The organism is Bacillus cereus (genome assembly GCF_002577405.1).
Classification (GTDB): domain Bacteria; phylum Bacillota; class Bacilli; order Bacillales; family Bacillaceae_G; genus Bacillus_A; species Bacillus_A cereus_AU.
This window is the reverse complement of record NZ_NULR01000020.1, coordinates 1-57,671: the sequence shown is the minus strand read 5'-3', so window position 1 is coordinate 57,671 and position 57,671 is coordinate 1. Positions and strand designations below refer to the sequence as shown.

The following is a 57,671-nucleotide window of genomic DNA, read 5'->3' as shown; positions in this document are numbered from 1 at the left end:
TATCAATTTTATATCGGAGGTACAATTGGATCTGGAAAACAGTGGTTGTCATGGGTTCATATAGAAGATGTCGTTCGTATGATTGATTTCATCATACACAAAGAGGAAATTGACGGGCCTCTTAATATTACAGCCCCAACACCTATAAGAATGAAGGAGTTTGGAGAAAACATTGCCAATGTCACAGGAAAACCTCATTGGCTACCTGTCCCTTCATTTATGCTTCAAGCTTTATTTGGTGAAATGAGTATACTTGTACTAGAAGGGCAACACGCATTACCTAGTAAAGCGATTGAACACGGGTATCAATACACATTTCCAACAGTAAACCATGCATTACAAAATATACTTTCGCATACAATGTAGTACTTCCAAAATACAAATTTATAGGATCCGGAGCATCGCTATACGAATAACCTTTCAGTTGCTTTGTCTTAAATTCCATTAGTATTTCAAAGTAACAGAAACGAGGTACCTATGAAAATATTGCTCAAACAGGCCATTGTATACCCCATTACATCCCAAAAATTTCAAGGGGATGTACTCGTTACAGGAGAACGAATTACCGAGGTAAAACCTTTTATTCAGCCTACTCAAGATATGACCATTATAGATGCGCGAGCTCTTCATCTCTTACCTGGATTTATTGATGTCCACACTCACCTTGGTCTCTATGATGAAGGCACTGGTTGGGCTGGAAATGATGCAAATGAAACATCTGAAGTTTCAACACCACATATCCGTTCTTTAGACGGAATCCACCCTTTTGATATTGCCTTTCAAGACGCTGTACGAAATGGAGTTACAACTGTTCACGTTATGCCGGGAAGTCAAAATATTATCGGGGGCACTACTTGTGTAATAAAAACAGCTGGAACTTGTATTGATCATATGATTATTCAAGAACCTGCTGGTTTAAAGATTGCCTTTGGAGAAAACCCTAAAAAGGTCCATAGTAATGGTACAAAAGAATCCATAACACGCATGGGGATTATGGGGCTACTTCGGGAATCATTTTATGAAGCACAACACTACGGGCATGAAGCTGATTTTCGGATGCTCCCTATTTTAAAAGCATTACGCCGCGAAATACCCGTACGTATCCACGCTCACCGGGCAGATGATATTAGTTCTGCTCTACGCTTTGCAACAGAATTCAATCTTGATTTACGTCTTGAACATTGTACAGAAGGACACTTTATTGTTGAAGAGCTTTCGAAACACAACTTGAAAGTTTCGGTTGGCCCCACTCTTACACGCCGTTCTAAAATCGAATTAAAAAACAAAACATGGGATACTTACCACATATTATCAAAAAATGGAGTGGAAGTTTCTATAACAACAGATCACCCTTATACACCCATTCAATACTTAAATGTTTGTGCCGCTGTCGCAGTAAGGGAAGGGTTAGACGAAAAAACTGCATTGGAGGGCATCACTATATTCCCAGCGCGAAATTTGCGTTTAGAGGATAGAATTGGAAGTATTGAGGTTGGGAAAGACGCTGATCTCGTGTTATGGACTCATCATCCTTTCCATTATTTAGCCAAGCCTGTACTAACTATGATTGATGGAAAAATAATTTACAAAAAAAATAAAAAAAACTAGTTTATTTTTTTGACTAGATAAAGTATTATACGATTATAAACTGAATGAAACCATAATCAATTTGTGTCGTGATTATCATTTTCAAATTGATGAATGGGGAAGGCAAATGGTGCGCCACCAGCGTTATAAACTGGTTCTAGTGGGTTCGATTCCCACCCCGAAATTTTTTAAAGATTTATATAAAAATTTCGAGGGTGGGGTGTTTTTTCGTCATGCTACCCTCGTGTGAGGAGGAGTTAGAATGTTGAAAAAACGCGACTTACACGACAGCCACGTTCTATACGAATTAATGGTGGATCCAGCTGTCTTCCCTTTTGTGCGTCAAAAGGCTTATTCTTATGAAGAATATTTATTTTTAACAAAACAAACAATTGAAGCTGAAGAGCGTGGAGAATTAATTTCACGCACAATTTTAGATGAATGGGGTAACCCTATCGGAACAATTACTTTATTTGATGTGCAAGAAAAAGCCGGATTCCTCGGAACATGGCTTGGTAAACCTTATCATGGAAAAGGTTATAATAAATTAGCAAAAGATTCATTCTTTAGCGAACTTTTCTACGAATTAGATATTGAAACAATTTTTATGCGTATTCGTAAAATAAATATTCGTTCTATTAAGGCTGCAGAAAAACTACAATATGTAAATCTAGCAAACGAAACAAGAAAAGCCGTTTATGATGAAATTAATGCGAATGAAGAAGTATATAACTTATACGAAATTCCAAAAGATCAATATACACTTGCTACAATGCGAGATACAACATTCCAAGATGCACATCAATTAAAAGAGGCATAATCTAAAATTTTAGAAATAATAATTAATCATTAACATTTTAACATACATGTATATCACCCTATGTCTTTGGAAACGATAGATAATGACTTTAAGACACGAGGTGATTTGTAATGGATAAAAAGAAACGTGATAAAGCAAGAAACACATTATCTAGTACACAAGAGGTTCTCTACCAACGAGAGTTTCGAAAAGCAGATCGTGCAGCGGGTTATCGCTCGAAAAGTATTTAAAGTGAGAATGAAGAATTAGAAGTTTTCCCCCCTAATTCTTCATTCTCATTACATATTTTGTCTAATTGATAGGATAGACAAAAAGGTTCCTTATTTATAAGGAACCTTTTTATGTGGATAAAGTTATCCACATACTTTGTAGAATTGTTAATAAATTCTGTAAATCCTTCACAAGTTCATGTATTGTAATGGATATCAAATGTTATAATTGTGGATATTTTTCTGAAAACTGTGGACAATGTGGATATAGTTGTTAATATTCCGACTTTACTGTTTAACGAAAGCGTAATCTCTTTTGTGGATAAGTTACTATTGTATCTAAAAAACCCTCTTTAAACATATAAAAGAGGGTTTCATATTAAGTAAACGACTCTGCAAGAGCAGGTGATTTAATAGGTATATGATTCGGTTCTGCATGGTTTTCTGCCAAAATTGCATCTACAATATGACCGGCTGGCTCCGGACGATAAATACTTTTCATTGCTTCTTTCATTTTGAGAAGCTTCATATCGTCTTGTATTAAAGCCTCTGTTTTTTCAAAAACTTCGCTATCATCACGAATGACAACGGCAGCTCCTTTTCTTTCAAAGTACATTGCATTTTCATTTTCTTGTCCTGGAACAGGCTTAAATAAAATGACAGGTACTTGCAACGCTGCTGCTTCGCTTAACGTAATACCGCCTGGCTTCGTAATCATACAAGAAGTAACACGGAATAATTCATCAATGTTTTCAACATAACCAAATACTTTTAATGCATCAGAATTTTTTGCCTGTAGCTCTAATAAATCTTGTTTTAAGGCTTCATTTTTCCCACAAACGACAACTACTTGTAAATTAGGTACTGACATAAATGACTGGCATAGTTCTTTAACACTCCCTAATACCCCATGAGCACCTGCTACAATTAGTAAAATCTTTTTATTTTTACATAACTGATATTTATTATATATAATGTCTGGATTTATCTTTAACTCAAAACTACTACGGATCGGAATACCAGTCTCAACAATTTGCTCTGCAGGCACACCAATATCAACCATAACTTTTTTCACATGATCAGTTGCTACAAAATAACGATCTACTTCCCGGTGAATCCATATTTTGTGCACACAAAAATCCGTTAATACGTTATAGACAGGAATTGAAATACCTGTTTGCTTTTTCAACTCTGGTACAGCTATGATTGGAAAGGTATTAATCACAATATCCGGTTTCTCTGCTTGTAAAAGTAATTTCAAACGTTTTCTTCCAAAATTCGCATACCAAGATGCTATTTTCTTATCATAAATTTTTTCTACACCGTAATAAAACAAGCGATATAATTCTTTTCCTATTGTATAACTTTTTAAATATAAGTATTTTGTAATATCGGTTATAACTGGATGTGATTCTCCAAACAAATCGCATACAATTACATCTTCGATTCCTTTTTGGCGAAATGTTTGTTCTAATGTTTTCGCTACTTGCACATGACCGTTACCGTAATGTGCAGTTAATATTAAAACCTTGGGGTTTTTTATCAAACAAATCCACTCCTAGCTTATTGTTTCTCCATATTGCATATACGACAATAGGAAAAACATTTTCCTTAAAAACTACATAAACAGATTCTAATATTTCACTTTCAGCTATGTACCTGTCGTGGATATGCAAAGCATATAAGATTGACCCCTTAATCCTATCTGTGCTCATATCTTTACATTATACTTTCCTATAAGAGCTTTCGCAATAACTTACAAGTGTTCTCTATTCCATGATACTCACTCTTTTACTTCTTAATTCTTTTTACTATTTTGATTTCCCTTTACAATTATGTAAATTTCTCCACTTATTCCTTACAAAAATATGGATATTCTATTTTCAGTATACTCTTTTCAATATATATACTCTAGGTTTTATTGTAAAGAAAGCAAAAAGTCTAATCCAATATTTGGATTAGACTGCTTGTAAAATACGTTTCGCTTGTTCTACATTTTTTTCAGTAGGTGGTTCTACATTTGCAAGTGGATATTTATGTCCAAGTGCCTCCCATTTATATACACCAAGCTTATGATATGGTAGCACTTCAACTTTCTGAACATTAGACAGACTTTGAATAAAGTTAGATAATTTTTGTAAATCCTCTTCATTATCAGTAATACCAGGAACTAATACGTGTCGTACCCAAATCGGTTTATTTTTATCCGATAAATAACGAGCAAATTGTAAAATATGTTCATTTGGTTTTCCTGTTAATTTACGATGCTTTTTGGAATCGATATGTTTCAAATCCAATAAAACTAAATCTGTATAATCCATTAAAATATCTAGCTTATTTTGGAATTCTGGTTCCTCAGAATAACAACCACCAGAAGAATCGATTGTTGTATGGATACCAGCTTCTTTGCACTTTTTAAACAACTCAATTAAGAAATCTAGCTGTAATAGTGGCTCTCCACCGCTAACTGTTATACCGCCTCCAGAAGCTTCAATAAATGGAAGGTAACATGTCACATCCTGCATCACTTCTTCAACTGTTATTTCTTTACCTTTACCGATTTCCCATGTATCAGCATTATGACAATATTGACAACGTAATAAACACCCTTGTGTAAATATGACATAACGAATCCCTGGGCCATCAACAGTACCACAAGACTCTACAGAATGTATTCTTCCTTTTACCATGTTACTTCCTCCTTTATTGAAACAGCCTCCCTCCGCTATATATTAAAAGCGGAGGAACACTTTTTTCACTTACATGCTTTCATGCATTGTACGGTTAATTACATCAATTTGTTGTTCACGAGTTAATTTAATAAAGTTAACAGCGTAACCAGATACACGAATTGTTAATTGTGGATATTTTTCAGGGTGCTCCATTGCATCCATTAATGTTTCACGATTAAATACGTTAATATTTAAGTGATGTCCTTCTTTTATTGCATAACCATCAAGCATAGATACTAAGTTGCGTACTTGTACATCATCTTCTTTACCAAGTGCTTTTGGAATAATAGAGAATGTATTAGAAATACCATCTTGTGCATCTTTGTATGGTAATTTAGCTACAGATAATAATGATGCTAATGCACCTTTCGTATCGCGGCCATGCATTGGGTTTGCACCTGGTGCAAATGGTTCTCCAGTACGGCGACCATCTGGAGTGTTACCAGTTTTCTTACCGTATACAACGTTAGAAGTGATTGTTAAGATTGACATTGTATGAACAGAATTACGGTATGTTTTATGTTTACGAATCTTGTTCATAAATGTTTTCACAAGATTTACTGCGATTTCATCTACACGATCATCATTGTTACCGTATTTAGGGAAATCTCCCTCAATTTCGAAATCAACTGCAATACCATTTTCATCACGAATTGGTTTTACTTTTGCGTATTTAATTGCACTTAAAGAGTCTGCTACTACAGATAGACCCGCGATACCTGTTGCCATTGTACGAAGAACATTTGTATCATGAAGCGCCATTTCAATACGCTCGTAGCTATATTTATCATGCATGTAATGGATAACGTTTAATGTGTTTAAATATAGACCCGCTAACCATTCCATTGTCATATCAAATTTATGCATAACTTCTTCATAATCTAATACTTCAGAAGTAATCGGTGCGTATTCAGGACCAACTTGTGCTTTAGATTTTTCATCTTTACCACCGTTAACCGCATATAGTAATGCTTTCGCTAAGTTTGCACGTGCTCCGAAGAACTGCATTTGTTTACCAATTCTCATTGCAGATACACAACATGCAATACCGTAGTCATCGCCGTAGTCAGGACGCATAATGTCATCATTTTCGTATTGAATTGCTGATGTTTTAATAGACATTTTCGCACAGTAGTTTTTAAAGTTCTGTGGTAATTGTTTAGACCAAAGAACTGTTAAGTTTGGTTCTGGTGCTGGTCCTAAATTATCTAATGTATGCAAGAAACGGAATGAGTTCTTTGTTACTAACGGACGACCGTCTAAAGCCATACCACCGATAGATTCAGTTACCCAAGTTGGGTCACCAGAGAATAATTCATTATAATCAGGTGTTCTTGCGAATTTCACAAGACGTAGTTTCATAATAAAGTGATCCACAATTTCTTGTACTTCTTCTTCTGTTAAAGTACCATTTGCTAAATCTCTTTCAATATAAACATCTAAGAATGTAGAAGTACGCCCAAGACTCATTGCAGCTCCGTTTTGCTCTTTAATCGCTGCAAGGTATGCGAAGTATAACCATTGGAATGCTTCTTGTGCATTTGTTGCTGGCTTAGAAATATCGAAGCCATGAGAAGCAGCCATTTGTTTTAATTCTTGAAGTGCACGCATTTGCTCAGATAACTCTTCACGTAAACGCATTGTATCTTCGCTCATTACACCGCCTGTTAAATTATAATCAGCTTTTTTCGCTTCAATTAAATGATCTATACCATATAACGCTACGCGGCGATAGTCACCGATAATACGTCCACGTCCATATGCATCTGGAAGGCCAGTAATAACACCTGATTTACGAGCCGCTTTCATTTCTGGTGTGTATGCATCGAATACACCTTGATTATGAGTTTTGCGCCAGTCTCTGAAAATACTGCTAAGTTCTTTATCCATTTCATATCCATACGCTTCACAAGCTTGCTCCGCCATACGAATACCACCATATGGTTGTAAAGAACGTTTAAATGGTTTATCAGTTTGGAAACCGACTACTTTTTCAATATCTTTATTTAAATATCCTGGATCGTGTGATGTAATAGAAGAAACAATTTTTGTATCCATATCCAGAACGCCACCGTTTTCACGTTCTTTTGTTGTTAAATCCATTACTTGATCCCAAAGTTGTTTCGTTGCTTCAGTTGCTCCCGCTAAGAAAGATTCGTCTCCTTCAAAAACGTTTACATTATTTAAAATGAAATCGCGAACATCAATCTCTGCTTTCCATTTTTCACCTTTAAAGTTTTCCCATGCGTTTTTAACATTTTCTAATACTTGAGTCATCCTAATCTCCTCCATTTTTGATTAGTACAGGACTAAGATTTTTTATATAACAGCTTACACACTTAGAATACTACTTTTTTGCGAAAGTGAACGAAATAGTTGTGACATGTTTGTGAAACATTGAGCAAACTACTATATACATAGTGTTATCTTCATTTAAAAGCCTTGAAAATTAACCCTTTTCTTAATTGTATTTTTTGGGTACCCTTATATACTAGTCCTATTTTGTAATATAAGAATGATACCCATTGTAGAGCTGTAATACTTTTATCTCCTAATCTGTTATACTTTTTATAACAGAACAAAAAAGTGTACATATGTTGTACACTTTTTTTGTTACCTATAAAACATCCCTTTTTCTATTTCCATCATGGAATCCACCACGACTACCTGTTAATGCAATTAATTGCTCTAATCCTTCTATATGATCACCAATAATTCGCAGTACAGCCGGCGGATGACCTATTTTCGCAAAATGTTCACTGGGGCGAATGCGGTTCATCTTATCGACCTCAACACGACTTACACATGCAATTTCAAACCCTAAAAAAACAGCTTTCACTTGCGCTACACAAGGTGACAATAAAGATTTATACCCAATCGCTTTCAAACACTTTTGACTAAATGCATGAGGTACAGCAATAAGAGAACCTACTCCTAAATCCTTTCTGTCACAAGCTAAATTTAATGCATACTTAAATGCAGTTACAAGATGAAGTGGTATTCTTAAATCTAAATAATGATTTAAATCATTTAATGCGACATCCGTTCCATCTGCAATAGCTTTTGCAAAAGGATATAGCTCACTAGCTGGAATAAGAAAATCACCGTCTATAAATAACACAATTTCTCCTTTTGCAAAATAAGTTCCGATTGAACGCCCCACATCGTTTCCAAGTGCTCCTTTATATACAATTGTTGTTGCTCCCTTGTCTTTTGCAATTGTTGCCGTTTTATCTGACGAACCATTCACAACAACAACGATTTCAAAAGGTTCAATTTTGCGAAGCTCTTCTATAACATTTCCAATTGTTTTCTCTTCATTTTGCACAGGAATAACAACCGACAGTTGCTTTCCTTTATACAAGTTGGATGTAACACCCCAGCCTTGATAAAACTCTTCAAAACTTAAAGTATGATAGACGCTATCCCTTTCCCGATTTCCATCATAATATCCTCCTCGATCATCACTGCCTACTAGCCTTTCCGCTACAGCTTCTATATGATCACCTATCATGCGTTTTTCAGATTGAGAAAGATCCGTGCCATATGCAGCATGCTCGAATGGCCGAAATTTATTCGGCGTAATAACGTCAATTGCACAATGACGACTAATTTTCCATTTACCTTGTGCTAAGCGTAAATGAGCCACAATAGGATTAACAAAACATTCATATCCAATACTTTGAACGACTTCTTTCGTCAACGCATGAGGTACAGATAATAAAGAATCAATTTTTAATTCTTCGCGCTCTAACATTGCATTTAATATTTGGCGCCATACTGTAATGGAATGTGGTTTTTGTTTCTTTAAAAACAATGCGTCCAAATTATTTAAAACGATGTCAGCTTGATCATATAGAATCGGATTAAGAAATAATTGCAATTTTGAAGTTTGAATAGCAAAATCTCCATCTATAAATAGTAATACATCACCTATCGCATGTTTTGCGCCGACTGCACGTCCAACATCATTTCCAAGTGACTCTGTATGCTGAATTACTTTACATCCTAAACTCTCAGCAACCGCGTCTGTACCATCATCACAGCCATTTGCTACTACAATAATCTCTACTGGATTTAATGGTTGTACCGATTGAATCACGTCTGTAATCGTATTGACTTCATTACATACAGGAATAATAACTGATAATGACTTAGCCATTGTCTTCTTCACGAAACCATTTAATAGTTTCTTTCAATCCTTGTTCCCACGTTACCGTCGCTTGAAATTGAACAAGTTCTCTTAATTTTGTTACGTCTGGTCTTCTATTTGGAATTTCCTCAAAACCATGTGGGTATACTTCTTCAAAAGGAACTTGTACAATTTTCGAAGAAGATTTCGTTAGTTTTTTTATTACTTCTGCTACTTCTTTTATATTTTTTTCATTCTCAGAACCTATATTAATAATCTCACCATTTACCTTCTCGTCCATTGCCCGAATCGTTGCCTCTACCGCATCACTTACATACGTAAAGCAACGTGTCTGTTTTCCGTCTCCATATACGAGAATATCTTTCCCTTGCAAAGCCGCGCGGATAAATCGTGGGATTACCCCTGCATATGGACCATCCTTCGCTCTTGGACCATAAATATTAAAATAACGAACAATCGTTACAGGTAAACCTTCTAATGCGTATCCTAAACATAATGTTTCTTCTAACGTTTTACAAACTGCATAACTCCAACGTATTTTAGAAGTTGCCCCATATAATCGATCCCCTTCTTCCAAGAAAGGCGGCTTCCCCTTACCATATACTTCTGAAGTAGAAGCAAAGACCACTTTCTTCTTGCCTTTTAATGCTGCTTGTAAAATGTTTCTCGTTCCATCAAAATTCGTTTCAATGAGCTCTATGCTTTTTTCCATTGTCGTTTTAACACCTAAAATTGCCGCCAAATGGAATACTACGTCATGTTGATTTACTAATTCATCGATTGCCTTTTTATTTAAAACACTGATTGGAATAACTGGAATCCCTTGCATTAATTCAGTATGATACTTATTTTCCCCTTTATAGAAGTTATCCACAATTGTGACTTCATAACCTCTTTCCACCAATTCTTCAGCTAAATGTGATCCAATAAATCCTGCTCCACCTGTAATTAAACATTTCTTACTCATACACCCACCTTCTTTACAATTCCACGTGTATCTATTACTCGTTTCATTCCTTTAAATAGCTTCCAATCGATAGTAGAGTGATCAGTTAATATTAAAATACAATCCGCTTGTTTAACTTTTTGTTCATCCAAAAAAACAGATTGGTACACCTTATCTCCAATTTCCGCAGAAGATATATATGGATCATAGTATTCTATCTCGTATCCTTCTTTTATTAGTAATTGAATAATTGGCAACGCTGGTGATTCTCTCAAATCATTTACATCTTTCTTATACGCAATCCCTACAATCAAAACTGTTGCGGGTGATTGCACCGTGCCTTTTACTTTCCGGACTATTTTCTCTGGCATTTCTTCATTAATTACATGTGCAGCTTCAATTAATTGACTAATTGCTCCATTCTTTTTTATTCTCCATTGAAAATATAAAGGGTCTACTGGAATACAATGTCCTCCTATCCCTGGGCCTGGCCAATATGGGGTAAACCCAAACGGTTTTGTAGATGCGGCTTCAAGTGCCTCATAAAAATCAATTCCTAAACTTTCACATAATGTGTTTAACTCATTTACTAATGAAATATTGACTAAGCGCTGAATATTTTCAAATAACTTACACATCTCCGCTACTTTCGGAGAGCTGACTGGAACAACTACATCAAATATAGCACTATACAAATTCTGTACTTTTTGTTTACACTGTTCTGTTTGTCCACTAATAACCTTTGGAATCGCTTGAACTGAATATTGACTATTTGCTGGATCAATTCGCTCTGGAGAATATCCGATATAGAAATCTTCTCCTACCTTTTGACCTGCTTGAGAAATAATAGGAATGATAACTTCCTCAAGCGTACCTGGATAAGTGGAGCTTTCAAAAATGAAGGTTTGTCCTTTTTGAAGGTTTTGTTGTATATAATGCGAGGCTGAAATGAGGGCACTTAAATCTGGTTCTCTTTGTTCATTAATTGGAGTTGGGACAGTGACAATAACATAATCACTATTTTGAAACTCAGCAACCCCTTTATCTGGTGTATTTACTAGTAAGCTTCTTTTAGTTAATACACTTTGTAACTCTTTTGAAGAAACATCCGGAATATAACTTTCTCCTTTTATAATCGATTCTATTTTTCTAGTATCTTTATCTAGTCCAAGTACTGTATGTCCTCTTTCTGCAAAATGGACCGCTAAAGGAAGACCAACATATCCTAATCCAATAATAGCTACTTTACTACTAGCATCCATCTGTATTCTTTTCATCCTTTCTCAATTGTTGAATAATATCTCTATCCCGCTCTCCATCTGTAAAACTCCCACGTTCGTCTGTATATTGTAATAGATAATCAATCGCCTCAAGTTGATCACCGAAAATCCGGTCAAATGCTGGAATACGTCCATTTACAAATCCATGTTGCTCTGGACGTACTCGATTTGTTTTTATAACATCTACAAATTCTACTGCTGTAATAGAAAATTCTTCTAAAATAATTTTCATTTGAGCTAATGGCGGAATAACGAGAGAATCATATCCTATTTTCTCTATTACCTTCTTATTCATAGCGTGCGGCACTGCCGTTAATGAGTTGTTCCATAAATCTGGTCGTTTCGCTACCAAATTCACAAAGTATTTTCCCATGCTAATCGGATCTGCCGGATAAAACATATCCAATAAACATTGCAAATCATTTAACGCCACATCACTTCCATCTTCAATAGCACGTAAAAATGGAATTAGTTTTTTTGCCGGAATAGCAAAATCACCATCAACGAATAAACAAATATCTGCTGTAGCATGCATGGCACCTATCGCTCGTGCTACATTATGTCCGAGCGCTTTCTCAATTTCAACAACAATAACATTCTCTAGCTTTGCTTGTTTTATGGTTTCAACATCCGCTCCATTCGCAACAACTATAATTTCATCTACTCCTGCTTTTTTCACTTCTTGTATAACAGATCTTATAGTCATTTTTTCTTCTGATGCCGGTATAATCGCACTATATTTCGCTTTTTTCCTTTGTAATCGAACTGGTTTATACTTCCCTATAAACTCTCTATCTCTGTTTCCCTCCGAAAAACCACCGCGTTTACCATATGTTTCGATTACGTATTGCAAAGCACGTAAATGGTCTCCCATAATACGACTAGTCGCTTTCGGATAAGGAGAACCAGGTGATGTACCAGTATGAACAGGCCGAACTTTATTTGTGTGAATTACATCGACCGAAGCCATATCGACAATATCTACTCCTCTAGACATCGCCATTGCTTGAAATAGTGCTGGATCTGCTAAGTTCCACCACCCGAGTTTCTGAATCACTTCCCTACTCATCGCATGTGGAATTGCGATTAAAGATCCAACAACAAGCTCCTTTTTATTCAAATAACGATTTAACATGAATTTTCCAACTGTCGTATAATGTGGTCTCATCTTTAAATAAACAGACCATGTTAAATTATTCACAACAATTTGATGGCCTTGCTGAATTCCTTTTACGAAACGTTGTAGCTCTTTCCTATCAATAACGATATCACCATCTAAAAATAAGACAATTTCACCTTTTGCTTCTCTAGCTCCAATTGCCCGGCCGACATCATTACCAAGAGAATGTTTGTAATGAATCACATGGCAAGGATATTGTAATGCTATTTCTTTTGTCCCATCTGTCGATCCATTATCGACTACAATAATTTCATAAGGCTGGAGCTTCTCCACTTCTACTAAAACTTGTGATAAAGTACTTGCTTCATTATGCGCTGGAATAACAACTGATACTCTCATACTTGTATCACGCTTATCCTTCCAAGCGAACATATGAAATAATAGGAGTACGCACAACTACATCTTCCGGTGGTCCATAAGAAGGAGAAGTACGAACACTTACCGCTCCATCCGTCACAGATAAAAGAATGCCTGCAACAATTTCAACAGCGGTTACAACTTGCACTAGCTCACCAACATGGTTACGCAATTCTTCAGTAAATAACATATATGGATCTCCTTTCTTACACTTCTTTAATTGATATAATACTCGTAAATGGTAATAAAACTTCAGTTCCTATTCCCTCTTGCAGTGTTAAGAAATCATCACCAACTGCTACAATCACACCAGTTAACTGGCCAACTGTCACAGTAATTTCCACGTTTTTACCTAAATACTGCTTTGCAATTTCTTTAAACGGTGATGTATTACATTCTTTTAAAATGTTGCAAATAATAGCTTGAAATTGACTTGATTCTATAAATTCTTCTGTAGCTTGCTTAGAATTTCTTTGAATAAATCTTGCGAAGTTTTGCGAAAATAAAAGTCGTTCCACGGCAGGCAGTAACTTGTCATCTAAAAAATAGCCTAATTGTCTATTAAACAGTCGGGATAATCTATGCCAATATTTTTTGAACAGACACATACGCTTCTCCTCCTATTATTTTTAAAGTATAAGGATTTACATCCATACATCTTAATTTATACAAAGCTGACTTTTTTTGTGATAGGTAAGGCATACATTTTCTAGAACATATTCATTATTTTTGTATTACATTAATTAATAATCTTGGGTGTATTTCCTGAGCACGAAAAAAAGGCTATCCAAAAGGACAGCCTTCTACACTTCTATATTTCGCAACATCGTATAAATGTCGTTATTCACTTTACCAAATGATTTAATGTTGTTTTGAATATTAGATAATAAAACAACATATACACTTCCATTTTTACTAAATCCATTTAAACAATTCCAACCTGGCATTACACCGTGATTCGAATAGCTTCCCGGATCGACATACCATCCGAACCCGTAATCTTTTTTCACAGCTGTAAACATTTGATCGTAACTCTCTTTAGAAATTAGCTTTCCAGAGTACAACGCTTCATCAAATAAATATAAATCATGTGCACTCGTATATATATCACCACAACCATATAGTTGTGACATACTTGGAATATTAGGTGTTGTCATATTGTTATTTACGATTTTATAACCCGTTGATGGGAACCTTGTTTGTTCTAACGCTTTGCCGAAACCAGAATGTTTCATACCAGCAGTAGCAAAAATATGCTGTTTAATATATTCTTCTAACGGTTGTCCACTTACTTTCTCAGCGATATAGGCAAGTATCGAATAGTTCGAATCGGAATACTTCCATTTCTCTCCTGGACTCCCAATACGCTTTTGGTTTCCTATCCGCTTTATCAATTCTTCATGAGAAATATCCTCTGTTCCTTGCTCATATTCAGGAATTCCTGATGTATGTGTTAGTAAATGTTTTAACTGGATACTACTACCTTGAGGGAAATCTGGAATATACTTCGCAATCGTATCTTCTACTTGTAATTTATTTTGATCTTTCAATTGCATAATAGCAGTCGCTACAAATGCCTTCGAAATAGAACCAATATAGAAAGTTGTTTCCGAATTATTCGGTACTTGCTTCTCTTTATTCGCCATGCCATACCCTTTATTCAAAAGAACTTTCCCGTTCTTCACAATAACAGCTGTCCCGCTAAATCCTGCATTTTGTAAATATTGATCCAATTGAGCATTTTCATTAATTTCTTGAGGTGGTCCCTCAGCAGGCTTTTCCAAAGCTTGCACTTGCTTCACCTGTTCTTCCTGCTCTTTTTGTTTTTGTGCTTCTTGCTTCTTTTTTTCTTCTTCTTTCTTTTTTAGTTCTTCTTGTTTTTTCATTTTTGCTGCAACTTTTAAAGCTTCTTCTTTCTTATTATGCGCAACAATTTTTGTATACATGACATATACAAGTGAAAATAGTAAGACGAGAATGATTGTTCTTTTTATGTATACAATCGGCCGACGTGCTTTCCCATTCGTATTATTTTTTTCCTGATCCATAATTGCTTTTTTCCCCTTATTTACCGATAATTTAATTCCATTACACAAGATTCATTCCGGATCTTTTTCATAGATTTTTGACATTCCATTCTATATCATCCCTACTTTATCACGCACTGCACAGATTACCAACCTATATGTACAAAAAAGAAAAAGAAAATTTACAAAAGTAAGATTCCCGTTAAATTTTTGATAAAAAAAAGAGGATACCCTCTAAAAAACTGATGTTATCAATCTTTCGGGATATCCTCTTATCTCACTATTTATACGTGTTTTTTCATATCATCGGCAACAGATTCAACATTTGTACCTACGATAACTTGTACACTTGTATTACTTAATTTCATAACACCTTTTGCACCCGCACGTTTTAATGCTGCTTCATTTACTTGACCAGCATCTTTTACTTGTAAGCGTAGACGTGTTGCACAGTTATCAATAACTGTTAAGTTTTCTTTTCCACCTAAAGCTAATACGTAAGTTTCACCAATTGAACCTGCAACTGGTGCATCGCCTTCTTCAGCTAACTCATCGTCATCTTCACGACCAGGAGTTTTTAGATCAAACTTCTTAATTAAGAAGTAGAATACTACAAAGTAAATTGCTGCGTATATGAAACCGATTCCTGCTAGTAACAATGGTTTTGTTGCAATACCGAAGTTTAAGAAGTAATCGATTGCCCCAGCACTAAATGAGAAACCATCGTGAATGCCAAGTGTTGTTGTAATGAATAGAGACAGACCTGTTAATACAGCATGAATACCATATAATACTGGTGATAAGAACATGAATGAGAATTCAATTGGTTCTGTAATACCAGTTAAGAATGAAGTTAATGCTAGACCACCTAACATACCTGTAACCATTTTACGTTTTTCTGGTTTAGCAGCCGCAATCATTGCGAAACACGCTGCCGGTAAACCGAACATCATGATTGGGAAGAAACCAGTCATAAACATACCCGCTGATGGATCTTTTGCAAAGAAGCGTGCAATATCACCATGAACGATATCGCCAGCTGCGTTTGTAAAGTCACCAAGTACGAACCAGAAGTATGTGTTCATTACGTGGTGTAAACCGATTGGAATTAATAAACGGTTTAATAATCCGAATAACCCCGCACCAACTGAACCTAAGTTCACGATACCGTGTGCTACTGCATCAATACCACTTTGAATTGTTGGCCAAATTTGACCGAATACTAATCCTAAAAGAAGCATTACAATTGAAGTAATGATTGGTACGAAACGTTTTCCTGCAAAGAATCCTAACCATTCTGGTAATTTAATCTTATGGAATTTGTTGTATAGTAATCCAGCAACAACCCCAGCGATAATCCCACCGAGTATGGCCATATTAATCTTCGGCGTTAACGCCGCTGCTTTTGAAACCTTTGTCATTGTATCTGCTAATTTAGTTGGATCTACTGAACCAACTAAATCTTGAACACTTTTTAATTTATCATTTAGCTCTGCTGCTGAATATGTCTTACTTAGAGCATTCGTTGTATTTTGTAAAACAAGATATCCGATTGCCCCAGCAAGTCCAGCTGCTCCACTACCATCGACAGACAAACCGATTGCAACACCAATTGCAAAAATAAGTGCTAAATTATCAAAAATTGCTGCACCGGCCTGTGCCATAACAGGAATGTTAAATACATCATCTTGCCCTAAACGAAGCAATAATCCTGCTGCTGGTAGTACGGCGATTGGAAGCATTAATGCTTTACCAATACGTTGTAAAAACTGCAACATTTTAGTTCCCCCTATCAAATTTATGAAATCGTTATCATTATAAGTACGCTTTAGAAAACGCTTTCTAATACATAACCATAATAACATATAGTTGTATAGATGTGTAGTTTTTATTTTTGGATTTTTTATGGATAAGTTTTCTATTTCTAGACTGTTATATAAAAGGAAAATTCTCCTTTTCCAATACAAAATAATCGAAACTAAATGTCCACTATAAAGCTTGTAACTTTCGTTTTATCATTCCACTTTTTCATGTTATTATTTATTTCCGAGCATATCGGGAAAAGTAAACTTAGTTAATTCGAAATAGGAGCGTTGGTACTATGCAGTGCATTGAAACAAACAACTTACAACAGTTGTTAGAACAAGTAAAACCATATACGAAAAAAGGAAAGCTTGCTACTTATATCCCCGAACTAGGAAATGCAAATCCAGATGATTTAGGGATTGCCATTTTCCATAAAGAAACAGAATATATCCATGCTGGCAACTCACAAACACTATTTACTCTTCAAAGTATTTCCAAAGTAATTACACTGGCACTTGCTCTTTTAGATCGTGGTGAAGAATATGTATTTTCTAAAGTTGGAATGGAACCAACTGGTGATCCATTTAATTCTATTATTAAGTTAGAAACGACAAGTCCTTCCAAACCACTTAATCCCATGATAAATGCAGGAGCATTAGCTATTACAAGCATGTTATCAGGAAAAGATAACGAAGAAAAAATGGGGCGTATTCTTCATTTTGTACGTGAAATAACGGATAATCCTACTATTAATTATTCTTCTAAAGTTGCCAATTCAGAATTAGAGACTGCTTACTTAAACCGTTCTCTTTGTTATTATATGAAACAAAATGGCATTATCGATTGTGATATTGAGGAACTTATGGATTTATATACTCGTCAATGTGCAGTTGAAGTAAACTGCATCGATTTAGCACGTATTGGCTTAATTTTTGCAATGGATGGATATGATCCATATAAGAAAAAACAAATTATCCCTAAGCATATTACAAAAATCTGTAAAACATTTATGGTTACATGCGGTATGTATAACGAATCTGGTGAATTTGCAATTCGTGTTGGTATCCCTGCAAAAAGCGGTGTAGCTGGTGGTATTTTTGGCTGCGTAAAAGGCGAGATGGGGATTGGCATTTTCGGCCCGGCTTTAGACGCAAACGGAAATAGTATCGCTGGTTTTAAAATTCTTGAACTTCTTTCTGCTCAAGAAGGTTGGAGTATTTTTTAATCCGACGTTATCCTGCTCATATAGCAGGATTTTTTTTACGAAAAATTCATTGTTACTGCTCATCAATAACCTTATAAAAACAGTACTAAAAGTTTCTCTATATCATGCATATTTGCTCCCCCCTCCTGAATAATATAGTACAACCTAGCGCTATATGTGGAGGTGTGAAAGATGAAACTGATATTTCAAATGGAGAAACAACCTGTTCTTGAAAAAACAATTCTTCTTTTTATATTGAGTATTGTAGAAAGCTTGAAGCTAAAAGTTGTTTCACTCGACGAAGCTCACCGATACATATTCAATTTAGAAGTACTTGAATTATTAATGGATCGAAACATCGATGATCAAGTGCTTGAACTTATTCATTTCGGAATGGGACTTGAAGACATTCATCATGTACTTCCTGAAGAACTTGAGCATACTATCGAAGAATTAAAATGGCTTTGCATCCAAGTGTTAAGTGAATACAGTATGCATGAAGAATCAGAACAATTAATTGAAGATATACGCTAAAAAGCACCTATATAGGTGCTTTTAATGTTTTTTTAAACTATTTTTATACGCCTCAATATTTACTGGTAACTCTTCCTCTTCTAAAGTATGTTCATTTACATCTTTATGAATGAACGCACCTTTAGGTGGTTGATGATCATGCCCTTTTTTCTTATGATCAAATGCTTTCCCGCGTCCCATATGGCTCCCCCTTTCTTTAAAAGAAATCCGTATTAGTATGGAGAAAAGTACGTCGATATATGCAACCCCTTGCTGTATTTCCAAGGAAATACTCGAATCGTGTTTTCTATTCTCCTTACAACAACTGATCGATCCCAATAAGAATTAATAACACTCCTGCAATTATCGTCGCCCATTTCCCTAAGTATTCAGCTAAAAATCGTTTTCCCACATAGGCAAAACCACTAATACAAATGAAACTAAACGCCCCAGAAATACATGCTGTAAGCCAAAGGTTTAAATTTGTTACTCCAGCATCAAACCCACCTGCAATATTATTAATAGATAATGCCACTCCTAAAACAATAGCTTCTGAAAATGTTGAGCAACTGTGCCTGTCTGTTTCATATACTTGTAATAAATGCTCAACATTTTTTCAACAATATAAAGGAGTGTCAACACTATGCCTAAAGAAAATCCAAACGAGCGACTTGGTAAATTAATAAAAAAAATTTTAAAAGAACGTGCCTTATCCATGCGCCAACTAGGAATACTTACAAATATTGACCCTGCAACAATCTCAAGAATTATGAATGGCAAACAACAACCAAAACAAAAACATCTACAAAAATTTGCAGAATGTCTGCAAGTTTCGCCCCAATTGTTATTTGATGAGATGTATCCTGATTCTCCTCATATAAATAAAGAGAAGACGGATATGTACACATCTCTTGATACAATTCAGCAAACCCTGCAATCCTCTAACTTATTCGATTTCAATTACACAACAACTCGCGTAAAAAAAGAACTTGAAAATTACGAACGCTATGCGCAAACAACAGAAGGTGAAAAACGTATTCATGAAAGTTTCGCAAGCAAATTAGAACAGATTGATAGTGCAGGCCCTTTCATTGAACAATTAACAGATATGTATCAACAATTTTGCAGTGAAACCATTTCAAAAGAAGAACGTGCAGTCCTTGGAGGCGCATTACTTTATTTCATTTTATCAACAGATATTATCCCTGATTATCTCTTTCCAATTGGCTATTTAGATGATGCGATTGCCGTTGAATTAGCGAAAGAAAAGTTAATCGAACTAAAACGAAAGACATAAAAAATAAAGAACTATTTCAGTTGTTATTTCTGTTCAACTCTGAAATAGTTCCATAAAAAAACGTACTAGCCTATTTTTTTGTATGACACCATTCATATATGAATGCTGTTATCACTTTTGTAAATTCAATTAACTGTTCCACTTCAACTTTTTCATTTACAGAATGAGCCTCTTCTAATGTACCTGGTCCGTAAATAACCGCTGGAATATGAAATTCACTAAACCAACCACCATCCGTTACCGTTGCAGACATATCTAAAATTGCATTTTTACATAAAATAGATTCGTGTACTGAACTAAGAGTTTTCACAGCTACATGTTCACTATCTACTTCTAAAGAAGGGAAAATTTCACCACGATCCACAATCATCGATTCTCCGCCCCACTTAAATTGTGGTGGATTTTCACTTAACCATAGATCAGCAGCTGCCACTTTCCCAATATACTCTTCAATTTCCTTTATTATTTGTTCATGCGTTTCATTTGGATAGAAGTGTACTGTTATCCATAACCTGCACTCATCCGCAATAAACGCTGCATGACGCCCACCTTCAATAACAGCCGGATTAATTGTTGTTGTTCCAGATGGATAGCCTTCATATGTTTTCATGACTGCCCAATGACGCTCTAATTCTTGTAAGCTCTGCACAATTTTCATCATTTTTTCAATCGCACTCGCACCAAATAAACGTCCGCCCGCATGAATCATTTGTCTACGTGTTGCATCATGAAATGTTTGCGGGCTTTTCACAGTAATCCATCCAGTGATTACGCCCCCCTGTCCTTGCATATGTAAATCACTTGTATCCACTACTACTGCAAAGTCAGCATCGTAACCTCTTTTACAGCATTGAAGCGTACCTGCTTCTCCAACTTCTTCCCCAATTACTGATTGAAAGATTAAATCTCCAGGCAGTTCAATACCAGCTTCTTGTAAAAGCTGAATAGCAAATAGCGCTCCAGCTAACCCACCTTTCATATCAGCTGCACCGCGGCCAACTAACCAGCCATCTTTTGTAAATGGATCAAATGGATTTGTTTCCCACGCCTCATCTGCTGACACTTCAGCTACATCCATATGCCCATTAATAATAAGACTTTTATGTGTGTCACTTTCTATTCCTTTTTTTAGCCCAACAACGTTCGGGTCATTAGGATATACATCCCATTTATCAATACTGAAATTTCGTTTTCTTAGAAACTCCGCAACAAATTCTTGCGCCTCATTTGTATTTCTCGCCGGTGGTGCAGGTGTTTCAAAACGAATTAATGTTTTTGTAAGTTCTAGCAATTCCTCTTTCCTTGCATCTATTTGTTTTAACAACTGCGAAACTTCTGGATTCATCACCAATTCCCCTTTGCGTACGTAATATGTTTCCAGCTTTATTTTCACAAAAAAAGAGACTGTTTACAATTTTACAGTCTCTAAATTACTTACAAGTTTCTAATATGTTTATAAACTCTCTACTTCAGTTGTATTTACTTTTTCAATTTGTTCTATTTTTCTATTCTTATTTTTTGTCGCGCGATAAAACAGTAAACAAACAATCATAAATGGGATACCACAATACAATGCCATTCTTTGTTCTGGAATAAAGGCCATACCAACGATTACCGTTAAATTTAATACTAGTGCAAGAAGCGGTACAAATGGATACAATGGTGTTTTAAATTTCAAGTCCTTAACATCCCCACCCTGCTTTACATATGTTCTTCGAGCCAATAAGTTAGATAAAGCGATAGACGCCCATACTAATATTGCGCCAAATCCAGCAATAGACAAGAGCCATAAATAAACTGTGTCTTCCGCGTAAATACCTGATAGTAATGAGAGACATCCTACAAACGTACTTACAATCAAAGCATAGATAGGAACGCCGTTTTTAGATAACTTACCAAAAATCGGGCTGATCATCCCTTGATTAGACATAGACCATAGCATACGGGAAGTTGCATATAATCCTGAATTCGCAACTGATAGAACTGCTGTAATAATAACAAAATTTATAATATCAGCCGCATAAGGAATACCAATCTTATCAAATACAACTACGAATGGACTTTCTATCACGCCAGCTTGCTGCCAAGGAAATAGTCCCGCAAGAATAAAAATAGATAGTACAAAGAAAACAAGTATACGCCAAACTGTATTATTAATTGCCTTCGGGATCGTTTTCTCTGGATTTTCACTCTCTCCTGCTGCAATACCAACTAGTTCCGTTCCTTGAAAGGAGAAATTGACTGCAATCATCGTAACTAAAATGGCTGATAATCCATTTGGGAACAATCCACCGTAATCAGTAAAGCTAGAGAACATCGGTGCCGGTTCATTTCCTTTCATATCTAGAAAACCAAACATTGCTGCCCCGCCCAAAATAATAAATGCAATGATTGTAATTACTTTAATACTTGCAAACCAGAATTCAACTTCCGCAAAACTTCTTGAAGATAACGCATTAATAGCAAAGAGCAGTACTGCGAACACTACACACCAAATCCATGACGGTACATCAGGAAACCAGCGTTTCATCAAAATACTAACTGCAATTAATTCAATACCTATCGTAGCAGACCAGTTTAGCCACGACATCCATCCGACTACATAACCCGCTGCAGGGGAAATGTGCTTTGTAGCATACGTTTGATAAGATCCTGCGTCAGGCATCGCAACCGCTAATTCTCCTAGACAGAGCATCGTTAAATACATAACAAATCCTCCGACAAGATATGCTACAATCGCTCCTCCAGGCCCAGCTTCATGAATTGTATAACCAGATCCTAAAAATAGACCTGTACCAATAACTCCTCCAAGTGCAATCATAAAGATGTGCCTGCTTTTCAATTCCCTTTTCAATCCTTGGTTTTGATCCATCATATAAATCCCCCCCTTTTCAATTTACAAACCTATTCAATGTAAGCGTTTTTAAAATTATTTATAGTAAAAATAATGATTTAAAAGAGCAAAACTACATATCATTTACATTAATCACTGCCTGTTATTAAAAGGTCATCCCTCACTGTTATTAATAATTTTTGATCAGCGATAGCTTGTCCCTCTACTACTTCTAATGATTCGATATAACCACTGATTCCTATCTTAATTTCTACTTTCTGTTTATCTATTGTTTCAATTAACGCTAATTTCTCCCACTCGTATACGTAAGAACTTTCCATAACGAATAACTTCTCTACTTTCCCGTAACAAGGACTATACACGCCTTCTATAACTGTCTTCACTTTATAAACTCCTCCTTCTTATTAATTGACACTGGAACGTTGCATATCCTGTAAAGATTCATATTCTCCCCTCTAGAGATTTTGAATATTATTTATGCAAAATACGTACCAACCTCTAATTCGTATATAAAATAAGAGTTTTGTATAAAAAAATCTGCCTAACTGCAAAATTTTTCTATCATTTGAAAAGTTTTAAAAGAAAAATAGCAAAAAAATTTTGCGATTTTATAAGAATTTTATTAAAATTATAAAAAGTCAGTCTTCATAGGGTAAAACGAGGGGAAGATACTACATGCATACAGAAGAAATCAATTTCAAAAAAATTCTTGAAATGAATATGCTATATGAAACTTTACTCAATGAACTCGATATCGGGATTCATATTATTAATGAGGAAAGTAAAACGATTATCTATAACCGCAAAATGATGGAAATTGAATCAATGGATCGTTCGGATGTGCTATATAAAAATCCTTTAGAAGTATTTGCATTTGAAGAAAATAAAAATAGTACTCTTATAGAGGCATTAAAACTTGGAAAAACAAACAAAAATATAAAACAAACGTATTTTAACAATAAAGGGCAAGAAATTACGACAATCAACAATACTTTCCCCATAATAGAAAACGGAAAAATTAAAGGCGCTATTGAAATTTCAAAAGAGATTAGTCATTTAAAACAAACAATGAAAACGAACCTTTCTCGAAAACAAAATACTAAGTTTACCTTTGATCACATAATTGGTGATTCTAGAGCTATTCAATCGGTCATTACAGAAGCAAAGAGGGTAATTCGTACATCCTCATCCATACTTCTCGTAGGAGAAACAGGGACTGGTAAAGAACTATTTGCACAAAGCATCCATAATGAAAGTCAACGTTCAACAAAACCATTTATTTCACAAAACTGTGCAGCTATACCTGATACCCTAATGGAAAGCTTATTATTTGGTACGAACCGAGGTGCATTTACAGGAGCTATAGATAAAGCAGGTCTATTTGAAGAAGCAAATGGAGGAACTTTGTTATTAGATGAAATCAACTCATTAAGTCCAACACTTCAAGCTAAGTTACTGCGAGCTATACAAGAAAAAACAATACGAAGAATCGGAGGCACACAAGAAAAAGAAATTGATGTTCGTATTATAGCAACTATCAATGAAGATCCCTTCGAAGCCATTACACATGATCGATTAAGAGAAGACTTATATTACCGATTAAGCGTCGTTACTTTATGTCTTCCACCTTTACGGGAACGAAAAAAAGATATTCCAGCTCTTGTTCAACACTTTATCGAGAAGTATAACATTCAATTTGGGCTCGGCGTAACGGATGTAGATGTAAATGTAAGAGAATTCTTTTATGCATACGATTGGCCTGGAAACGTACGAGAATTGGAACATATCATTGAAGGTTCAATGAACTTAATAGAAGATGAGAATATCATTACAGCTTTTCATATACCAACTCGCTTTCGCGAACTAATAAAAAAAGAATTCAATATGCATCCTTCCCTAACTAATTACAATACTGATACACCTAAAACTTTAAAGCACACAATAGAGGAAATGGAAAAGAAATACATCAATCAAATTCTTAAAGAAAATAAAGGAAATATCTCACAAGCCGCAAAATTTTTAGGATTGAGTAGACAAAACTTACAATATCGAATTAAAAAATTGCATTTACACATATGAAATGAACCTTTCTCTAAGTGTAAAAAAATGGAAAAAAATATTATAATAAATACATACCATGCTAGAAAGGGGCTCTATATATGAGTAATGATAAAAAATTAAAGTTATTACACTACTTATACCTTCTCCCTGCCGTTCTATGTATGATGTTATTCCTTAATGGTGATATGAGTAGCTTCCCTTATGCAAAGCTATTAGGAACAATTAGCGGCTCCTTTGCAGCTATTATGCTTGCTGCTTTTTGGAATTTGAAGTTGCGTATGAAGAAAGAGAAATCTTCTTAACGCCAAACCATAAAAAAATCGAGCCTACACAGCTCGATTTTTTTACTAATTATTAAAACTCAACACTCTCCAAATACAATCCACTCGCCTCAGCAAGACAATTAATTTGATTGCGCTGTTTTCCCTCTAAAATGTGTGGAATTGTTTCAGCATCTAATTGTCCTAATCCAACCTCAATTAATGCCCCAACAATTTTTCTCACCATATTATGAAGGAAGCCGTTACCACTTACTCTAATTAGTACAAATCCTGCCTCTTCCATTACATCCAGTGTATACACTTCACGAACCATAGACTTCTTCTTTGATTTCGCATTTGAAAAAGCAGTAAAATCATGTGAACCAATTAAATGTTTCGCAGCTTGTTTCATGTTTTCTACATTTAATTTCTTATTCACATGCATGCTGTATTTACGCATAAATGGATTTGTATGCTCTTTATTCCAAATTTTATAAAGATAGGTTTTTGCTTTAGAATTGTAACGAGCATGGAAGCGATCTTGTACTTCTTCTACACTCGTAATGCTAATATCGTTGGGTAAATATTGATTTAAATACTTTTTCACCTTATGTTCTACTAACTTCTCATCACTTTGAAAGTTAGCAACTTGATTCAAAGCATGTACACCAGCATCTGTTCTACTACAACCGATAATTTCAGTTTCTTTCCCGACCATTTCAGATATTACACTTTCGATTTTCCCCTGAATCGTATTATCGTTATTACCAAGACGTTGCCATCCTTTAAAACGTGCACCGTCATACTGAATCGTTAATTTATAATTGTTCATCGTATTCTCCTTCATAGAAAATATTCCCTCATATCATGAGGGAATATAAATAAACTTTACTTTTTAACAAGTCTCACTACATTTTCTACATGAGCTGTATGCGGGAACATATCAACAGGTTGTACATATTCCACTTCATAACTCTTCATTAATGCCTTCACATCACGTGCTAACGATGAAGGATTACACGATACGTATACAACTCGCTTCGGCTGTACCTTTAAAATTGTTTCCAATAATTTATCGTCGCAACCTGTACGTGGTGGATCGACAACAATTACATCTGGACGCCATCCTTCTTTTACCCACTTTGGTAACCATTGTTCCGCTTTACCAGCTTCATATTTCGTATTAGTAAATCCGTGGCGTTTTGCATTTTTCTTTGCATCTTCAATCGCTTCTGGAATTACATCCATACCGCGTACTTCCGCTGCATCATTCGCAAGCCAAAGACCAATTGTACCGACACCACAATACGCATCTACAATTTTCTCATTACCTGTTAAAGCCGCTGCTTTTTTCGCTTCATCATATAACACAACTGTTTGTTCTGGATTCAACTGGAAGAATGCACGTGCTGATAATTCAAATGATAAATCACCAAGTGTTTCTTGAATTACTTCTTTTCCAGCTAATTTAAATGTTTTATCACCAAAAATAACAGATGTTTTACGCCAGTTTACGTTTTGCATAATTGATTTAACAGCTGGCATCTGTTTTTGTACTTCTGCAATAAATTGTTCTTTATTTGGCAACTCTTCTTTTGTTGTAATAAGTGTGACTTGTACTTCCCCTGTTTGCACTGCAGTACGTGTTACAATTGTGCGTACTAAACCTTTTTGTTTTTTCTCATTGTAAATAGAAACATTTAATTTTTCTAATATACGTCTCACAACTTTTGTCGCTTCATTCGTTGCTTTATGTTGAATCATACAATGGGCGATATCAATTAACTGATGTGAGTTTTGTTTATATAGCCCTGTAATAACCTTCTCGTCTTTACGCCCCACTTGTAATTGACTCTTATTACGATAATGCCATGGATTTTCCATGCCAAGTGTCGGACGAATTTTCTCTTCCAAAGTGTTATTCATGTACTTCTCAAATGCTTGTACAACGATATCACGTTTTTGATTTAATTGTTCTTTATAATCTAAATGTTGCAGCTGACAGCCACCACACTCCTCATATACTGGACACGGTGCTTTCACACGATGTGGTGACGATTTACGAATTTTTTTCACTTTCGCTTCAGCGAAGCCACGCTGAATTTTCGTTGTTTCAGCAACAACTTCTTCTCCTGGTAATGCCCCTGGAATGAAAACAACCTGTCTCTTAAAATAACCAACGCCTTCTCCGTTAATCCCAAGACGTTTAATTGTCACTGGGAACGTTTGACCAACTTCCAACTTACTCTCATGTTGCTTTTGTATCATTATTACACCTCTACTCTATACTTTTCCATAAATATAACGCTGCATAACTGCAGTATGGTTCACACTCTTGTTTCACGTTTTCTAAAAATGCATCATCCGGTTTATCATCTAATTGAAATATACCTTGCACTGCGCGCTGAATTCCGATGTCTGCTTTTGGAAACATATTTTTCCGTCCAAGCCCAAACATTAAAAAGTTTTGTACTGTCCATGCACCAATCCCCCTAATTGGTAACAATTGTGCCGAAACCTCTTCTTCCGCCCTGGTTTCTATACTCGCTAAATCTAATTTACCGTCTACAATATGTTTTGCTAATCCTACTATATATTCAGCCTTCCGCTGACTAAACTTCTGCTCTCTCAATTCTTCTATTGAAATATTTGCTACTATTTCCGGAGTGGGGAAAAAGAATACACCGTTCTTCTCTATTCCATATCGTTTTACAAATTGTTCTGTTAACACAGTAGCAAATTTCAAATTTATTTGTTGATGAATGATACAGCGAAGTAAACACGCAAAATAATCGAATTCTAAAATAATTGGAGTATAGGCATACATTTCAAATAGTGGACGTAATGATGTGTTTAAAAAATGATTTTGTATATCTTGAAACGAATCATTCCAATGAAAAATGGACCTCATTCGTTTCATTACTTTCTCTGGATCTCCTGTCTGACTAGAAATCCAAAACTGTGGATTTTGAACGGTACCAATCCCTTGCAAACGAACAACAATCTGTTCTTCGTCTATACAAAGCGGAATATACATGACTTTCTCATCTAATTGAATAACGTTTAATGGGTCAAAAGATAAACGCTTTAGCACTTCTTCAAAGTGGTACGGATACTCTAACGTAACATGTTCGCTCCACATACGTTTCCCCATCCTTTTTACACATCATTATAGCATGAGAAAACCGCAAGCATACATGCTTACGGTTGATTGCTTTTTACTAAGTCATCTAGACTTTTAAAATGATACCCTTTCTCGCGCAAATCATCAATGATTTTCGCAAGCGCTTCTGCATTATCTTTTGAAATCGCATGAAGTAATAAAACAGATCCTGGATGAATCATCGTCATTACATTATTATGCGCATATTGCCATCCTCTTTGCTGATCTACTTTCCAATCCAGAAATGCGAGTGACCAAAATACATTATAATAGCCCATTTCTTTCGTAAGAGCTAATGTTCTTTCACTAAATACGCCGCGCGGAGGACGTACATATTTCACTTCTTTTTGACCCGTTACTTTTTTAATTTCTTCCGTTACACTTGTTAATTCTTCACGAAGTTTTGCATCATTTACCGCTGTAAAATCAGGATGACTCCAAGAATGATTTCCAATAATATGTCCTTCATCTTTCATTCGTAATAATAAATCTTTTTGCGTTTTAATATAATGCCCTGTTACAAAGAAAGTAGCTGGCACTTTCTTCTCTTTTAATACATCTAAAATCTGTTCTGTGTAGCCATTTTCATATCCATTATCAAATGTTAAATAAATGTCTTTCTTCTTCGTATCTCCTAAGTAAAAACCACCATTTTTTTGTAGTAATTCTGTATATAACTTCCCTGCATCTGGTACTGTTTCATTTTTAGGACGCGGGATTCCCCAGTTATGTGGGGTATTCGTATAAGCAAATGTTGAAACTGGAACAAGTGCCATCATAATTGAAAAAATGAGACCTATATATAACCATTTATATTTCATAAATAGTCTCCTTTCCATATATAATCGTACCTGTAGTTTCTGTTTCCTTACTTTTTTTCATGCTGAACATGTTTTTCTATATATGCCAAAAAATGCACCTCGAATCATTCGAGATGCATTTTTATTTACTTAAATACTGGCTCTTTAAAGCTCGCTAATTTTTCAAGTGATGTTTTATCAACATCTGCATGCAAACTATTCCCGTGAGAGTCCATCGTTACAACTGCTTTAAAGCCTTCAATACGTAAATGCCACATTGCTTCTGGAATACCGAATTGTAAGAAGTCAACATTTTTCACTTCTTTAATACATTCCGCATAATACTGCGCTGCGCCACCAATGGCATTTAAGTAAACACCACCGTGTTCTTCTAAAGCAGCTAATGTTTTTGCACCCATACCGCCTTTACCAATTACAGCACGAATGCCGAACTTCTTCATAATATCACCTTGGTATGGCTCTTCACGAATACTTGTCGTTGGGCCTGCTGCTTTAATTTGCCAATTGTCATTCTCGTCTTTCACTACAACTGGACCACAGTGATAAATAACTTGTCCATTTAAGTCTACTGGACAATCGTTATCCATTAAGTGCTTATGGATTGCATCACGCCCTGTATACATCATGCCATTAATTGTTACAACATCACCAACGCGAAGTTCACGAATTTGCTCTTCTGTAATTGGTGCTTGCAGTACAATCTCACGTTGCTCTGTTTTTTCTTGTGCTTCGTGCTGAAGTGTATCGTCACCTTCTTGATATAACCAATCCATAATTTCTCCTGTTTCAGGATGGATCGTTACGCCAAGACGTCGGTATGCCCAACAATTATACGCAACAGATACATAGAAGCTAGCTGGCAGGCGATTATATACGCCAATTTTACAACCAAGTAAAGTTGTTTCTCCGCCGAATCCCATCGTACCAATGCCAAGCTTATTTGCATTCTCTAATACGTACTCTTCAAGTTTTTGTAACTCTGGTACTGGATTGACATCATCTAATGTACGGAATAATTGATTTTTTGCTAATTCGTAACCTGATGTGCGGTCTCCCCCGATACCGACGCCGATTACCCCCGCGCTACAGCCTTGACCTTGCGCTTGATATACTGCATGAAGAAGGCATTTACGAATTCCTTCTAAATCACGACCTGCGCGTCCAAGTCCTTCTAATTCACACGGTAAGCTATATTGAATATTTTTATTCTCACAACCGCCGCCCTTTAAAATTAAACGTGCATCAATATAATCTTTTTCCCATTGCTCAAACTTAATAACTGGTGTACCTGGTCCTAAATTGTTTCCACTATTGTCTCCAAAAAGAGAATCAACAGAGTTGGGACGAAGTTTACCATCTTTTGTCGCCCGCTCAAGCGCACTATAGATAGCTTCCTTCAGTTTTAATTGATTCACACCAACTGGTGTATAAATTTTAAACGTTGGCATCCCTGTATCTTGGCAAATCGGCGAGATATTATCATCTGCCATTTTAATATTATTTGTAATTGTGCCAAGTGCCATCGCAGAACGAGTCCCTGCATTCTCTCGTTCCTTTGCTTGTTGAATTGCACGACGAACATCTTTCGGTAAGTTCGTTGACGTTTCAACAATTAGTTGATACATGCTTTCTTGAAGCTTTTCCATTGTTACTTCCCCCTCAATTGTGAACGCTACCAAAACGTTATGAGATAAAAATTCCATTATTACACTCTTCAGCTTTTTTATTTATTTCACGCCATTAAAGGTTAAATGAAATTTTTCACAACTTGATTATACCTCTTTTTCTACCGTCCTTCTATTATCCGTACAGAAAAAGGCTACCAATTTTGTATTGGCAGCCTTTTTAATATATTATTCGTCTTTTTTAAATTGCTCACATTTTAATTCTAATTCATCTAACATCGCAAGAAGACGATCTACATCTTCTAACTCTACTTCTTCAGGTTCAATTGTATCAATTACTTCAATGAACATATTTAGACGTTCTTTTAAATATACTAATTGTGTATCTTTATCTTGAATTGCTTTTCCCATGAAGGCACTCTCCTTTTAATTCGAGTTGCTTTTATTATACCGCAAAAATGATTGCTATGGGCATGAAATTTCATCAATTTTGTCACGGTCATCCGCTATAATGTAAGCCCTCTCTCTTTTTCCGCTAAAAAGTTTCACTTTATAAAAAGTACATATTCTTCTATTATAGAGAATGGACAAATTGTTATTTCAATAGTCAAAGGAGTATTTCATATGACGATATCACAAAAAATGAAGCCGATTACTCCTTCTTACGATCCATGGGAAGCGTATATGGACCTTGAAGAGTACGGCAAACTACTATTAACAAATGTTGAGTTTACAACGACAACGTTATGCAATATGCGCTGTGAGCATTGCGCTGTTGGTTACACGTTACAGCCGAAAGACCCAAATCCGCTTCCGATGGATCTTTTATTAAAACGATTAGATGAGATTCCTCATTTACGTTCTTTAAGTATTACTGGCGGAGAACCTATGCTTTCAAAAAAATCCGTCGACAACTATGTAACACCACTCTTAAAATACGCTCATGACCGAGGCGTTCGCACTCAAATCAACTCAAACTTAACTATAGATTTAGCACGTTACGAACAAATTATTCCTTATTTAGATGTACTGCATATTTCTCATAACTGGGGAACAATTGATGACTTCGTTGAAGGCGGATTTGCAATGATGGAGCGTAAACCTACGTATGAACAACGTGCAAAATTATTTGAAAGAATGATTACAAATAGTAAAGCATTATCAGATGCAGGTGTACTCGTATCAGCCGAAACGATGTTAAACAAAAGAACTCTACCACATATTGAACATATTCATCGTCAAATTGTTGAAGAGATGGGCTGTAAACGTCACGAAGTACATCCAATGTATCCAAGTGACTTCGCGAGCAATTTAGAAATTTTAACAAAAGCTGAAATTCGTGATGCAATTGAGCATTTGCTAGAAATTCGCGATGAAAATGTATGGATGTTATTCGGGACATTACCTTTTTACGCTTGCAGCGATGACGAGCGAGACGTAGCTACATTTAAAAAATTACAAGAAAGCAAAAATGTAACTGTCCGTAATGATCCAGACGGTCGTTCTCGTTTAAACGTCAATATTTTTGATGGAAACATTATCGTGACCGATTTCGGTGACGTTCCGCTTCTAGGTAACATACAAACAAACACACTACAAGAAGCTTATGACAAATGGAGTGCTTCAAAAACAGCAAAATCATTAAGCTGTCACTGTCCTGCAGTAAAATGCCTTGGACCAAATGTTCTTGTAAAAAACAGCTACTATCCAACAGAAGATTTCTTATCAAAAAAATCACACATTACATTATAAATAACAAACGTCAGCTTATAAGCTGACGTTTTTCATGTTATTGCGAGTGAGAAGAAGAAATGAATTTAAAATATAAATGATCATGAATTGGAATTGCTGCTCCAATTCCTTGAGAAGTAATATTTTTTACAACAAGCCTTTTTTGATTTCCCTTTAACACAAGGTACACTTCTCCAAATGTTACTTTTCCTTTTTCATTTACCGCTGGTGTATAAGCGTATAAATATCCGAGTTGACTCGGACTAATATTGTACACACGCTCATGTCCCGTTCCATAACCAATAGTCGTTTTAAACGAAAGGGGCAATTGTACCTTTTCAAGTGCTTTTAGGAGCATCATTTTTTTCACATCTGTGGCATCTTTCATGTCTGCTGTTAAATCACCCTCAACTGTCCTTTGCGTTTCTTGCTTATAACGAAGTGGATATAATCGATCTCCTCCGCGATTATCATACACATTGCGATTCACTTGCTTATATTCCCAATTAATTGATGTATCTATCGATTCATAATTTAAAGCCCATTGGCCTAAATAAATTTTCGCACGGTACCCTACCGCAAGTGGCGCATTTGAAATGGTTGTTTCATTAAACATTCGAATTAAATCAGGGTTTTCAATTTTAATATTGGCTGTTTTCAATAGTTCTTGAGCAAACTTACTTGGCTGCAAACGCGGCATATCTTGCGCATCGTTTGGAAACGTATTGTCTTTTGAAATATTTAAAACAGATGAAGGCATTTTTGTTTCTACCGTTGTCTTTGCAAAACTACTGTTAGGAAATAATAAAATAAACGAGACCATGGCTGAAAGACATATGCTGTATACTCGTTTCACCTGTCTGGCTCCTTCCTACGTAAAGGTATATATACTACTTTGTTTATTGTTTTCTCTGGGCACAATTGTTATGCCTATTTTTCATAATAAATAAAAACCAATTCCCATAATGATATACGCCGCTAAAAGCATTCCTCCTTCAAACCAGTTTGTATCTCCATCATTTGAAATCGCAATCGTTAAGAAAACGGCTGTAATCATGGAAACAAGTTCTGGTACTGTAAATACTAAAGGCATCTTTTGTGCAAAGAACATGGAAAGTAGTACCAATACCGGAGCAACAAACATAGCGATTTGTAATGTAGAACCTACTGCAATTTCAACTGCAATATTTACTTTATTTTTATAAGCCATAATAATTGCAGATGCATGTTCTGCTGCGTTCCCAACAATTGCCACGATAATAACCCCTATAAATAACTCTGACCAGCCAAACGACTTTGCAACTGTCTCAAATGTATGCACAAGTGCCTCTGACACATAAGCTACTGCAATTGTTGCTATTGCTAAAACAAGTAAAGCTTTACCTTTCGACCACTCTGGTTCTTCCTCATGTGCTACTTCATCACTCTTATGTTGATATACACCGCGGTGCGTAACTAACTTAAACAGTAACGCCGCAAGGTACATAATAATCATAATAATAGAAACACCGATACTTAATTGATATGTCTTTCCAGCATCCATCTTCATCGAAAAAATCTCCGGAATAACAAAAGCTACGACAACAGCAAATATTAATAAAGCTGAATTATGCCTTGCATCATACACATTAAAACTTTGTCTTTTGTATTTAAGCCCTCCTACAAAGAAAGATAACCCTCCTACTAGTAATAAATTCCCAAGTACAGAACCTGTTAAAGAAGCTAACACCACTTCAACTAATCCTGCCTGAAGTGCAAAAATTGAAATGATCAGTTCAACGGCATTACCGAAAGTAGCATTTAATAATCCCCCTATTCTAGGGCCAGAAACAATTGCCAAACTTTCTGTTGCTCTCCCCATAAAGCCCGCTAATGCGATAATAGTAATACAATATACAGCAAACATAATTGTTTGGGGCCAATGCATTGTTTTTCCGAGTACAGAAAGTGGGACGCCTATAAGTGCTACTATAAGAAATATTTTATTAAACATGCTTTTCATCCTTTCATCGTATGTATTTCTTCTCACTATTATTATTATTCTTCTCCTAACTTGTCCCATTTCATCACAATTACGTTTAAAAAATCAGATTGAAGAAAACAGTATGAAAGATATTTAAATTATCTTGTTTAAACGAAGAAAATTATAAATTATGAAAAGAGGTTAAAAGTATGCACTTAAAAGAAAAAATCGCGACGATTATTCACGGACAAAGAACTGGTGTGTTATCAACTGTACGTAACGATAAACCACATAGCGCCTTTATGATGTTTTTCCACGAAGATTTTGTGTTATATGTTGCAACAGATCGAAAATCAAAAAAGATAACAGATATTGAAAACAATCCAAATGTACATGTACTACTCGGACGAGAAGGAAAAAAATTAGATGAAGACTATATTGAAGTTGAAGGCTTAGCTTCAATCGAAGAAGACTCAACATTAAAAAATAAGTTTTGGAATAATAGCTTAAAACGATGGTTACTTGGTGCTGAAGACCCTAATTACGTACTAATAAAAATCAATCCCGACACAATTTATTACATCGATGGTGCTGGTACGACTGAGCCCGAGTTTTTACGACTATAAAGTGAAAACAAGCCCCCTTAGGTGGGCTTGTTTTGTCGAAAAGTTCCACTAAAAAAACAATAAAATAGGTGGAACTTTCTAAAGATTCTGTTATATAATAGCAGTAACTTAAATAAACTGTATTAAAACAGATTGAGAGGGGAAATAAAATTGATGAAAAGAGAAGAACGAAAAAACATGATTGAGTTTATTGAAAAGAAAAAAGGAATTGAACGTGACGAATTATTATTTATGACGGACGATGAAGTAGAGCATATTTATAATGTAACGTACTTTTTATATGAGGAAATTGCAGAGTAGTATACTAATCCCCACCTTATTAAAAAAATAAGGTGGGGATTATTTCGTTATTTATCCCGCTATTTGTGGGAAGTAAAACTCCCACCTCAAAATTCAGGTGGAACAAAGAAGTTAGGTAGGAGATCAACTGCCCGTAAGTGCCCGATTGATGAAGGCTAATAATCAGTGGGGATGAACACACCCCCACTGATTAAAGCTTCACTTTATACATGAGAATGATTTTCACGTATAATAATGTACGATTGGAGGAATTTTACTATGAGTTCTTGGCTATTATTCGCACTATTATCAGCAGTTGCCGCTGCCTTTGTATCTATTTTCGGAAAGATTGGTTTGGATGGAATCGATGCCAATGTTGCAACCACGATTCGATCTATTATTATGGCCTTATTTATGGTTGGAGTTATTATTATACAAGGTAAATTTCAAAATATCGGTGATGTTCTCTTAAATAAAAAAGCACTGCTATTTATCACATTAAGTGGGGTTGCAGGTGCTTCTTCATGGCTATTTTATTTTCTTGCCTTAAAAACAGGAAAAGTCTCACAAGTCGCCCCTGTCGATAAATTAAGTGTCGTCTTTTCCATTATTCTCGCTATGATTATATTAGGTGAAAAGTTAAACTTTATGACTGGTATTGGTGTAGTCTTTATTACAGCTGGTGTACTATTTATTGCTTTCAGCTAAAAAACCGCTATTAGCGGTTTTTCTTTTTCTTTATGTAAAACCATACAATACATGCAACAACTGCTGAAATGATTAAAATCCATATTCCATAATGATGTAGACTATACTCAACGAAGCGCCACTTCTCTCCTAACTTCCAGCCAAGCCCGATAAAAACACTTATCCAAATGAGTGCACCGCCGTAAGCATATAAACAAAAACGCCACCATGTTAAATTCGAAACTCCAGCAAAATATGCTGTTAAATGACGTACTCCTGGTATAAAGTAACCAATCATTAAAAGAAATGGGCCGTATTTTTCAAATAAAATATGTGTTTTTTCAATGTGATGTTCTTTAATTCTAATTTTCGGTCCATATTTTTTTAAAACAGGAAGACCCAGTTTTAAACCTAATATATAACTTAATGTAATACCTAACATCGCACCCGCCATCCCGCTTAGAAACGCAGCTGCCCCTGACATAACTCCTTTTGAAATATTATAACCAACAAAGGTCAATAAAAACTCGTCTGGTATCGGTAATCCGACAATCCCACCAGCCAAAGCTATAATAATTCCAAAATACCCATAATGCGCGATTAACTCGCCAATATGTTGTTCCATTCGGAAGACACATCCTATGCACGATCGTTATTCCATATTGTGCCCGTTCTATCTTTAAGACAAACATGGTATACATATTCAATATACATTGTTTTTATAACGAACTCTACTTCTATCCATTCCTTTAGGAGAGATAAAGTGAAACTTTAATCAGTGGGTATTTTCTTCATCCTCCACTGACTATTAGCCTTCACCAATTGGGCGTTTACTGCCCGCAAATAGCGGGATTAAAAAATAAAAATTCATATGCATGTTTTTTTGTTACAATAAAGGAAAGTTACTTTTAGCAACGGTTTAACTCTCAGGAAAAATGATATATCTAGCAAAAACATAGTTTGGTCTATATAATGCAACTTCTACCTATTAAAAGAACATGCGCCCTTTTACATACAACATCATTTTTCTAAATTATACAGGGGGGAACGAACATGACCATTGAAAATCAATTTATACAAAAAGTTTACTATAAAACATTTTTAACAGAAGAAACTTCTATTCCAGTATCGGAAGTACTCGGTGAAGCCTATATAAATGAATCCCAAAATGAATTCTCCAACATTTCTAATATCCGCTTTGCTCAAGGTGAATTTTATTACCAAAATAAAGACTTTGAAGCGGCCATATTTAAGTGGGAAAAAGTAAATAACGACCTTGCGCTTTGGGCAACCAAAAATATTGCAGATGCTTATTTTGAACTAGGGTTCTTACCAAAAGCGGAAGAAATGTATCAATCTATTCAAACAGAAGATACAACTCTTACGATGGAAGTTTCCTTACAACTCCTTTCTCTTTATATCGAACAAGATCGTTTAGGACTAGCGTTTAAAACCATTAGTGAGGCTGTTGCATTTCAACCTGACTATCCAAATATTACTGCAATTGCTCGCTCTTTCTATGAAAAACAAGAAGATTGGAATAACGCTATCGAACTTGCAGTTCAAGAAGGAATTCGAACAAACTCATTACACTGGTTCGATACTTTAATCAATTATGTGAACCAAGGATTTACTAAACAAATTAAACCAGAATATTTCTATGAATCTTTAAAAGCTTTATATACAATTGATCAAGTACAATTTAAAGAACTTGTTATTGCTCTTTGGAATAGCTATCAAGATGACACATTGTATCTACCTTGGATTCAAACGATAAATCACTTATTCTTACATATTGAAACAGATAATAATGATGATTGGTATGAAATCTCTTCTCGCTATCAAGAGACTTACTTTGCATTAATTACTGGTGAACATTTTATGCATGAATTACAAGGACTTGTACCTGATTTATTAACAAATTGGTTTAGTTTAATGAAAACAAAAGATTCTCTAATTGTCTCTGCCGCAGTGTTAGCATGGAATGAAGTATCACCTACAACTTTAGAATCATTACTCGTAAAAAGTGCTGGTGCCTTACTTTCTAATTCATCAACTGAAGCAAATGTAAATATGGAAACTGTTTCTCATTTATTCGAAACAATTGCTGTGTGGGCCGAGAAAAATGATGTAGATTTAAGCCATCAATTTACGCTACTCGTCCATGAACTATGCGATTTAAATGTTACACAACTACTAATAGCGGGAACTAGTGACCATGATAAAGCGTCATTCGTCAACTCCATCTTAGGAGAGAACATCTTAACTGAGACTTTAACAACTCCTATTTTATTTAAAGACGATAGCCAAACTGAAATAACAGAATTCAATGAGTTAGATGTACGAAATATACCGAACTTTGATGAATTACATCAAATAATGGCTACATCTTCCCAGTTAGAACTTGAGAAAAAATGTATAGAAATTAAGCTACCAAGTAGATTTTTAAGAAAAAATAAGTTTGCATTTCTTGTTACACCATCTATTCAGGGACAATTGGATAAAAATAGCCCATATTTTGAATACTTACAAGCAGCAGACAGCCTCCTTTACGTATTAAATTCCGCTTCCCCATTACATGGTGAAGAACTTGATACATTACTTTATTTACGTGAACAGGTGCCAAACTTAAAAATTCATTTCGTATTACACACAAATAATGCGACTACTAATGAAAAACTAATTAGTAAACTTAAAGTTCATTTCCCAAATGCACAATTCTTCCCATACTCTCCTTCACAAGAGAGTAGCCAGCAACTTGGGGATGTAACAGAGTCCGTTCTCTCTAATCTCGCAGAACGCAACATGGAGCAAGAACGTATAGAAAAACTAATATGGTTTACTCAAAAAACAATCGCATACCTTGTGAATGAGCGTGTAGAATTAGAAAATACATTAGTGAAAGCAGTACGCTGGAATAAACATATCTCAGTAAAACTTAATGGATTTATTAACAATCTTACTGCTCTTGAAAAAGACAAAATTCGTTCGATTACAGACTCTTATCTATTAACGAAAGAAGAAATTACACGAGATATACATTCTCAAATCCCTGAATTATTACAGAGTTGCTCTGACCTTGTTCAAGAAGATAGTGATTTTAAATTAGTTCATGAAGAATTAAATACTGCAATGAACGAACGAATTCAAAAACATGTACAACAAGTACTTCTTCCTAAATTTACTGGGTCTATTCAAGAGTGGATTGAAACAGCTCATAATGAATTTATTCAAGCACAAGCTTATTTAGATGAAATGAGTGAAACTTTCAATAAACTCTATAAAGAAGAACGTATGAAACTTCCTTGTGATTTCAAATTATTAGATGATTGGAATCGAGATGTTGTACGAATGACGAATCGAATTACAGTAACAAACATCAATATTTTATTACGCTTTACACCGACACAATTTTTCTTAAAAAGTGCTGGAAAACTATTTGGTAATATGCAGAAAAACCAATCTATGCTAGCCAACAAATATAAACAATATATTGAAACGGAAGACTATACAGAAATTGCTCAAGCAATCTCAAAACAATTCTTCCTTCAATTTGAAGTATTTGAAGGGGCATTAGAACGCGATATCATGATGTTCTTTAAAGATCCACTTAGTATATTGAAACAAAATGTAGAAACTGCTCAATTTGAGATACAGGAAGATGAACAAACATTAGCAACGCTAAGAAGCAATCCAGAAACATATCATGATCCTTTAGCGTTATTTAAACTACAATTGCTACAACATAAATTCGTTTTAAGTACTACTAAGAAACATGAAGACATCTTTGTATCTAATGAATCTCCTACTGTTTAACAGAAAAAACCAAGCAAACTGCAATTTGCTTGGTTTTTTACTTTAATTTATTATTTTCATATGTTCAAATGGATAATAGATAGCTGCTAACTTTCCTAATACATCCTCTCTATCAATAAGCCCTAAACCATTTCTACTATCTCTGCTTATTAAGCGATTATCTCCCATAACAAAAATCTTGTTTTTAGGAACCGTAATCGGTCCAAAGTCCTCTGTTAAATTCATAAGTTTTTTTTCCGCTTGTTTTTTATTACTATGCAAATACTCTTCATTTTTCACTTCATGATTCACATATAATTGATCGTTTCTCATCTCAATTATATCACCAGGTAAGCCAATCACTCTTTTCACATAAAAATTATCTGTCTTCACAACAATAATGTCTTCTCTTTCATAGCTTTCAAATTGTTTTGCTAACTTATTAACAATCACCTTATCCCCATCTTGTAACGTTGGCCTCATAGATGCTCCTTTTACAGTCGTAGGAAAAAACACGAAAATTTTCGCCAAAAACATCAATAAACATGCAATTGCAATTGTTCCAAAGAATTCACGCCAACGTTTTTTCTTTTGCATCATTCCACCATCTCATCATCTTTTTACTTTTATTATAAGTACTTCAGTCAGTTACTTTCCACAATATTCTGAATTGGATAATCTCAATATTACAAACTTCAAAATAATAATATTCAAAAATATATTATTTTGATATACTATAATTTGCATTTATTCTATTTTTATTTACTTAGGAGGACTTTTTCTATGAAGGTTATGCTTAAAAATGAAAATACAGGCCAAATTAAACAAGCAAAAATTGGTTTTAGTTGGACTGTATTTTTCTTTGGTTTTTTCCCTGCTATATTCCGTGGAGACTGGAAATGGTTTCTAATCATTTTAGTCGCTGGCATGTTTACATTCGGATTCTCTAACCTAGTATTCTGCTTCATTTACAACAAACTTTACATCAATGATTTATTATCTAAAGGTTATAAAGCAGCTGATGAATATAGCCTTTCTGCTCTACAACAAAAAAATATAGTAGCATAGTTATAAAAAAAGATACTCTCAAAATAGTCAATCTACTATTTTTGAGAGTATCTTTTTATAATCCTACATATACAATACACATTTGAGCCGCAACATATGTAAACCAAATCCAAAGTGGTTCATACTTCAGTTTGCGTCCACCAATATCTGTCACACCAATAATAAAATCTGAAATCACAAACAATAAACCACCAAACGCTGGTGCCCACCATATTCCTGAATTCTCGTAATATAAGGCGAATGCGAAGCAAGCCATTCCCCCAACCCACAATCCGTAAATTAGGGCTCCGATCGTAAACAACTTATCCTGTTTTTCATTTCGGATGAAAAAGAACCACCCTATAATTAGAAAAAGTCCGTATACGAGTAAACCAATCCAAAAGCCATTCCATGAAATTCCTGTTTGCAAAAATGCTTTTACATAAAAACAATGAGCAAGAGCGAAAGTAACCATCCCTCCAATTAATCGGTGACCAATTGGAATCAATCCTGCCATAAACAAATCTCCAACAGTTGATAAGGTCATACCAATTGCAACCCACGTGCTATATTCTGCCGACGGATCTTGTAACCATATCCAAATTGCACTACCTGTTAAAGAAAAACTAAGAATAAGACGAATCGCTAGAGGCAACGGCATATTGTCTCTCGTTCTTTTTGTCTGCCGTATTGCATAAATCGCTCCCATGAAAAAGAGAATGATTTGCCCGATTAACACCATGTACAGTACATTCATAACATGTTCTCCTCAATAAATGCTTTATTATATCTTTTTTCGTTATATATAGTCTGTTTTCCTTTTTCTATATAAAAAAAGAAGAACAGTACCGTTCTTCCATTGTAATCGCTTTTCTATTCTCTACGCTACTTATTTTTCTTGCTCTCTTTTCTGCTTAGCTGGAGTACGATTTACCACAATAATTCCTGCTGCTACACACGCTAAACCGAATAATACAAACGAATGAATCGCTTCTCCTAAAATCATACTTGATAAGAACACACCAAATACAGGTATAAAGAACATATACATGGATACTTTTCCAATCTTATTGTACTTCATAATTGTATTCCAAATACAAAAACCGCCCGCTGACAAGAAAGACAAATAGATCAGCATCAGTATTGCATGTAGACTAAATGTAAATGGCATCACACCTACTTGAAATGCCCCTATACACAACAATCCTATTGATCCAAAAATCATTTGGTATGCTGTCATATATCCAACATCTAATGTTTTACTACCTTCTTTCGCCAATATATTCCCATATGAATACAGCATCGCTGCACTAAGAAGTAATAAGCTACCGATTCCAAAATGGAATGATAAACTCCCATCACTCGGTACATTTACTAAAATGACACCACAAAAGCCGATAGAAACCCCAATTATTTTTCTTATATTAAGAGCATCATCTTTATATAAAAAGTGCGCGAGTAAAATTTGAAAGAATGATGATGTTCCTGAAATAATAGCTCCTTCAATTCCTGAACTATAACTCATTCCAATATAAAAACATATATATTGGAGAAACGTTTGAAATAAACCGATTTGTAGTAACTGTTTCCCCGTTCCCTTTTTGAAGTGTATATCTTTTCCTAAGACTTTAAAAAAGAATAATAGCATTACACCCGCTAAGAAAAATCGATAGCCAGCAAATAATATTTGTTCTCCGACTTCTTGTGGCTGAATTCCTAGTTCAACATAACTTAACTTAATAAAGGGAAAGGCACTTCCCCATAAAAATGTTGCTACTATCGCAGCAATAAACACGCCAATCGGATGGGTAAAAAACTTCTCTGTCTTCACTTATTGTCTTCCTTCCCGATCTTTTTATGAACAATATTCATATATACCAAAGGAACTGTGAAAACACAAGTTTTCAGTTTATACTTGAAACAAAAACATGTCATCTCTCAAAAATATATGCTATACTATAGAATAATTACAATATAATAACTGTTAAAATCAGATTCAACAGAAATGCTGCTATCCATTAATGGATGGCAGCTTTCGTCGTTTTATAGGGGTTTCGATTTTGATTATTTTTCTCAATAAGAATTTGAAAGGGGCGAGTAATGATGAATTCGGAAGTAAAAACATTACCATCAAAACAAAACGTACCTACTCCATCTTGGATTCAAACACTAAAAAAGCACTATGAACTTATATTTGCAATCGTATCTGGTATTTTCATTTTAGCTGGCTGGTTACTCACAAAGAACGATGCAATACATATAGGTATTGCTTGCTATATCCTTGCTTATGTAGTTGGAGGCTTTGCAAAAGCAAAAGAGGGTATTGAAGACACAATCGAAGAGAAAGAGCTAAACGTTGAAATGCTCATGCTCTTTGCAGCTATCGGTGCTGCAGTAATTGGCTACTGGGCAGAAGGAGCTATTTTAATCTTCATCTTTGCACTAAGCGGTGCAATGGAATCTTATACGTTAAGTAAAAGTCAAAAAGAAATTTCAGCGCTTCTTGATTTACAACCTGAAGAAGCATTACGTATATCAAATGGAATTGAGAAACGCGTTCCTGTTGGACAATTACAAATTAACGATATTATTTTAATTAAGCCCGGTGAGCGTGTTCCTGCTGATGGCACAATTCATAATGGTGAAACAAATATCGATGAAGCAGCTATCACTGGGGAGCCTATTCCAAATGAAAAAAAACATGGTGATGAAGTATTTGCCGGAACTGTAAATTTACGTGGTGCTATTGAAGTTATAATTACGAAGCCGAGCGATCAAACACTATTTCAAAAGATTATTCGTCTCGTTCAAAGTGCCCAAAGCGAAAAATCACCATCACAACTATTCATCGAAAAGTTTGAAGGAACATATGTAAAAGGAGTACTAATCGTTGTCGCGCTTATGATGTTCGTTCCACATTTCTTACTGGATTGGAGTTGGAATGAAACGTTTTATCGCGCTATGATTTTACTTGTAGTCGCTTCTCCTTGTGCATTAGTTGCAGCGATTACGCCAGCAACTTTATCAGCAATTTCAAACGGAGCGAGAAACGGTATTCTCTTTAAAGGTGGTATTCATTTAGAACGACTAGCTTCAGTAAAGGCGATTGCCTTTGATAAAACAGGAACATTAACACAAGGAAAACCTACTGTAACAGATGTATATGTTCGAGAAAATATAACAGAAAAAGAAGTGCTTTCTATTACAGCATCAATTGAAAGTCACTCTACACATCCTTTAGCTACAGTCATTGTGAACTATGCACAGCATACGTATGACATTACATTAATAAAACCAGAAAATGTTGAAGATGTAACTGGTTTTGGGCTAAAAGGAATATTCGAAAACAAAGCTTATAAAATAGGGAAAGCTAATTTTATCGGTGAAGAAGCAAAGACATTTCATGATGGTATTGCTGCCTCGCTTGAAAAAGAAGGTAAAACTGTCGTTTATATTAGTGATGAAGAGAGCATTCTTGGACTTATCGCTTTAAAAGATACGCTTCGCCAAGAAACAATAGCTGCCATTCGTGATTTACAAAGTATTGGTGTTGAAGCTATTATGATTACCGGTGATAATGAGGAAACAGCAAAAGCAATTGCCTCTGAAAGTAATATAAAGGAATATTATGCATCATGCTTGCCAGAAACAAAAGTTGAAACGATTAAAAAGTTAAAAGAGAAATACGGTACAGTAGCAATGGTAGGAGACGGTATAAATGACGCTCCTGCACTCGCTACCGCTAGCATTGGTGTGGCAATGGGCGAAGGAACAGACGTAGCATTAGAGACTGCAGACGTTGTTCTTATGAAAAACGAATTATCTCGTCTCTCTCAAGCAATCCGTTTATCAAAGCGAATGAATCGTATCGTGAAGCAAAATGTAATCTTTTCGCTAGCTGTAATTGCGATGCTCATTTGCTCGAATTTCTTACAATTTTTAGCTCTTCCACTCGGCGTTATTGGGCATGAAGGAAGTACGATTCTTGTCATTTTAAATGGCTTACGATTATTAAAAGGAAACAAATAAAAACGGGTCCCTCATAGAGGACCCGTTTTATTTAATGGTAGCTATTATGACCGTTCGCACTGCTGCTTGTTTTATGCTTTGGATGCGAACTGCTCTTTTGTTTATTGTTATTTTTATTGTTGTGGTTCTTTTTATTATTACTCATGAAATATCCCCCCTGTTCCCTTTTATTATGGAACAAGAGCTCATTTTTAATTACGGGAATTATTGTCACCCGTTCTATAATGATAGAGTAAACCATTAATTTCGCCGCCAAGTAAAATGACCCACCCAGTTAAATAAAACCATAACATTAAAACAATGATACCACCGAGACCACCATATGTATTGGCGTAATTCGCAAATTTATCTACATAAAAAGCAAATGAGTACGATACCACAATCCATCCTACAGTAGCAAATAATGCTCCTGAAATGACTTCTCTTCTTTTTAACTTTCGATCTGGTGCAAACGTATATAAAAAACTAAACAACGCAAATAGCACAAAGAAACTCGCTACTAATCGAGCGATACTCCACACGTAAGAAAAACTATCCGATAAACCGATTATTTTAAACACTGCTGCCCCAATCACTTGCCCAAATACCGGGACAATTAGTGCAAATACAATCATAAAAATAATAGCCAATGTAAACACAATTGATAAAGCTCTTGTTTTAATAAAAGAACGTGTTTCTGTTACATCATACGCACGGTTAAAAGCATTCATAACCGCATTTACCCCATTTGAAGCAAACCATAGCATCGATAGTAAACCAAATGATAACAAACCACCATTTTGCTCATTTACAACTTTATCTACGTTCACTTCAATTAAGTTCATCGCATCTTCCGGTACGTACGGTTCTAATAAATTGAGCACACTTTCTGTTTGAAGGTCAATGAATCCAAGAAGCGTAATTAAGAAAACAAGCCCAGGAAAAATCGCAAGCAAGAAGAAATAAGCGAGCTGTGCTGCCAAGCCCGCTACATCATCGCGCATCGTCCGGTCATACAAATCTTTACCAAACGAATAAGTACGATGTCTCCTCACCTTTTCGAAAATTTTTCTCATATATATTTAAACGCTTTTCTTCTCTTCTTTATCTTGCTTTAACTCAATGTACGCTTCTGTTTTTTTTTCCTCTACATTTGAGTCTTTCATAAATAATTCACGTGCTTCTTTCATACCGCCATCTTCAGCAACTACTGGCTCTTCCTCTGCTTTAAGCTCATCTACTTTTGGAGATACAGCTTGAATTTCAATCGTTTCTGGTTTTTCTTCTCGCTCAACCTTTTTCTTACTAAAAATTTCTTTCGTTTCTTTTAACGTCTCTACAACAGACGGCGTCAATTTTTTGATTTCTGCTACTTTTGCTTTTACTACATTGAAGTCAGCAAGTTCGCGTCCTTTATCTGTAACAGTTTGCACTTTTTCTTTAATTTTTGCATTTTCACCAATTTCAATCATCTTTGTTTTTGCTTTTTCCGCTGTATTTTTTACTTTTTCACGGTTTTCTTTCTTCAACATTGATACAGCTACACCTGCAGCTACACCAATCGCAATGTTTCGAGCAATATTATTTTTCTTTGCCATATTCCTTCACCCTTTCATTTCTTATGTTAGAAAGTATTTCTTTCTAAGCTTCCTCATATTCCTTGTTCATTTCGAATGAAAGCTAATAGCTTTACACACCCTTCTGTTACAAGGTCATACACCTCTTGAAAGTTCCCTGTATAGTAAGGGTCAGGAACGTCTGCCCAGCCACCGTCTGGAACAAAATCGGACAGCCTACCAATATAGCCTCCAGTTTTACCTAAACTTTTTAAATCTGCTATATTCTTGTTGTCCATGGCAATAATATAATCAAACTTTGTTAAGTCTTCTTTTTCTACTTGCCTTGCTTTAATTCCTTCAAAAATGACGTCATTTTCTTTTAAAATTTTTTGTGTTCCTTTATGTGGTGGATGACCAATATGCCAATCTCCAGTTCCTGCAGAATCAATGACAATTTTCTCTTCGAGTCCCTCTTTTACGACAAGGTTTCGAAAAATCGCTTCTGCCATTGGAGAACGGCAAATGTTCCCAAGACAAACAAACAATACTTGAACCATATTTTTGTTTCTTCCCTTCTGGGTGTATTTCTATATATACACTTATAGTATAAACAACCAATTATTAATTATAAAGGAAATCCCTACTAATTTAATAGGATTGAAAAGTTTCATTAACGAAAATGATAAAAAAATGTTAAGATATCCTTATGTTATTTTAAAGGGGGACACTTCGGTGGATTTATCCGTAAAGTCAGAAGAAAACGTTGAATATATGGTCGAAGCTATTAAAGAAAAATTACGTATGGTTAATGCTGGAGCGATGAGAGCTGCTAGCTTTAATGAGGAAATGTACGAAGATTTACGTGACATTTATGATCATGTTATGAAGCGTGAAACATTCAGCATTAGTGAAATGCAAGCTATTACAGAAGAATTAGGTACATTAATTAAAAAATAGCAAAGAGCCTCATAACTAGAGGCTCTTTTTAATTTCAACAAATTCATGACAAATTTACTCTTTTCTTCCAGCTAATTTAAAATGCTGTACAATAGAAGTAGAACCTCATCTTAGATTTTTTCTCCATACATACTACTCACAAATAATAGCAACACTACCATTGCTAACTGTTTTTACTGGAGGTGCTTACTTATGAGCAATTGGTACAGTAAGACGAAAGATCAAATATTAACAGATTTTAAAACAAATGAGCAAAATGGCTTAACAGCCGAAAGTGTAAATGAGCGTGTAAAACAGTATGGGCCAAATGAATTGACTGCAAAACAAAAACGTACTTTATGGCAGCGGATTTTTGCCCAAGTTAATGACGTCCTCGTATACGTTCTTCTTATAGCTGCACTTATTTCTGCCTTTGTAGGTGAATGGGCGGATGCAAGTATTATCGCGCTCGTTGTCATATTAAATGCAGTTATTGGTGTAATCCAAGAATCCAAGGCTGAGCAAGCTTTAGAAGCATTAAAGAAAATGTCAACGCCTAAAGCTATCGTAAAACGAGACGGTGAGCTAAAAGAAATTCCATCTGAACAAGTCGTTCCAGGTGATATTGTCATGCTCGATGCAGGACGTTATATCCCATGTGATTTGCGACTTATCGAAACGGCAAATTTAAAAGTTGAAGAATCTGCTCTCACTGGTGAGTCTGTCCCTGTTGATAAGGATGCACTTTACCATCCTTCTATACAAACTGATGAACAAGTACCACTGGGTGATCAAAAAAATATGGCCTTCATGTCGACGCTTGTAACATATGGACGGGGCGTTGGCGTTGCTGTTGAAACTGGAATGCACTCACAAATTGGTAAGATTGCTACCCTTTTACATGAAGCAGACGATGATATGACACCACTTCAAAAGAGCTTAGCACAAGTCGGGAAATATTTAGGTTTCGTCGCTGTTGCTATTTGTATCATTATGTTTCTCATCGGTTTTTTACAAGGGCGAGATACGTTAGAAATGTTTATGACTGCTATTAGTTTAGCTGTTGCAGCCATTCCAGAAGGCTTGCCAGCTATCGTTTCCATCGTTCTTGCAATTAGTGTGCAGCGTATGATTAAACAAAACGTTATCGTTCGGAAACTACCGGCTGTAGAAGCTCTCGGTTCTGTCACAATTATTTGTTCAGATAAAACAGGTACGTTAACGCAAAATAAAATGACCGTTACTCACTTTTATAGTGATAACACATACGACAACTTAGAAAATTTAAATGTGAATAATGATGCACAACGTCTGTTGTTAGAAAATATGGTGCTATGTAACGATGCGTCTTATAGTAGCGAATCCCAAACCGGGGACCCTACTGAAATTGCCCTTCTCGTTGCTGGAAGCACTTTTAACATGCAAAAAGAGGATTTAGAAAAGAAACACGAACGTGTTAATGAGGTACCTTTTGATTCAGATCGTAAAATGATGTCAACAGTGCATACATACGATGAAAGCTACTATAGCATGACGAAAGGCGCTATTGATAAACTCTTACCTCGATGTACCCACATTTTAAAAAATGGAAAAATCGAGGTCCTAACAGATTCTAATAAAAATCAAATATTAGACGCTGCCGGTTCAATGTCACAAGAAGCTTTAAGAGTACTTTCATTCGCATTTAAACAATACAATTCAAACGATGTGGATATAAATCATCTCGAAGAAAACCTCATCTTTATTGGTCTTGTCGGTATGATTGATCCACCACGTACAGAAGTAAAAGATTCTATTACAGAATGTAAAAAAGCTGGCATTCGTACAGTCATGATTACTGGTGATCATAAAGACACCGCATTTGCAATCGCAAAAGAACTTGGGATTGCTGAAGAAAAATCTGAAATTATGATTGGAACTGAATTAGATACCATTTCAGATACAGAACTAGCAAGTAAAATTAATCAGTTAAATGTCTTTGCAAGGGTCTCTCCCGAACATAAAGTGAAGATTGTAAAAGCATTACGCGACAAAGGTAACATTGTTTCCATGACTGGTGACGGCGTAAATGATGCTCCATCTTTAAAGCAAGCAGATGTTGGAGTAGCTATGGGCATTACAGGAACAGATGTAGCAAAGGGCGCCGCAGATGTGGTTTTAACAGATGATAACTTCTCATCTATCGTTAAAGCGGTTGAAGAAGGAAGAAACATTTATCGTAATATTAAAAAGTCGATTCTCTTCCTACTTTCTTGTAACTTCGGAGAAATTATAGCTCTCTTTTCAGCCATTTTACTCGGCTGGGCAACACCGTTACGTCCAATCCACATTTTGTGGGTCAATTTAATTACCGACACACTTCCTGCACTATCACTCGGTGTCGACCCTGAAGATTCAGATGTGATGAAAGAAAAGCCACGACGTGCGAAAGAAAGCCTATTTAACGGTAGCGTCCCTTTTCTCATTTTCAATGGGGTTGTCATTGGACTTTTAACGTTAGCAGCCTTTATCATCGGGGCCAAACTCTATTCCGGAGATACAAACCTATTTCCACTTTTCCCCGAGCAAATTGATGAAGATGCCCTATTACATGCTCAAACGATGGCATTTGTCGTTCTTAGTTTTTCTCAGCTCGTTCATTCATTTAACTTGCGTTCAAGAACGAAATCCATTTTTTCAATTGGGATATTTACAAATAAATACTTAGTCTTCTCACTTCTTATCGGTATTCTTATGCAAGTTTGTATCATCTCCATCCCACCTCTTGCAAATATATTTGGTGTACACGCATTAACAATGCGAGATTGGGGATTTGTTCTCTTATTAAGTATCGTTCCGCTTGTTGTGAATGAAATCATTAAATTAGTTAAGAGAAACTAAAAGGCAATGAGGACTAGTCCTCATTGCCTTTTCACTTTATCCGTGCAATTCTTTTTTGATGTTCTCTGTTAATGTAGCCATACGTTTGCGGCTTTCTTCACGCTCACGTTTATTTTGCTCTTCAATTTGTTGTGTTTCTTGCATACCTCTTGAAATAATGTTCCAAGTTTCCTCAAGTGTTTCCATCTTAATACTAGAAGAACCTGATAATCTCGCTACTTCCACACTTTGAGTCGCGATATTTTGTGCATTTTTCTTAAGTAATTCATTTGTACGACGATCAAGTTCAGCCATAGAGTCTGCAACAAGCTTTTGACGCTTCGCATTCACCGCTTGAATGATACCATTTTTAAAGATAGGAATCGTTGTGATAAATGCTGTATTGATCTTACCAATTAATTTATTATTACCACGTTGAACCATACGAATTTGTGGTGCTGTAAGCAGCGCAACCATACGTGCTTTTTCTAAATCATCAATACGTTGTTCTAAAATTTCAACAGAGTTTTTAAGCGATTCTAATTCAATACCAGCTAATTGGTCATTATTACGTACGCGCTCTTCATACATCGGCACTAACTCTGTATTTAAACGCTCTAATAACATTTCCCCTGCTACTACGTATTTTTCTAAATCTAAATAATACTTTAAGTTTTGCTCATACAGGCCATCTAACGTACCAATTGATTTTTTCATTTCATCTTGATACTTCGTAATTTCCACGTATACTTTATCCATTTCGCGGCCCATCGTTTGATATTTACTAAAGATTTGTTCAATCATTTTATCTGCTTTTTTGAACATGCGAGAGAAGAAACCACTTTTCTCTTCCGCAAAGTCCTTGCTATCAAATCTGTCCATAATTTTACCAAGCTGTTTTAATAATTCACCAGAGTCTTCTATTTTTGATAAAGACATTGTATGTAAAATTTGATCAGCGAAACGTGAAATTTCCATAGATGGTTCTTTTCCAAGTTCGATTAATTCTAATTGATCTTTAATATCTACCGCATTATAAATACGTTGCACTTCCGCATCTTGTCTAAGTTGTAAACGAACATCTTGTGCCGTTTGCTCATTTAATTCTGTTTTCGGATCTAGTATGACTGGGTTATTCATATGGTATTCTCCCTTTCCTTATAAGAATGGACGAAATAGTCCTTTTATTGTTTGTGATAAATTTTTATAGGCTGATGAACCATGAAACTCAAGATCGAAATTAACTTCTTCAAGCCAGTGTGAATCAAATGCTCCTGCTTCAATATACGGTTCAATATCGTTTCTTCCCGTTGGATTGAAATGGAATACATCTACTCCAATTTGATTTAAAAATAGTAATAAAACAGCATCAGAACGAGTTAATTCTCCGCTCTTCTCATTATTAAATATAACAATTTTTGGTACGTCTTGTGAATAATCAAATTTCTCAAGTTGTTCTAAAATATTAGGTGGTATTTGAGAGAGCTGTGCGAAAACATATAGTGCTACCTCTTGTTTCGTCTCTTTCCCAATTGGTTTACACATTTCACTTTCACACGTATGAATGATTGCCTCTGCAATACCATGCTGCAATCCTTCTGGTAAACGCTTATGTGGCCACCAATGACTATTCATAATTAAATCAGGGTGTAATTTTCCAGCTCGATCTAACGCATCTCGATAATGGTATTGGAAATTCGCTTTTTGTTCTTTCGTAAACGGAAATGTATTAATTAATAAACTGTTATCAAATGATGTAACAGCCTTTAATCGTTGAAAATACTCTTTATCATTCTTTGACACACCTGATATTTTTGCAAATAAAGAAGGAATATAAATATGCTTATTTTCCACAAAGAATGTTGGACGTACAAATGCCTTTTCTTTCGTAATCAAAAAGAGTTCATCGTACGTTGTTTTGAGCGTACGAGCTACAGGTGTATACGAACGGAATTGCCACGGTTTGTATAATAGTGAATTATCGTGGTGAAGTACTTGCTCAATTTCCTTTGAAGCTTGATACGCTACTGTTGCGACGCGTTCACGCCGGCGGTCAGGAAATGGCTCCAATGAAATACGGCTTTGGTGAGATACGACAAAAGTCCTGCCTTCCTCATCCACACTCTCAAATCCATCTTTTCCTTCTGGATGATAATAAAGTACATCGCAACCGAGCATAATAAGAAAGTATAAGAAATATATACGACTCTCTGTCGCATCACCGTACCAAACGATACGCGGCATTTGTTTCTTATAATTAATTGTAGAGAACCACTTCGCTACGTAATTTTCACTTAATTTAATCATATCGATTAAGAAACGACGAAATCCTTCTGTTTTTAATGATTGATTATGTTGTTTCTCATACAATTTCAATACAGAAATAAACGTTGCATGTATGTAATGTTGTAAGTCAGGATTGTCTACTTTCGGTAAAAGTTGTTTCCCAGATAAATGTGCTACCAGTCTATTTACCGTCAAACCATTCGCTGCTCCTTGATGTAATCCAAACACTTCTTGAATATGACGAAGCTTCTCAGAATCAATCACTTTATTTAAATTTTGTTCGTGCAAAACTTCGATTCCTTTCGCTTCACTGTAATCAAATAGATCATTGAAATATTCATCTACATCATTAGGAACACCAAGAATACGACATGCTATATGACTAAATTTCATCTCATTCTCTGTCAGCTCATATTGTGGGCGTTTTTCTAAAAGCGTTTCAAGTTGCTTTAAATCTGATTCATCTTTTAATGCATATGGTTGAAGTGTAAAACGTGAAAACACAACAGTTCACCTCCAAAAACATTTACGGTTTTTCTAAGACCTTCTTCTATTATAAACTATTTTTAGTTATAAAAAATGGGCGCTCGCAAAACGAGCAAACCCATTTCAATTATTTATGATTATTTTTAGTAGCTGCAACTTCTTCTTTAGCTTGTCCAGAATTCTTCATGTAGTGAATTATAAATGTTACTCCAAATGCTACAACTAAAATAATAAAGAACACTGTATGACTCATTTCAATATGAATAACAGACAGTAGCATTTTTGCTGCAATAATTAAGATTAAAATATATGCTGTCGTTTCAAGTTCTGGAATACGTTCTAACAATTTTAAGAATACGCCCGCAATACCACGCATCATTAAAATACCAAGCATTCCACCTAATAGTAAAATCCAAACTTCATTTGATACACCAAATGCAGCAAGTACGCTATCTACAGAGAATGCGATATCCATTAATTCAACCATCGCAACTGTTCCCCAGAAGACACCGAACATTCTAAAGAGAATACTATTTTGGTTCATACCATGAGCTTCCTCTTCTTCTCCATTACCTTTTCTTTTATCAATGAAGTATTTAATTGAAAGCCAAGCTAAGTAAAGTGCACCTAACACTTTTACCCATGCTAATTTAATTAAGTACATTCCAATTCCAATCGCGATAAATCGGAATACATACGCTCCAATAAGTCCATAGAATAATGCTTTTTTACGTTTCTCTTCTGGAAGGTGTTTTACCATTACCGCTAATACAAGTGCGTTATCAGCAGATAATAACCCTTCAAGTACAACAAGTGTACCAATTAATCCCCAAGATACTGGATCCTGCAACACTTTAATCCACATGTCCAAGTCGAAAAACTGAGCATACGTATCAAGGATTCCTTGCAAAATACTCATCTTACCTTTATCCCCTATTCTTTGCTAGATTTATAGAAAGGTCAAAAAAAGGAAACGAATATCGTTTCCCTTCTATGCATCCAGGCCATACGCCCTTACAAGCGCACCTAATCCACCTTGGAATCCGCTTCCTACTGCATTAAACTTCCACTGTCCATTATGACGGTATAATTCACAAAAGACAACTGCTGTTTCAATGGAGAAATCTTCCCCTAAATCAAAACGAAGCACTTCTTCGTTTGTTTCTTCATTTGCTAAACGGACGAATGCGTTTGCAACCTGTCCAAAGTTTTGATTACGGCCTTCTCCATCATAAATTGTAACTGTAATAGCAATTTTATGAACATCTGCTGGAACCTTTTTCAAATCTACAACAAGTTGCTCATCATCCCCGTCACCTGCACCTGTACGGTTATCTCCTGTATGTAAAACTGATTCACAAGGAGACTGTAAATTATTATAGAAAATAAAATCAGTTTCCTTCGTACATTTGCCGTTCGCATCTAATAAAAAGGCTGATGCATCTAAATCAAAATCAGATCCACCATCATAAGATTTAATATCCCAGCCAAGACCAATTACCGCTTTGGATAAACCGGGGCTTGTTTTACCTAAATCAATCTTCTGACCTTTTTGTAATTGAATAACCATGTATATTCACCTCTATAATTTAATTTTAAAAAATATATCCATCAGTAAACATATGTTTACTGATGGATATATTAATTTATTACTCTACATCTAATCCAAAGTTATTACATAGAGAACCTAATCCACCTTGGAATCCACTTCCAATTGCATTGAATTTCCATTCACCTGCATGACGGTATAATTCACCTACTACTACCGCTGTTTCAATAGAGAAATCTTCTCCTAAATCATAACGAATTAATTCCGCATTCTTTTCTTCATCTAGAATACGTACGAACGAGTTAGAAACTTGTCCGAAGTTTTGGCTACGTCCTTCTCCATCATAAATTGTAATTGCGAAGCAGATACGTTCGATATGTGCAGGTACATTTTTTAAATCTACTTTAATCGTTTCGTCATCGCCTTCACCGTCACCAGTTCGGTTATCTCCTAAATGCTCTACAGCGCCGTTCGCACCTTTTGGATTATTATAGAAGACGAAATCCTCTGCTCCTGAAACTTTACCATTCGCACCTACTAAGAAGATACTAACATCTAAATCGAAATCGTTTTGTCCATCATAACGATTCGTATCCCAACCAAGCCCTACAAGAGCTTTTGAAAGACCTGGATTCGTTTTTGTTAAGTCTACCTTTTGTCCCTTTTTCAATGAAATTGATGCCATATACAATTCCTCCTCAGTTTATTTTATTGATAACGTGATACAATCTCACTTAAGTTTTTATCTTGTGTGCCTTCTCCAACTGCTGAAAACTTCCATTCACTTCCGTCTCGATACATTTCCCCTGCAATTAGAGTCATTTTGCCAGCATAATTATCTGACAAGTTATAACGTGCTAACTCTTCACCAGTTTGCGGGTTTTGAATACGAATATATGCATTACGAATCATCCCGAAATCTTGACGACGATTTACACAGTCATAAATATTTACAACAAATACTAAACGATTAATACGGCTCGGAACTTTATGTAATTCTACGAAAATTGTTTCGTCGTCACCAGCGCCTTCACCTGTTAAATTATCTCCTGAATGAATAATGCTGCCACAAGTAGAGAGTTTATTACCGAAGTAAACTAGATCATTTTTGTTTAAAAAACGATCTCCTTCTAACATAACAACAGACGCATCACAATCTACATTTGGTTTACTTCCAAATAATGAAGACAGAAACCCACCTGATTGCCCAATTGGATCCCAGCCTAAGCCAACCTGTAGTTTTGCTACTCTTGGTTGTCCTTTCGTTAAATCGATCTTTTGTCCTTTTTCTAAAATAATAGGCATGAAGTTTCTTCCTTTCTACAAAGCATTTTCCAAATCGGAAAATATTGTATTCTTCTCTTATATTGTAGCATTATTTATCTAGTGAGAAAAAGGATAAATTCTAAGTTATATGAAAACATTCATATAACTTACTTATGATGATGTAAGAAGTGGTAAATAGCACCAATCATTCCTGCACAATTGCCGCTTTGCGCAAGTTTAATCTCACAATTACTATAAATCTCTTGATTTAAGTATGTTCCGATCTCTTCCTTCACTTCATTTAAGAAATCATCTCCTCTTTCAGTAATTCCCCCACCAATAATAATCATTTTCGGATTAAAAATATAAGCAAGATTACTAATTCCAATCGCCAAATGTCTAAAGAAAATCTTCACAGCTTGAGCAACACTACTATCACCCTTATCATATAATTCAAAAATTGTTTTACCATCCCACTCCTCTTCGCCTTTATACCTTCGTACAAGATGAATTAATCCCGAAATTGAGGCAACCTCCTCAAAAGTTTTCCCTTCTATTAACATATTCCCCCATTCCCCAGCACTAAACGAATGTCCACGGTATAACTCCCCATTTATAACAATTGCTCCACCAATGCCCGTTCCAAGCGTGAGCATAATAAAATCGCTTTCTCCCCTCCCAGCACCTTTCCATTTCTCACCAAAGGCTGCACAATTAACATCATTTTCAATAGATACAGGGACTTCTAATACTTCTTGTAATCTCTCAACAATAGAAATATTAGCATAATGCGGAATATGATCCACACCTCCCTTTATAGCTCCTTTATCAATATCAACAATTCCCGCTGTACTAATACCAATTCCTGCAATAGTATGTTCAGTCATTAACTTTTTTGATAAATATATAAGCTTTTGAACAATTTGTTCCCCGCCCAAATGAATTTCTGTTGGGACCTTTTTATGCATTAGTACTACCCCTATTTCTGAAACAATTCCATATTTAATTTGCGTACCACCAATATCAAATGCAATATATTCTTTCATCCGTTGCCACTTCCTCTACTGTTATGAGTGTAAATTCTCCATCACTCTACTATTTGTAGGGAATTTACATTAACTCTTTTCTCTCTTTAGAAATACACCACCTTTTTCTATATATAGTTTTTTTTGCATAAAACTCTTTTTCCCATGAAATATTACAAAGGGATGTATTTTAGATGGAACAATAATTTTTTCTTCAGGAGGGAAATAATGCCAAAAATCTTCATTTTAGCATCAACACTTTCTTTATCCTTTTTTAGCGGCTTAAATATTGGTAGTGCTGCAACGGAAAACTTCCAGCTAATAACAAACGCTATTGTACAAAACAGTGATCATTTTGCAGAAGGAAACTCAAAAGATAATAATAAACCTCCAGGAAATGGCGGTTCTCAGGACGATAGTGGTTCTGGTGGCAATGGCTCTGACGGCAGTGGTTCTGGCGGCAACGGTTCTGACGATAGTGGTTCTGATGGCAGCGGCTCTGGTGACAATGGGTCTGGCGGCAACGGCTCTGATGGCAGTGGGTCTGGCGGCAGCGGCTCTGGTGGCAATGGCTCTGGCGGCAACGGTTCTGATGGCAGTGGGTCTGGTGGCAATGGCTCTGGCGGCAACGGTTCTGATGGCAGTGGGTCTGGCGGCAGCGGCTCTGGTGGCAA

55 protein-coding genes and 3 pseudogenes (1 of these 58 running past the window's edge) are annotated in these 57,671 nt (G+C 35.5%); 19 read left to right on the top strand and 39 right to left on the bottom strand.

The annotated features are described in order from the left end of the window. The 4 genes from COC96_RS22855 to COC96_RS22840 form a co-directional block, all read left to right on the top strand. Positions 1-366 carry the 3' portion of a TIGR01777 family oxidoreductase gene (locus COC96_RS22855; RefSeq protein ID WP_098268511.1) on the top strand. Its footprint begins 540 nt before the window's first position, so only the last 366 of its 906 coding nucleotides appear in the window; the start codon falls outside the window, past its left edge; it ends in the stop codon at positions 364-366. A gap of 111 nt (positions 367-477) precedes the next feature. Beyond that, a complete protein-coding gene (locus COC96_RS22850) occupies positions 478-1,608 on the top strand; it encodes an amidohydrolase (RefSeq protein WP_098268512.1) in 1,131 nt (376 codons plus the stop codon). 241 nt (positions 1,609-1,849) lie between these two features. Then, positions 1,850-2,407, top strand: coding sequence for a GNAT family N-acetyltransferase (locus COC96_RS22845; RefSeq protein ID WP_000914737.1), 558 nt, complete (start codon positions 1,850-1,852; stop codon positions 2,405-2,407). Between the two features lie 110 nt (positions 2,408-2,517). After that, complete coding sequence (locus COC96_RS22840; protein WP_097903422.1) at positions 2,518-2,637, top strand: YfhE family protein; 120 nt, start codon at positions 2,518-2,520, stop codon at positions 2,635-2,637. A gap of 358 nt (positions 2,638-2,995) precedes the next feature. Here the strand turns inward: COC96_RS22840 and COC96_RS22835 are convergent, their stop codons facing one another. The 12 genes and pseudogenes from COC96_RS22835 to nagE all read right to left on the bottom strand — a co-directional run bounded on the left by COC96_RS22835 (position 2,996) and on the right by nagE (position 17,069). Beyond that, positions 2,996-4,162, bottom strand: coding sequence for a diglucosyl diacylglycerol synthase (locus COC96_RS22835; protein WP_098268513.1), 1,167 nt, complete (start codon positions 4,160-4,162; stop codon positions 2,996-2,998). A gap of 412 nt (positions 4,163-4,574) precedes the next feature. Further along, entirely contained in the window at positions 4,575-5,306 is a 732-nt protein-coding gene (pflA, locus tag COC96_RS22830) for a pyruvate formate-lyase-activating protein (protein WP_098268514.1), read from the bottom strand. Between the two features lie 69 nt (positions 5,307-5,375). Next, the gene (gene pflB / locus COC96_RS22825) at positions 5,376-7,625 is read right to left on the bottom strand and encodes a formate C-acetyltransferase (RefSeq protein WP_098769423.1); all 2,250 of its coding nucleotides are present in this window, start codon (positions 7,623-7,625) and stop codon (positions 5,376-5,378) included. Between the two features lie 152 nt (positions 7,626-7,777). Beyond that, positions 7,778-7,997 (bottom strand): annotated as a pseudogene (locus tag COC96_RS28180) (hypothetical protein). Beyond that, on the bottom strand, positions 7,966-9,510 hold the full coding sequence (locus COC96_RS22815; protein ID WP_141536112.1) for a glycosyltransferase family 2 protein: 1,545 nt from the start codon (positions 9,508-9,510) through the stop codon (positions 7,966-7,968). Before COC96_RS22815 ends, COC96_RS28180 begins: the two are co-directional and overlap by 32 nt. Next, positions 9,503-10,468 carry an NAD-dependent epimerase/dehydratase family protein gene (locus COC96_RS22810; protein WP_098268517.1) on the bottom strand — a complete coding sequence of 322 codons (966 nt, stop codon included), beginning with the start codon at positions 10,466-10,468 and terminating at the stop codon, positions 9,503-9,505. Before COC96_RS22810 ends, COC96_RS22815 begins: the two co-directional genes overlap by 8 nt. Beyond that, on the bottom strand, positions 10,465-11,709 hold the full coding sequence (locus tag COC96_RS22805) for a nucleotide sugar dehydrogenase (RefSeq protein WP_098268518.1): 1,245 nt from the start codon (positions 11,707-11,709) through the stop codon (positions 10,465-10,467). Before COC96_RS22805 ends, COC96_RS22810 begins: the two co-directional genes overlap by 4 nt. Then, positions 11,699-13,246 carry a glycosyltransferase family 2 protein gene (locus COC96_RS22800; protein WP_257202097.1) on the bottom strand — a complete coding sequence of 516 codons (1,548 nt, stop codon included), beginning with the start codon at positions 13,244-13,246 and terminating at the stop codon, positions 11,699-11,701. Before COC96_RS22800 ends, COC96_RS22805 begins: the two co-directional genes overlap by 11 nt. A 13-nt stretch (positions 13,247-13,259) precedes the next feature. Beyond that, positions 13,260-13,454, bottom strand: a complete 195-nt coding sequence (locus COC96_RS22795; protein WP_097903415.1) for a hypothetical protein — start codon at positions 13,452-13,454, stop codon at positions 13,260-13,262. Between the two features lie 16 nt (positions 13,455-13,470). Further along, positions 13,471-13,872, bottom strand: coding sequence for a DUF2642 domain-containing protein (locus COC96_RS22790; protein ID WP_098769419.1), 402 nt, complete (start codon positions 13,870-13,872; stop codon positions 13,471-13,473). A gap of 195 nt (positions 13,873-14,067) precedes the next feature. Next, positions 14,068-15,312, bottom strand: a complete 1,245-nt coding sequence (locus COC96_RS22785) for a serine hydrolase domain-containing protein (protein WP_098769417.1) — start codon at positions 15,310-15,312, stop codon at positions 14,068-14,070. 263 nt (positions 15,313-15,575) lie between these two features. After that, positions 15,576-17,069 carry an N-acetylglucosamine-specific PTS transporter subunit IIBC gene (gene nagE / locus COC96_RS22780; protein ID WP_098268522.1) on the bottom strand — a complete coding sequence of 498 codons (1,494 nt, stop codon included), beginning with the start codon at positions 17,067-17,069 and terminating at the stop codon, positions 15,576-15,578. A 323-nt stretch (positions 17,070-17,392) separates the two neighbouring features. On the opposite strand from nagE, the gene glsA reads away from it, so the two are divergent. Further along, positions 17,393-18,322: a glutaminase A gene (gene glsA / locus COC96_RS22775; RefSeq protein ID WP_098268523.1), complete on the top strand. Its 930-nt coding sequence runs from the start codon at positions 17,393-17,395 to the stop codon at positions 18,320-18,322. Between the two features lie 171 nt (positions 18,323-18,493). Then, positions 18,494-18,835: a DUF3969 family protein gene (locus tag COC96_RS22765; RefSeq protein ID WP_000766602.1), complete on the top strand. Its 342-nt coding sequence runs from the start codon at positions 18,494-18,496 to the stop codon at positions 18,833-18,835. A 21-nt stretch (positions 18,836-18,856) separates the two neighbouring features. Here COC96_RS22765 and COC96_RS27645 read toward each other — a convergent pair whose 3' ends face one another. Together COC96_RS27645 and COC96_RS22755 are read right to left on the bottom strand one after the other, a co-directional pair. Beyond that, positions 18,857-19,015, bottom strand: a complete 159-nt coding sequence (locus COC96_RS27645; protein ID WP_000532409.1) for a hypothetical protein — start codon at positions 19,013-19,015, stop codon at positions 18,857-18,859. Positions 19,016-19,130: 115 nt separating this feature from the next. Beyond that, positions 19,131-19,376: pseudogene (locus COC96_RS22755) on the bottom strand (manganese efflux pump); the annotation flags it as partial. Between the two features lie 81 nt (positions 19,377-19,457). Between COC96_RS22755 and COC96_RS22750 the strand changes: the two are divergent. Then, the gene (locus COC96_RS22750) at positions 19,458-20,111 is read left to right on the top strand and encodes a DUF1232 domain-containing protein (RefSeq protein WP_098769415.1); all 654 of its coding nucleotides are present in this window, start codon (positions 19,458-19,460) and stop codon (positions 20,109-20,111) included. Between the two features lie 70 nt (positions 20,112-20,181). Here the strand turns inward: COC96_RS22750 and COC96_RS22745 are convergent, their stop codons facing one another. The 3 genes from COC96_RS22745 to COC96_RS22735 all read right to left on the bottom strand — a co-directional run bounded on the left by COC96_RS22745 (position 20,182) and on the right by COC96_RS22735 (position 23,348). Then, positions 20,182-21,504 carry an acetylornithine deacetylase gene (locus tag COC96_RS22745; protein ID WP_142340032.1) on the bottom strand — a complete coding sequence of 441 codons (1,323 nt, stop codon included), beginning with the start codon at positions 21,502-21,504 and terminating at the stop codon, positions 20,182-20,184. A 60-nt stretch (positions 21,505-21,564) separates the two neighbouring features. Beyond that, positions 21,565-22,986, bottom strand: a complete 1,422-nt coding sequence (locus tag COC96_RS22740) for an amino acid permease (RefSeq protein WP_098268526.1) — start codon at positions 22,984-22,986, stop codon at positions 21,565-21,567. 107 nt (positions 22,987-23,093) lie between these two features. After that, the gene (locus COC96_RS22735; RefSeq protein WP_098268527.1) at positions 23,094-23,348 is read right to left on the bottom strand and encodes a biotin/lipoyl-containing protein; all 255 of its coding nucleotides are present in this window, start codon (positions 23,346-23,348) and stop codon (positions 23,094-23,096) included. 292 nt (positions 23,349-23,640) lie between these two features. Here COC96_RS22735 and COC96_RS22730 point away from each other — a divergent pair, with 292 nt between their 5' ends. Beyond that, entirely contained in the window at positions 23,641-25,044 is a 1,404-nt protein-coding gene (locus COC96_RS22730) for a sigma-54 interaction domain-containing protein (RefSeq protein ID WP_098268528.1), read from the top strand. Positions 25,045-25,124: 80 nt separating this feature from the next. After that, on the top strand, positions 25,125-25,328 hold the full coding sequence (locus COC96_RS22725) for a hypothetical protein (protein ID WP_098268529.1): 204 nt from the start codon (positions 25,125-25,127) through the stop codon (positions 25,326-25,328). A 52-nt stretch (positions 25,329-25,380) separates the two neighbouring features. Here COC96_RS22725 and truA read toward each other — a convergent pair whose 3' ends face one another. The 6 genes from truA to COC96_RS22695 form a co-directional block, all read right to left on the bottom strand. Continuing rightward, positions 25,381-26,118, bottom strand: a complete 738-nt coding sequence (truA, locus tag COC96_RS22720; RefSeq protein ID WP_098769411.1) for a tRNA pseudouridine(38-40) synthase TruA — start codon at positions 26,116-26,118, stop codon at positions 25,381-25,383. A gap of 56 nt (positions 26,119-26,174) precedes the next feature. Further along, the gene (gene rlmD / locus COC96_RS22715; protein ID WP_000615191.1) at positions 26,175-27,554 is read right to left on the bottom strand and encodes a 23S rRNA (uracil(1939)-C(5))-methyltransferase RlmD; all 1,380 of its coding nucleotides are present in this window, start codon (positions 27,552-27,554) and stop codon (positions 26,175-26,177) included. Positions 27,555-27,564: 10 nt separating this feature from the next. Further along, on the bottom strand, positions 27,565-28,428 hold the full coding sequence (locus COC96_RS22710) for a DNA-3-methyladenine glycosylase family protein (RefSeq protein ID WP_098268531.1): 864 nt from the start codon (positions 28,426-28,428) through the stop codon (positions 27,565-27,567). A 59-nt stretch (positions 28,429-28,487) separates the two neighbouring features. Continuing rightward, entirely contained in the window at positions 28,488-29,270 is a 783-nt protein-coding gene (pdaA, locus tag COC96_RS22705; protein ID WP_098268532.1) for a delta-lactam-biosynthetic de-N-acetylase, read from the bottom strand. 125 nt (positions 29,271-29,395) lie between these two features. Then, positions 29,396-30,916, bottom strand: a complete 1,521-nt coding sequence (gene fumA, locus COC96_RS22700) for a class I fumarate hydratase (protein WP_097903399.1) — start codon at positions 30,914-30,916, stop codon at positions 29,396-29,398. 207 nt (positions 30,917-31,123) lie between these two features. After that, the gene (locus tag COC96_RS22695; protein WP_000513558.1) at positions 31,124-31,306 is read right to left on the bottom strand and encodes an SE1561 family protein; all 183 of its coding nucleotides are present in this window, start codon (positions 31,304-31,306) and stop codon (positions 31,124-31,126) included. A 213-nt stretch (positions 31,307-31,519) separates the two neighbouring features. On the opposite strand from COC96_RS22695, the gene yfkAB reads away from it, so the two are divergent. Next, a complete protein-coding gene (yfkAB, locus tag COC96_RS22690) occupies positions 31,520-32,647 on the top strand; it encodes a radical SAM/CxCxxxxC motif protein YfkAB (RefSeq protein WP_097903398.1) in 1,128 nt (375 codons plus the stop codon). A gap of 37 nt (positions 32,648-32,684) precedes the next feature. On the opposite strand, the gene COC96_RS22685 is transcribed toward yfkAB, so the two are convergent. Both COC96_RS22685 and cax read right to left on the bottom strand, forming a co-directional pair. Next, entirely contained in the window at positions 32,685-33,482 is a 798-nt protein-coding gene (locus COC96_RS22685; RefSeq protein WP_098268533.1) for a YfkD famly protein, read from the bottom strand. An 81-nt stretch (positions 33,483-33,563) separates the two neighbouring features. Then, entirely contained in the window at positions 33,564-34,619 is a 1,056-nt protein-coding gene (gene cax, locus COC96_RS22680) for a calcium/proton exchanger (protein ID WP_142340031.1), read from the bottom strand. Between the two features lie 179 nt (positions 34,620-34,798). On the opposite strand from cax, the gene COC96_RS22675 reads away from it, so the two are divergent. From COC96_RS22675 to COC96_RS22665, 3 genes are all read left to right on the top strand, one after another. Beyond that, positions 34,799-35,215, top strand: coding sequence for a pyridoxamine 5'-phosphate oxidase family protein (locus COC96_RS22675; RefSeq protein WP_097903395.1), 417 nt, complete (start codon positions 34,799-34,801; stop codon positions 35,213-35,215). Between the two features lie 153 nt (positions 35,216-35,368). Next, positions 35,369-35,515: a BH0509 family protein gene (locus tag COC96_RS22670; protein WP_000817786.1), complete on the top strand. Its 147-nt coding sequence runs from the start codon at positions 35,369-35,371 to the stop codon at positions 35,513-35,515. 258 nt (positions 35,516-35,773) lie between these two features. Further along, the gene (locus tag COC96_RS22665) at positions 35,774-36,202 is read left to right on the top strand and encodes an EamA family transporter (RefSeq protein ID WP_098268535.1); all 429 of its coding nucleotides are present in this window, start codon (positions 35,774-35,776) and stop codon (positions 36,200-36,202) included. Between the two features lie 10 nt (positions 36,203-36,212). Here the strand turns inward: COC96_RS22665 and COC96_RS22660 are convergent, their stop codons facing one another. Beyond that, on the bottom strand, positions 36,213-36,806 hold the full coding sequence (locus tag COC96_RS22660) for a DedA family protein (RefSeq protein ID WP_098268536.1): 594 nt from the start codon (positions 36,804-36,806) through the stop codon (positions 36,213-36,215). A 428-nt stretch (positions 36,807-37,234) separates the two neighbouring features. On the opposite strand from COC96_RS22660, the gene COC96_RS22655 reads away from it, so the two are divergent. Further along, complete coding sequence (locus tag COC96_RS22655; protein WP_098769407.1) at positions 37,235-39,997, top strand: tetratricopeptide repeat protein; 2,763 nt, start codon at positions 37,235-37,237, stop codon at positions 39,995-39,997. A 42-nt stretch (positions 39,998-40,039) separates the two neighbouring features. Here the strand turns inward: COC96_RS22655 and lepB are convergent, their stop codons facing one another. Continuing rightward, positions 40,040-40,576, bottom strand: a complete 537-nt coding sequence (lepB, locus tag COC96_RS22650; protein ID WP_098268538.1) for a signal peptidase I — start codon at positions 40,574-40,576, stop codon at positions 40,040-40,042. A 183-nt stretch (positions 40,577-40,759) separates the two neighbouring features. On the opposite strand from lepB, the gene COC96_RS22645 reads away from it, so the two are divergent. Beyond that, positions 40,760-41,044: a hypothetical protein gene (locus COC96_RS22645; protein WP_000867041.1), complete on the top strand. Its 285-nt coding sequence runs from the start codon at positions 40,760-40,762 to the stop codon at positions 41,042-41,044. A 55-nt stretch (positions 41,045-41,099) separates the two neighbouring features. Here COC96_RS22645 and COC96_RS22640 read toward each other — a convergent pair whose 3' ends face one another. Then, a complete protein-coding gene (locus COC96_RS22640; RefSeq protein WP_098268539.1) occupies positions 41,100-41,780 on the bottom strand; it encodes a lysoplasmalogenase in 681 nt (226 codons plus the stop codon). Positions 41,781-41,912: 132 nt separating this feature from the next. Next, positions 41,913-42,854, bottom strand: a complete 942-nt coding sequence (locus COC96_RS22635; RefSeq protein ID WP_098268540.1) for a DMT family transporter — start codon at positions 42,852-42,854, stop codon at positions 41,913-41,915. A 272-nt stretch (positions 42,855-43,126) separates the two neighbouring features. Here COC96_RS22635 and COC96_RS22630 point away from each other — a divergent pair, with 272 nt between their 5' ends. Further along, positions 43,127-45,052, top strand: a complete 1,926-nt coding sequence (locus COC96_RS22630) for a heavy metal translocating P-type ATPase (protein WP_098769429.1) — start codon at positions 43,127-43,129, stop codon at positions 45,050-45,052. A gap of 191 nt (positions 45,053-45,243) precedes the next feature. Here COC96_RS22630 and COC96_RS22620 read toward each other — a convergent pair whose 3' ends face one another. The 3 genes from COC96_RS22620 to COC96_RS22610 are packed head-to-tail and all read right to left on the bottom strand — an operon-like array spanning position 45,244 to position 47,147. After that, positions 45,244-46,107 carry a YihY/virulence factor BrkB family protein gene (locus COC96_RS22620; RefSeq protein WP_098268542.1) on the bottom strand — a complete coding sequence of 288 codons (864 nt, stop codon included), beginning with the start codon at positions 46,105-46,107 and terminating at the stop codon, positions 45,244-45,246. A 6-nt stretch (positions 46,108-46,113) separates the two neighbouring features. Continuing rightward, on the bottom strand, positions 46,114-46,629 hold the full coding sequence (locus tag COC96_RS22615; protein ID WP_098268543.1) for a DUF4075 domain-containing protein: 516 nt from the start codon (positions 46,627-46,629) through the stop codon (positions 46,114-46,116). Between the two features lie 53 nt (positions 46,630-46,682). Further along, positions 46,683-47,147: a low molecular weight protein-tyrosine-phosphatase gene (locus tag COC96_RS22610; protein ID WP_097903384.1), complete on the bottom strand. Its 465-nt coding sequence runs from the start codon at positions 47,145-47,147 to the stop codon at positions 46,683-46,685. A 175-nt stretch (positions 47,148-47,322) separates the two neighbouring features. Here COC96_RS22610 and COC96_RS22605 point away from each other — a divergent pair, with 175 nt between their 5' ends. Together COC96_RS22605 and COC96_RS22600 are read left to right on the top strand one after the other, a co-directional pair. Beyond that, positions 47,323-47,547, top strand: coding sequence for a DUF1128 domain-containing protein (locus COC96_RS22605; RefSeq protein ID WP_000366196.1), 225 nt, complete (start codon positions 47,323-47,325; stop codon positions 47,545-47,547). A gap of 192 nt (positions 47,548-47,739) precedes the next feature. Continuing rightward, positions 47,740-50,406, top strand: coding sequence for a cation-translocating P-type ATPase (locus tag COC96_RS22600; protein WP_098769405.1), 2,667 nt, complete (start codon positions 47,740-47,742; stop codon positions 50,404-50,406). A gap of 36 nt (positions 50,407-50,442) precedes the next feature. Here the strand turns inward: COC96_RS22600 and COC96_RS22595 are convergent, their stop codons facing one another. The 7 genes from COC96_RS22595 to COC96_RS22565 form a co-directional block, all read right to left on the bottom strand. Further along, positions 50,443-51,525 carry a toxic anion resistance protein gene (locus tag COC96_RS22595; protein WP_098268545.1) on the bottom strand — a complete coding sequence of 361 codons (1,083 nt, stop codon included), beginning with the start codon at positions 51,523-51,525 and terminating at the stop codon, positions 50,443-50,445. An 18-nt stretch (positions 51,526-51,543) separates the two neighbouring features. Continuing rightward, the gene (locus COC96_RS22590) at positions 51,544-53,175 is read right to left on the bottom strand and encodes a YceG family protein (RefSeq protein ID WP_098769403.1); all 1,632 of its coding nucleotides are present in this window, start codon (positions 53,173-53,175) and stop codon (positions 51,544-51,546) included. Between the two features lie 109 nt (positions 53,176-53,284). Continuing rightward, positions 53,285-54,076 carry a TerC family protein gene (locus tag COC96_RS22585; protein ID WP_098268547.1) on the bottom strand — a complete coding sequence of 264 codons (792 nt, stop codon included), beginning with the start codon at positions 54,074-54,076 and terminating at the stop codon, positions 53,285-53,287. 72 nt (positions 54,077-54,148) lie between these two features. Continuing rightward, positions 54,149-54,727, bottom strand: coding sequence for a TerD family protein (locus tag COC96_RS22580; RefSeq protein WP_097903380.1), 579 nt, complete (start codon positions 54,725-54,727; stop codon positions 54,149-54,151). A gap of 79 nt (positions 54,728-54,806) precedes the next feature. Next, positions 54,807-55,391, bottom strand: coding sequence for a TerD family protein (locus COC96_RS22575; protein WP_141436306.1), 585 nt, complete (start codon positions 55,389-55,391; stop codon positions 54,807-54,809). 23 nt (positions 55,392-55,414) lie between these two features. After that, entirely contained in the window at positions 55,415-56,011 is a 597-nt protein-coding gene (locus tag COC96_RS22570; protein ID WP_098268548.1) for a TerD family protein, read from the bottom strand. A gap of 128 nt (positions 56,012-56,139) precedes the next feature. Further along, positions 56,140-57,018: an ROK family protein gene (locus COC96_RS22565; protein WP_098268549.1), complete on the bottom strand. Its 879-nt coding sequence runs from the start codon at positions 57,016-57,018 to the stop codon at positions 56,140-56,142. 207 nt (positions 57,019-57,225) lie between these two features. On the opposite strand from COC96_RS22565, the pseudogene COC96_RS22560 reads away from it, so the two are divergent. After that, positions 57,226-57,671 (top strand): annotated as a pseudogene (locus COC96_RS22560) (cell wall anchor protein); the annotation flags it as partial.

Coding starts and splice junctions, on each gene's coding strand:
- COC96_RS22850 (WP_098268512.1), top strand. CDS start 478: ATGAAAATATTGCTCAAACAGGCCATTGTATACCCCATTACATCCCAA.
- COC96_RS22845 (WP_000914737.1), top strand. CDS start 1,850: ATGTTGAAAAAACGCGACTTACACGACAGCCACGTTCTATACGAATTA.
- COC96_RS22840 (WP_097903422.1), top strand. CDS start 2,518: ATGGATAAAAAGAAACGTGATAAAGCAAGAAACACATTATCTAGTACA.
- pflA (WP_098268514.1), bottom strand. CDS start 5,306: ATGGTAAAAGGAAGAATACATTCTGTAGAGTCTTGTGGTACTGTTGAT.
- pflB (WP_098769423.1), bottom strand. CDS start 7,625: ATGACTCAAGTATTAGAAAATGTTAAAAACGCATGGGAAAACTTTAAA.
- COC96_RS22815 (WP_141536112.1), bottom strand. CDS start 9,510: ATGGCTAAGTCATTATCAGTTATTATTCCTGTATGTAATGAAGTCAAT.
- COC96_RS22810 (WP_098268517.1), bottom strand. CDS start 10,468: ATGAGTAAGAAATGTTTAATTACAGGTGGAGCAGGATTTATTGGATCA.
- COC96_RS22805 (WP_098268518.1), bottom strand. CDS start 11,709: ATGGATGCTAGTAGTAAAGTAGCTATTATTGGATTAGGATATGTTGGT.
- COC96_RS22800 (WP_257202097.1), bottom strand. CDS start 13,246: ATGAGAGTATCAGTTGTTATTCCAGCGCATAATGAAGCAAGTACTTTA.
- COC96_RS22795 (WP_097903415.1), bottom strand. CDS start 13,454: ATGTTATTTACTGAAGAATTGCGTAACCATGTTGGTGAGCTAGTGCAA.
- COC96_RS22790 (WP_098769419.1), bottom strand. CDS start 13,872: ATGTGTCTGTTCAAAAAATATTGGCATAGATTATCCCGACTGTTTAAT.
- COC96_RS22785 (WP_098769417.1), bottom strand. CDS start 15,312: ATGGATCAGGAAAAAAATAATACGAATGGGAAAGCACGTCGGCCGATT.
- nagE (WP_098268522.1), bottom strand. CDS start 17,069: ATGTTGCAGTTTTTACAACGTATTGGTAAAGCATTAATGCTTCCAATC.
- glsA (WP_098268523.1), top strand. CDS start 17,393: ATGCAGTGCATTGAAACAAACAACTTACAACAGTTGTTAGAACAAGTA.
- COC96_RS22765 (WP_000766602.1), top strand. CDS start 18,494: ATGAAACTGATATTTCAAATGGAGAAACAACCTGTTCTTGAAAAAACA.
- COC96_RS27645 (WP_000532409.1), bottom strand. CDS start 19,015: ATGGGACGCGGGAAAGCATTTGATCATAAGAAAAAAGGGCATGATCAT.
- COC96_RS22750 (WP_098769415.1), top strand. CDS start 19,458: ATGCCTAAAGAAAATCCAAACGAGCGACTTGGTAAATTAATAAAAAAA.
- COC96_RS22740 (WP_098268526.1), bottom strand. CDS start 22,986: ATGATGGATCAAAACCAAGGATTGAAAAGGGAATTGAAAAGCAGGCAC.
- COC96_RS22730 (WP_098268528.1), top strand. CDS start 23,641: ATGCATACAGAAGAAATCAATTTCAAAAAAATTCTTGAAATGAATATG.
- COC96_RS22725 (WP_098268529.1), top strand. CDS start 25,125: ATGAGTAATGATAAAAAATTAAAGTTATTACACTACTTATACCTTCTC.
- truA (WP_098769411.1), bottom strand. CDS start 26,118: ATGAACAATTATAAATTAACGATTCAGTATGACGGTGCACGTTTTAAA.
- rlmD (WP_000615191.1), bottom strand. CDS start 27,554: ATGATACAAAAGCAACATGAGAGTAAGTTGGAAGTTGGTCAAACGTTC.
- COC96_RS22710 (WP_098268531.1), bottom strand. CDS start 28,428: ATGTGGAGCGAACATGTTACGTTAGAGTATCCGTACCACTTTGAAGAA.
- pdaA (WP_098268532.1), bottom strand. CDS start 29,270: ATGAAATATAAATGGTTATATATAGGTCTCATTTTTTCAATTATGATG.
- fumA (WP_097903399.1), bottom strand. CDS start 30,916: ATGGAAAAGCTTCAAGAAAGCATGTATCAACTAATTGTTGAAACGTCA.
- COC96_RS22695 (WP_000513558.1), bottom strand. CDS start 31,306: ATGGGAAAAGCAATTCAAGATAAAGATACACAATTAGTATATTTAAAA.
- yfkAB (WP_097903398.1), top strand. CDS start 31,520: ATGACGATATCACAAAAAATGAAGCCGATTACTCCTTCTTACGATCCA.
- cax (WP_142340031.1), bottom strand. CDS start 34,619: ATGTTTAATAAAATATTTCTTATAGTAGCACTTATAGGCGTCCCACTT.
- COC96_RS22675 (WP_097903395.1), top strand. CDS start 34,799: ATGCACTTAAAAGAAAAAATCGCGACGATTATTCACGGACAAAGAACT.
- COC96_RS22670 (WP_000817786.1), top strand. CDS start 35,369: ATGAAAAGAGAAGAACGAAAAAACATGATTGAGTTTATTGAAAAGAAA.
- COC96_RS22665 (WP_098268535.1), top strand. CDS start 35,774: ATGAGTTCTTGGCTATTATTCGCACTATTATCAGCAGTTGCCGCTGCC.
- COC96_RS22660 (WP_098268536.1), bottom strand. CDS start 36,806: ATGGAACAACATATTGGCGAGTTAATCGCGCATTATGGGTATTTTGGA.
- COC96_RS22655 (WP_098769407.1), top strand. CDS start 37,235: ATGACCATTGAAAATCAATTTATACAAAAAGTTTACTATAAAACATTT.
- lepB (WP_098268538.1), bottom strand. CDS start 40,576: ATGATGCAAAAGAAAAAACGTTGGCGTGAATTCTTTGGAACAATTGCA.
- COC96_RS22645 (WP_000867041.1), top strand. CDS start 40,760: ATGAAGGTTATGCTTAAAAATGAAAATACAGGCCAAATTAAACAAGCA.
- COC96_RS22640 (WP_098268539.1), bottom strand. CDS start 41,780: ATGAATGTACTGTACATGGTGTTAATCGGGCAAATCATTCTCTTTTTC.
- COC96_RS22630 (WP_098769429.1), top strand. CDS start 43,127: ATGAATTCGGAAGTAAAAACATTACCATCAAAACAAAACGTACCTACT.
- COC96_RS22620 (WP_098268542.1), bottom strand. CDS start 46,107: ATGAGAAAAATTTTCGAAAAGGTGAGGAGACATCGTACTTATTCGTTT.
- COC96_RS22615 (WP_098268543.1), bottom strand. CDS start 46,629: ATGGCAAAGAAAAATAATATTGCTCGAAACATTGCGATTGGTGTAGCT.
- COC96_RS22610 (WP_097903384.1), bottom strand. CDS start 47,147: ATGGTTCAAGTATTGTTTGTTTGTCTTGGGAACATTTGCCGTTCTCCA.
- COC96_RS22600 (WP_098769405.1), top strand. CDS start 47,740: ATGAGCAATTGGTACAGTAAGACGAAAGATCAAATATTAACAGATTTT.
- COC96_RS22595 (WP_098268545.1), bottom strand. CDS start 51,525: ATGAATAACCCAGTCATACTAGATCCGAAAACAGAATTAAATGAGCAA.
- COC96_RS22585 (WP_098268547.1), bottom strand. CDS start 54,076: ATGAGTATTTTGCAAGGAATCCTTGATACGTATGCTCAGTTTTTCGAC.
- COC96_RS22580 (WP_097903380.1), bottom strand. CDS start 54,727: ATGGTTATTCAATTACAAAAAGGTCAGAAGATTGATTTAGGTAAAACA.
- COC96_RS22575 (WP_141436306.1), bottom strand. CDS start 55,391: ATGGCATCAATTTCATTGAAAAAGGGACAAAAGGTAGACTTAACAAAA.
- COC96_RS22570 (WP_098268548.1), bottom strand. CDS start 56,011: ATGCCTATTATTTTAGAAAAAGGACAAAAGATCGATTTAACGAAAGGA.
- COC96_RS22565 (WP_098268549.1), bottom strand. CDS start 57,018: ATGAAAGAATATATTGCATTTGATATTGGTGGTACGCAAATTAAATAT.